This window comes from Serratia sp. SA088 (genome assembly GCF_049065515.1).
Lineage (GTDB): Bacteria > Pseudomonadota > Gammaproteobacteria > Enterobacterales > Enterobacteriaceae > Serratia > Serratia nematodiphila.
The window spans coordinates 732,746-789,478 of the sequence record NZ_JBAKGW010000001.1 but is presented as its reverse complement, the minus strand read 5'-3'; the positions used below and the strand labels follow the sequence as shown (position 1 = coordinate 789,478).

General features: G+C 59.8%; 54 protein-coding genes (2 of these 54 only partly in view). 36 read left to right on the top strand and 18 right to left on the bottom strand.

Annotation, left to right across the window (positions count from 1 at the left end; all coding sequences use genetic code 11):
• Positions 1-1,114: the 5' portion of an ornithine lipid synthase OlsF gene (olsF, locus tag ACOWVD_RS03885; RefSeq protein WP_015377973.1), read on the bottom strand. 608 nt of this gene lie to the left of the window's left edge; only the first 1,114 of its 1,722 coding nucleotides appear in the window; the start codon lies at positions 1,112-1,114; its stop codon lies beyond the left edge, outside the window.
• A 155-nt stretch (positions 1,115-1,269) separates the two neighbouring features.
• Complete coding sequence (locus ACOWVD_RS03880) at positions 1,270-2,940, bottom strand: DUF4091 domain-containing protein (RefSeq protein ID WP_421105454.1); 1,671 nt, start codon at positions 2,938-2,940, stop codon at positions 1,270-1,272.
• Between the two features lie 153 nt (positions 2,941-3,093).
• Between ACOWVD_RS03880 and ACOWVD_RS03875 the strand changes: the two genes are divergently transcribed.
• The 14 genes from ACOWVD_RS03875 to uspE all read left to right on the top strand — a co-directional run bounded on the left by ACOWVD_RS03875 (position 3,094) and on the right by uspE (position 16,525).
• Positions 3,094-3,330 carry a hypothetical protein gene (locus tag ACOWVD_RS03875; RefSeq protein WP_164094919.1) on the top strand — a complete coding sequence of 79 codons (237 nt, stop codon included), beginning with the start codon at positions 3,094-3,096 and terminating at the stop codon, positions 3,328-3,330.
• Between the two features lie 74 nt (positions 3,331-3,404).
• The gene (locus ACOWVD_RS03870; RefSeq protein WP_337961749.1) at positions 3,405-4,658 is read left to right on the top strand and encodes a sugar ABC transporter substrate-binding protein; all 1,254 of its coding nucleotides are present in this window, start codon (positions 3,405-3,407) and stop codon (positions 4,656-4,658) included.
• A 78-nt stretch (positions 4,659-4,736) separates the two neighbouring features.
• Positions 4,737-5,678 (top strand): carbohydrate ABC transporter permease, encoded by a 942-nt coding sequence (locus ACOWVD_RS03865; protein WP_049240895.1) that lies wholly within the window; start codon positions 4,737-4,739, stop codon positions 5,676-5,678.
• A gap of 10 nt (positions 5,679-5,688) precedes the next feature.
• Positions 5,689-6,507, top strand: a complete 819-nt coding sequence (locus ACOWVD_RS03860) for a carbohydrate ABC transporter permease (RefSeq protein WP_004938251.1) — start codon at positions 5,689-5,691, stop codon at positions 6,505-6,507.
• A 21-nt stretch (positions 6,508-6,528) separates the two neighbouring features.
• Complete coding sequence (locus ACOWVD_RS03855) at positions 6,529-7,641, top strand: sn-glycerol-3-phosphate ABC transporter ATP-binding protein UgpC (RefSeq protein ID WP_197842842.1); 1,113 nt, start codon at positions 6,529-6,531, stop codon at positions 7,639-7,641.
• A gap of 20 nt (positions 7,642-7,661) precedes the next feature.
• A complete protein-coding gene (locus ACOWVD_RS03850) occupies positions 7,662-8,945 on the top strand; it encodes a Gfo/Idh/MocA family protein (RefSeq protein WP_049240894.1) in 1,284 nt (427 codons plus the stop codon).
• A gap of 18 nt (positions 8,946-8,963) precedes the next feature.
• Positions 8,964-9,869, top strand: coding sequence for an ROK family protein (locus ACOWVD_RS03845; protein WP_164094987.1), 906 nt, complete (start codon positions 8,964-8,966; stop codon positions 9,867-9,869).
• Positions 9,870-10,202: 333 nt separating this feature from the next.
• Positions 10,203-10,973, top strand: a complete 771-nt coding sequence (gene agaR, locus ACOWVD_RS03840) for a transcriptional repressor AgaR (RefSeq protein WP_021503775.1) — start codon at positions 10,203-10,205, stop codon at positions 10,971-10,973.
• 26 nt (positions 10,974-10,999) lie between these two features.
• Positions 11,000-12,166, top strand: coding sequence for an SIS domain-containing protein (locus ACOWVD_RS03835; protein ID WP_164094917.1), 1,167 nt, complete (start codon positions 11,000-11,002; stop codon positions 12,164-12,166).
• A gap of 9 nt (positions 12,167-12,175) precedes the next feature.
• The gene (locus ACOWVD_RS03830; RefSeq protein ID WP_049240888.1) at positions 12,176-13,030 is read left to right on the top strand and encodes a tagatose bisphosphate family class II aldolase; all 855 of its coding nucleotides are present in this window, start codon (positions 12,176-12,178) and stop codon (positions 13,028-13,030) included.
• Between the two features lie 305 nt (positions 13,031-13,335).
• Positions 13,336-13,647 (top strand): hypothetical protein, encoded by a 312-nt coding sequence (locus ACOWVD_RS03825; RefSeq protein ID WP_406887259.1) that lies wholly within the window; start codon positions 13,336-13,338, stop codon positions 13,645-13,647.
• 219 nt (positions 13,648-13,866) lie between these two features.
• Positions 13,867-14,391, top strand: coding sequence for a methylated-DNA--[protein]-cysteine S-methyltransferase (ogt, locus tag ACOWVD_RS03820; protein WP_004938274.1), 525 nt, complete (start codon positions 13,867-13,869; stop codon positions 14,389-14,391).
• 280 nt (positions 14,392-14,671) lie between these two features.
• Positions 14,672-15,436, top strand: a complete 765-nt coding sequence (locus ACOWVD_RS03815; RefSeq protein ID WP_004938278.1) for an FNR family transcription factor — start codon at positions 14,672-14,674, stop codon at positions 15,434-15,436.
• Positions 15,437-15,562: 126 nt separating this feature from the next.
• Positions 15,563-16,525, top strand: coding sequence for a universal stress protein UspE (gene uspE, locus ACOWVD_RS03810; protein ID WP_004938281.1), 963 nt, complete (start codon positions 15,563-15,565; stop codon positions 16,523-16,525).
• Positions 16,526-16,586: 61 nt separating this feature from the next.
• On the opposite strand, the gene pntB is transcribed toward uspE, so the two are convergent.
• The 3 genes from pntB to ACOWVD_RS03795 all read right to left on the bottom strand — a co-directional run bounded on the left by pntB (position 16,587) and on the right by ACOWVD_RS03795 (position 19,940).
• Complete coding sequence (gene pntB / locus ACOWVD_RS03805; RefSeq protein WP_015377983.1) at positions 16,587-17,981, bottom strand: Re/Si-specific NAD(P)(+) transhydrogenase subunit beta; 1,395 nt, start codon at positions 17,979-17,981, stop codon at positions 16,587-16,589.
• A 10-nt stretch (positions 17,982-17,991) separates the two neighbouring features.
• Entirely contained in the window at positions 17,992-19,521 is a 1,530-nt protein-coding gene (pntA, locus tag ACOWVD_RS03800) for a Re/Si-specific NAD(P)(+) transhydrogenase subunit alpha (RefSeq protein WP_004938288.1), read from the bottom strand.
• 149 nt (positions 19,522-19,670) lie between these two features.
• Complete coding sequence (locus tag ACOWVD_RS03795; RefSeq protein WP_164094916.1) at positions 19,671-19,940, bottom strand: hypothetical protein; 270 nt, start codon at positions 19,938-19,940, stop codon at positions 19,671-19,673.
• Positions 19,941-20,058: 118 nt separating this feature from the next.
• Between ACOWVD_RS03795 and ydgH the strand changes: the two genes are divergently transcribed.
• The 4 genes from ydgH to ACOWVD_RS03775 all read left to right on the top strand — a co-directional run bounded on the left by ydgH (position 20,059) and on the right by ACOWVD_RS03775 (position 23,773).
• On the top strand, positions 20,059-21,009 hold the full coding sequence (gene ydgH, locus ACOWVD_RS03790; RefSeq protein ID WP_004938291.1) for a DUF1471 family protein YdgH: 951 nt from the start codon (positions 20,059-20,061) through the stop codon (positions 21,007-21,009).
• A 244-nt stretch (positions 21,010-21,253) separates the two neighbouring features.
• Positions 21,254-22,645: an amino acid permease gene (locus tag ACOWVD_RS03785; RefSeq protein ID WP_033632944.1), complete on the top strand. Its 1,392-nt coding sequence runs from the start codon at positions 21,254-21,256 to the stop codon at positions 22,643-22,645.
• A 215-nt stretch (positions 22,646-22,860) separates the two neighbouring features.
• Entirely contained in the window at positions 22,861-23,346 is a 486-nt protein-coding gene (locus ACOWVD_RS03780; RefSeq protein ID WP_015377985.1) for a hypothetical protein, read from the top strand.
• Positions 23,347-23,398: 52 nt separating this feature from the next.
• Complete coding sequence (locus tag ACOWVD_RS03775) at positions 23,399-23,773, top strand: pyridoxamine 5'-phosphate oxidase family protein (RefSeq protein WP_239504268.1); 375 nt, start codon at positions 23,399-23,401, stop codon at positions 23,771-23,773.
• A 101-nt stretch (positions 23,774-23,874) separates the two neighbouring features.
• Here ACOWVD_RS03775 and ACOWVD_RS03770 read toward each other — a convergent pair whose 3' ends face one another.
• A complete protein-coding gene (locus tag ACOWVD_RS03770) occupies positions 23,875-24,285 on the bottom strand; it encodes a hypothetical protein (RefSeq protein WP_004938301.1) in 411 nt (136 codons plus the stop codon).
• A 184-nt stretch (positions 24,286-24,469) separates the two neighbouring features.
• Here ACOWVD_RS03770 and folM point away from each other — a divergent pair, with 184 nt between their 5' ends.
• From folM to ACOWVD_RS03750, 4 genes are all read left to right on the top strand, one after another.
• A complete protein-coding gene (gene folM / locus ACOWVD_RS03765) occupies positions 24,470-25,192 on the top strand; it encodes a dihydromonapterin reductase (protein WP_273874490.1) in 723 nt (240 codons plus the stop codon).
• A gap of 75 nt (positions 25,193-25,267) precedes the next feature.
• Entirely contained in the window at positions 25,268-25,993 is a 726-nt protein-coding gene (rstA, locus tag ACOWVD_RS03760; RefSeq protein ID WP_049240881.1) for a two-component system response regulator RstA, read from the top strand.
• On the top strand, positions 25,990-27,294 hold the full coding sequence (rstB, locus tag ACOWVD_RS03755; RefSeq protein WP_164094915.1) for a two-component system sensor histidine kinase RstB: 1,305 nt from the start codon (positions 25,990-25,992) through the stop codon (positions 27,292-27,294). The genes rstA and rstB overlap by 4 nt, the downstream gene beginning before the upstream one ends.
• A gap of 34 nt (positions 27,295-27,328) precedes the next feature.
• Entirely contained in the window at positions 27,329-28,828 is a 1,500-nt protein-coding gene (locus ACOWVD_RS03750; protein WP_164094914.1) for a carboxypeptidase M32, read from the top strand.
• A gap of 167 nt (positions 28,829-28,995) precedes the next feature.
• Here the strand turns inward: ACOWVD_RS03750 and ACOWVD_RS03745 are convergent, their stop codons facing one another.
• Positions 28,996-29,901: an alpha/beta fold hydrolase gene (locus ACOWVD_RS03745; protein ID WP_088381633.1), complete on the bottom strand. Its 906-nt coding sequence runs from the start codon at positions 29,899-29,901 to the stop codon at positions 28,996-28,998.
• A 184-nt stretch (positions 29,902-30,085) separates the two neighbouring features.
• Between ACOWVD_RS03745 and asr the strand changes: the two genes are divergently transcribed.
• From asr to ACOWVD_RS03730, 3 genes are all read left to right on the top strand, one after another.
• On the top strand, positions 30,086-30,361 hold the full coding sequence (asr, locus tag ACOWVD_RS03740; protein ID WP_004930450.1) for an acid resistance repetitive basic protein Asr: 276 nt from the start codon (positions 30,086-30,088) through the stop codon (positions 30,359-30,361).
• 35 nt (positions 30,362-30,396) lie between these two features.
• Positions 30,397-30,528: a hypothetical protein gene (locus tag ACOWVD_RS03735; protein WP_016927581.1), complete on the top strand. Its 132-nt coding sequence runs from the start codon at positions 30,397-30,399 to the stop codon at positions 30,526-30,528.
• Positions 30,529-30,655: 127 nt separating this feature from the next.
• On the top strand, positions 30,656-31,468 hold the full coding sequence (locus ACOWVD_RS03730) for a trypsin-like serine peptidase (RefSeq protein ID WP_033632938.1): 813 nt from the start codon (positions 30,656-30,658) through the stop codon (positions 31,466-31,468).
• Positions 31,469-31,564: 96 nt separating this feature from the next.
• Here ACOWVD_RS03730 and hrpA read toward each other — a convergent pair whose 3' ends face one another.
• Entirely contained in the window at positions 31,565-35,452 is a 3,888-nt protein-coding gene (gene hrpA / locus ACOWVD_RS03725) for an ATP-dependent RNA helicase HrpA (protein WP_197763519.1), read from the bottom strand.
• 269 nt (positions 35,453-35,721) lie between these two features.
• Here hrpA and azoR point away from each other — a divergent pair, with 269 nt between their 5' ends.
• Positions 35,722-36,327 carry an FMN-dependent NADH-azoreductase gene (gene azoR / locus ACOWVD_RS03720; protein ID WP_015377994.1) on the top strand — a complete coding sequence of 202 codons (606 nt, stop codon included), beginning with the start codon at positions 35,722-35,724 and terminating at the stop codon, positions 36,325-36,327.
• A gap of 119 nt (positions 36,328-36,446) precedes the next feature.
• Here the strand turns inward: azoR and ACOWVD_RS03715 are convergent, their stop codons facing one another.
• From ACOWVD_RS03715 to ACOWVD_RS03705, 3 genes are read right to left on the bottom strand one after another with little or no spacing between them, the layout of a single operon-like run.
• A complete protein-coding gene (locus ACOWVD_RS03715) occupies positions 36,447-36,770 on the bottom strand; it encodes a YdbL family protein (RefSeq protein WP_015377995.1) in 324 nt (107 codons plus the stop codon).
• Between the two features lie 8 nt (positions 36,771-36,778).
• Positions 36,779-36,976 carry a YnbE family lipoprotein gene (locus ACOWVD_RS03710; RefSeq protein ID WP_004930472.1) on the bottom strand — a complete coding sequence of 66 codons (198 nt, stop codon included), beginning with the start codon at positions 36,974-36,976 and terminating at the stop codon, positions 36,779-36,781.
• Positions 36,973-39,585 carry a YdbH family protein gene (locus ACOWVD_RS03705; protein WP_164094912.1) on the bottom strand — a complete coding sequence of 871 codons (2,613 nt, stop codon included), beginning with the start codon at positions 39,583-39,585 and terminating at the stop codon, positions 36,973-36,975. Before ACOWVD_RS03705 ends, ACOWVD_RS03710 begins: the two co-directional genes overlap by 4 nt.
• A 467-nt stretch (positions 39,586-40,052) precedes the next feature.
• Between ACOWVD_RS03705 and ACOWVD_RS03700 the strand changes: the two genes are divergently transcribed.
• Complete coding sequence (locus ACOWVD_RS03700) at positions 40,053-41,045, top strand: 2-hydroxyacid dehydrogenase (RefSeq protein WP_015377997.1); 993 nt, start codon at positions 40,053-40,055, stop codon at positions 41,043-41,045.
• Between the two features lie 50 nt (positions 41,046-41,095).
• Positions 41,096-41,524, top strand: a complete 429-nt coding sequence (hslJ, locus tag ACOWVD_RS03695; protein WP_004930479.1) for a heat shock protein HslJ — start codon at positions 41,096-41,098, stop codon at positions 41,522-41,524.
• A gap of 24 nt (positions 41,525-41,548) precedes the next feature.
• Here hslJ and ACOWVD_RS03690 read toward each other — a convergent pair whose 3' ends face one another.
• Positions 41,549-41,803: a DUF333 domain-containing protein gene (locus ACOWVD_RS03690; RefSeq protein ID WP_004930482.1), complete on the bottom strand. Its 255-nt coding sequence runs from the start codon at positions 41,801-41,803 to the stop codon at positions 41,549-41,551.
• Positions 41,804-42,280: 477 nt separating this feature from the next.
• Positions 42,281-42,613, bottom strand: coding sequence for a multidrug efflux SMR transporter SsmE (gene ssmE, locus ACOWVD_RS03685; protein WP_004930487.1), 333 nt, complete (start codon positions 42,611-42,613; stop codon positions 42,281-42,283).
• Positions 42,614-42,851: 238 nt separating this feature from the next.
• Here ssmE and nifJ point away from each other — a divergent pair, with 238 nt between their 5' ends.
• From nifJ to ACOWVD_RS03670, 3 genes are all read left to right on the top strand, one after another.
• Positions 42,852-46,385 (top strand): pyruvate:ferredoxin (flavodoxin) oxidoreductase, encoded by a 3,534-nt coding sequence (nifJ, locus tag ACOWVD_RS03680; RefSeq protein ID WP_421105453.1) that lies wholly within the window; start codon positions 42,852-42,854, stop codon positions 46,383-46,385.
• 229 nt (positions 46,386-46,614) lie between these two features.
• The gene (ttcA, locus tag ACOWVD_RS03675) at positions 46,615-47,553 is read left to right on the top strand and encodes a tRNA 2-thiocytidine(32) synthetase TtcA (RefSeq protein ID WP_049239791.1); all 939 of its coding nucleotides are present in this window, start codon (positions 46,615-46,617) and stop codon (positions 47,551-47,553) included.
• A gap of 146 nt (positions 47,554-47,699) precedes the next feature.
• Positions 47,700-48,098, top strand: coding sequence for a VOC family protein (locus ACOWVD_RS03670; RefSeq protein ID WP_004930496.1), 399 nt, complete (start codon positions 47,700-47,702; stop codon positions 48,096-48,098).
• A 217-nt stretch (positions 48,099-48,315) separates the two neighbouring features.
• Here the strand turns inward: ACOWVD_RS03670 and zntB are convergent, their stop codons facing one another.
• Positions 48,316-49,299 (bottom strand): zinc transporter ZntB, encoded by a 984-nt coding sequence (zntB, locus tag ACOWVD_RS03665; RefSeq protein ID WP_049239790.1) that lies wholly within the window; start codon positions 49,297-49,299, stop codon positions 48,316-48,318.
• A 154-nt stretch (positions 49,300-49,453) separates the two neighbouring features.
• On the opposite strand from zntB, the gene ACOWVD_RS03660 reads away from it, so the two are divergent.
• The 3 genes from ACOWVD_RS03660 (at position 49,454) to ACOWVD_RS03650 (ending at position 51,641) form a co-directional block, all read left to right on the top strand.
• Complete coding sequence (locus ACOWVD_RS03660; RefSeq protein ID WP_076741190.1) at positions 49,454-50,155, top strand: hypothetical protein; 702 nt, start codon at positions 49,454-49,456, stop codon at positions 50,153-50,155.
• Complete coding sequence (locus tag ACOWVD_RS03655; protein WP_421105452.1) at positions 50,107-51,198, top strand: hypothetical protein; 1,092 nt, start codon at positions 50,107-50,109, stop codon at positions 51,196-51,198. The genes ACOWVD_RS03660 and ACOWVD_RS03655 overlap by 49 nt, the downstream gene beginning before the upstream one ends.
• Positions 51,199-51,392: 194 nt before the next feature.
• The gene (locus ACOWVD_RS03650; RefSeq protein WP_004930507.1) at positions 51,393-51,641 is read left to right on the top strand and encodes a hypothetical protein; all 249 of its coding nucleotides are present in this window, start codon (positions 51,393-51,395) and stop codon (positions 51,639-51,641) included.
• A 160-nt stretch (positions 51,642-51,801) separates the two neighbouring features.
• Here ACOWVD_RS03650 and ACOWVD_RS03645 read toward each other — a convergent pair whose 3' ends face one another.
• Positions 51,802-53,421 carry a peptide ABC transporter substrate-binding protein gene (locus ACOWVD_RS03645; RefSeq protein WP_421105451.1) on the bottom strand — a complete coding sequence of 540 codons (1,620 nt, stop codon included), beginning with the start codon at positions 53,419-53,421 and terminating at the stop codon, positions 51,802-51,804.
• 173 nt (positions 53,422-53,594) lie between these two features.
• Entirely contained in the window at positions 53,595-53,945 is a 351-nt protein-coding gene (locus tag ACOWVD_RS03640; protein WP_015378006.1) for a hypothetical protein, read from the bottom strand.
• 206 nt (positions 53,946-54,151) lie between these two features.
• On the opposite strand from ACOWVD_RS03640, the gene mpaA reads away from it, so the two are divergent.
• Positions 54,152-54,859 carry a murein tripeptide amidase MpaA gene (gene mpaA / locus ACOWVD_RS03635; protein WP_004930517.1) on the top strand — a complete coding sequence of 236 codons (708 nt, stop codon included), beginning with the start codon at positions 54,152-54,154 and terminating at the stop codon, positions 54,857-54,859.
• Between the two features lie 3 nt (positions 54,860-54,862).
• On the opposite strand, the gene ycjG is transcribed toward mpaA, so the two are convergent.
• A complete protein-coding gene (ycjG, locus tag ACOWVD_RS03630; RefSeq protein ID WP_164094907.1) occupies positions 54,863-55,837 on the bottom strand; it encodes an L-Ala-D/L-Glu epimerase in 975 nt (324 codons plus the stop codon).
• A gap of 225 nt (positions 55,838-56,062) precedes the next feature.
• Here ycjG and tpx point away from each other — a divergent pair, with 225 nt between their 5' ends.
• A complete protein-coding gene (gene tpx / locus ACOWVD_RS03625; protein ID WP_021503794.1) occupies positions 56,063-56,566 on the top strand; it encodes a thiol peroxidase in 504 nt (167 codons plus the stop codon).
• 57 nt (positions 56,567-56,623) lie between these two features.
• On the opposite strand, the gene tyrR is transcribed toward tpx, so the two are convergent.
• Positions 56,624-56,733: the 3' end of a transcriptional regulator TyrR gene (gene tyrR / locus ACOWVD_RS03620; RefSeq protein ID WP_049239786.1), read on the bottom strand. The gene runs 1,462 nt beyond the window's last position; 110 of the gene's 1,572 nt are visible here — the last part of the coding sequence; its start codon lies off the right edge, out of view; the stop codon is at positions 56,624-56,626.

The following is a 56,733-nucleotide window of genomic DNA, read 5'->3' as shown; positions in this document are numbered from 1 at the left end:
GTTCGGCGGTAGGGATGAAGCGATAGGCGCCGACGATCTCCAGCTCCTCCTCGTCCCACAGCACCAGGTGGTAGTAATCGTCGTCGTAGCTGTCCAGATCGCGGCGGCGGCCGGATCCTTCCCCCACCGCGCGGAAGGCGATCTCACGCAGGCGCCCCAGCTCGCGCAGGATTGGCGTCCGCGCTTCGTCATGGCGACGATAGAGATAGATGGTTTTACCGTCCGGCGTTACCCCCAACCGTTCGCAGTTCGCCAGCGCCTTTTTCAGCTCCAGACGATCTTCCGGCAGCGCGATCGGCGATTCGCTGGCGAACAGCCCCGGCTTGCCCTGGCCCAGACGATAGACGTGGCGGCGAAAACGCTCCGCCAGATCCTTGGCGCTGGTGTGGCCGTCGTGCCAGTTGGCGAACGGCACGCGGCCGCCGACGCGGATCTTGATGCGCCCGCCCCGCTGCTGGAACATTTCGCGCACCAGCAGCAAGGTCGACAGCGGCCGGTAGACCAGAGAGGTAAAGTAGAACAGGTTGCTGTTGCGTGCGCTGATGTGGATCGGCACGATCGGCGCGCGCGCTTTGGCGGCCAGGCGCAGAAAACCGGTATGCCAGTGGCCGTCGCGGATGCCTTTCGGGCTCATGCGCGACACTTCGCCAGCCGGGAACAGGATCAGCGCACCCTGGTTGTCCAGCTGCTGCTGCATGCCTTCAATCTGTTTGCGGCTGGTTTTATAAGCGACGTTATCCACCGGCACGAACAGGCTGCGCAGCGGTTCAATGTAGGTCAGCAGCTGGTTGGCCACCACTTTCACGTCCGGGCGCACTGCGGCAACGGCGCGCAGCAATACCAAGCCGTCGAGCGAGCCGATCGGGTGATTGGCCACGAGCACCACCGGCCCCTGGCTCGGGATGTTTTCCAGATCGCCGTCCACCAGTTCGCAGCTGAGGTTAAAGTAGTCCACCACCTGCTCGATCAGATCGAGCCCTTTCAGATGGGGATAATCGGCGGCGAACTGTTTGAATTCTTTTTCGAAGAGAAGGGTTCTTAGCAGGCTGCGCTGCCAGGCGGGGGTATTGCGGTGTGGAAATGCATCTTGCAACAGAGAATCCAGGCTGAACATCGCGTTATCTCCTGACGTAGTCGCTGCAAACTTAAGCCAGAGCCGTGACTCTGACATGTCAGTTACATGACAATAAAGTGAATCCATCGACTATCAGGTATAGCAAAGTAATGGCGAATTGGGAGCGAAAGACGCATTTTCGCCCCCACTTGCCTTCACATCGGCGCCAGCAACGCTTCGATGCGGCGGTTTACCGCGTCGCGCAGGCGCAGCAGCGGCCCGGCCTGGTGCGGATAACGCTTGAAGGTGATGCGCATGCCCAGCTCACTTTCTATAAGCGCTTCCACCGTCGCCCGATCGGTCAAACTCTCCAGCAGCTGCAGCGCGCGCATGTCTTGCAGCCCCTGGTGCAGCACCCGCAGGCGCAGCGACTCCACCGGCTGCAGATCCTCACCGGGATAGACCACGAACGGATCGCCGGAGGGAAACGCATGGCCGCTGTCGGTCACCGCGTACGGATTGATGCGTTCACGCGAATGGGCGCTGTTATAGAAGTTGAATCCCCAGTGCAGAAAGCCGGCGATGCGGTACAGATACAGCTGCACGCCCAATATGCGGTTGCGCGCCGAAGGCTGAGCGAAGAAGCGATTGGCGACCTCAGTCTTCTGCACGCAGCAGTAATAGGCCCACAGGCCGGGGACCTGGTGTTCGATAAAAGGTTCGAGGTGGTCGGTCGCAACGACCGGGGTTTCCACCAGGCCTTGCTGATAAAACGCGAAATCCGACAGCGCATCGAAGGTGCGGAAGCCATCCAGCAGCGGGCGCAGCGCGGCGCTGGCGCGCCGGTAGGCCGCCAGGTTGTCCAACGTCGGCTCATCGGAAACATGGAACCATACCTGCCGTTCCAGCCCCCGTTCGCGGAACCAGGCGGTCAACGCCGGCAGCAGCGCCTGTAGGAAACGCCGATACGCTTCGCCCTGCGCATCGGTGTGCCAGCCGAACTGCGTTCGCGTCTCGCCCTGCGCCTCCACCACGATCTTCGGCGCATGCGCCGCGCCCCATTGGGTAAACAGCGGCGCGATTTCGAAGTGCTCGATGCCCTCTTCCTGCGCCAACGCCACCCACTGCGCCAGACGGCTGAAATCGAAGCCATACCCGTGCGCCGAATGTGTCACCCTCACCAACTGTACCGTGGTGCGTTCGCCGCCAACGGCGGTATCCAGCGGCGGCGTGAACAGCGGCGTCAGCAGCATATTGACGCCGGCCTGCACCGCGCAGCGCACAAAGTTGCGCACCGCGCGCCAGTACGCCGGGCTGAACACCGCCAAACGGTAGTAATCCGCCAGGCAGTCGGTGTGCAGCCATTCGGTGTGCAACAGCGTTTGCGGCGGCAACGCCGCGGGCACCAGATGCAGCGTCAGTGTGGCCTCGGCCAGCGCCTCGCCGCTCTGGGCATCCAGCAGCCGCAGGGTCAACGGAAAGTCGCCGGCCAGTTGCGCGTCGGCCGGCGGCGTCAGGGTCAACCACAGGCTGCCATAATAGCGGCAGGCGGCAAAAAAACGCCGTTGCGGCAGCGGTATCAGCGGATCGGGAAATAAGCCCGGCTCGGTGGTCAGGTAATTCTCATCGGTCTCGCGATAACAGGGAAAACCGCTCGGCACCGATTGCACCTGGCGCACGCTGATATACTCCGCCAGCGGCCCGTCGAGTTGATAACACAGCTCATGGCGAGTCTCGTTGCCCGGGGTTTGCAAACAGTACACCGCCTGCCAGGAAAGCACCTCGTTATTTAACCCGCTCAGCCGATTTTCCACGGCAATGGGCGGCATATTTTGGCGATGAAATACTTTTTCCAGGCAATGCGTAAATACCAGAGACAGGCGCATGATATTTCGCCCTCTTTATTTTGGATGAATAAATGTTGTGAGATTCAGGCTAGCGTCTTTTATCGCCACAAACAATAGCCGGCAATAAAAAACGTTCAAGCGCCCTCCTCGGACAGCCCCAGCAAGATTTTTTTGTTTATTTGCATCACAAAAATGAAAGAAGCTGAAGCTTGCACAATAAAAATATTTTTAATCCCCATTATGGTGCAAGGGTTATCAGTTATTCCTATGCCTGCGAAGGCCGCTAAATGCCGCGCCACCGGGGAAAAACCCGTCAAAAGGTTAATAAAATGTAAACAAAAACCCCTTTCACTTGGCCGTAAAAGCCTTTCGATTTTAACAACAATGAAACATTGTCGCCCCATTTTTGGGCGTTTGGGGGTGTATTGACACATTGAAAGTTAAGGGATAGAAAGAATTTACGTTGCGAAAAACGCTATTCGTCGCTCACCGAGGGGAAAGCAATGTCACCGATAAAAAATACCGGCCGCCTGCTGGCGCATTCTATTCTCGCCAGCGCATTATTATTACCCACACTGCTCCATGCCGCAGATAAAATAACTTTACGCTATGCCGTTTGGGACAGAAACCAATTACCTGCCGAACAGGAGATTGCCAAGCGCTTTGAACAGGCTAATCCGGATATAAAAATAGAAATAGAATTAACTCCCTCGGCGCAATATTTCGTTAAATTAGATTCCGCCGCCGCCGGCGGCGTAGCGCCAGATATATTCTGGATCAATATGCCTTATTTTGTGCAGTACGCCAAAAACGGCATTATGGAACCGTTGGCGCCCTATATTAAGGACAGCAGCCTTAAACTGGACGACGTGGTCGCCAGCTCGGTGAAAGCCTATCAGTACGACGGCCAACAGATGGCCATCCCGCGCGACGTCGATTCCATCGCCGTGTGGTACAACAAAAAACTGTTCGATCAGGCCGGCGTCAGCTATCCCACCAGCGACTGGAGCTGGGACGATCTGAAGAGCAAGGCCGCCGCGCTGAAAAACGGGCTGAAAGGCGCCGCCTTCCCGCTGGTGATGGATCTCAGCATCGACGGTCAGGACAGTTACATGAACCTGCTGTTCCAAAACGGCAATCACATCGTGCCGAAAGATGGCCAGCCCACCGACATCGCCAACGACAAATCCCTCTGGGTCTATCAGCAGCTGCAGGGCATGATGAAAGACGGTCTGATGCCAAGCGCCCAGCAGATGAGCGAAGTCAAAACCGAGAACATCTTCCAGTCCAACCGCGCCGCGATGGTCTATGCCGGTTCCTGGCTGGCGGCGCCGTTCGCCAATAACCCGCTGATCAACGACCACATCGGCGTGGTGATGATGCCGAAAATTGAACGCCAGTCCGGCGTGGCCCACAGTTTGGCCTTCGCCATGTCGGCGAAAAGCGCCCACAAGCAGGCCGCCTGGAAATACATCGCCTTCATGAGCAGCGAGGCCTCACAGGCGGAGCTGGCCAAGGTGGTGATCCCGGCCAACAAGACGGCGGCCAAAGTCTGGGCGCAGCAGATTCAGAAAGTCGACGTCTCGCCTTACATCCAGACCCTGGAAGTGACCCAGGCTTACCCCACCGCCGGCACCAATACGCCGAAGTGGCAAAACATGTGGATCGCCAGCCTGAAGAAGATCTTTATGGGCGCGGACGCCAAACAGGAAATGGACAAATCGGTCAAGAAGATCGCGCGCGTCATGGAGCAGTAATCGCCCCGCCGCGGCGCGCTGCCCCGAGCGCGCGCCGCGGTGGACCCACGCTGAACGTCATAGGTGAGGAATGGCAACATGTCGCTGGCAGAAACGGCTACGGTCACCCTGAAACCATCCCGGCGCACCGCCCGCCCCGCGCTCAATCGGCTCGAACGCGCCGAACGCTTCTGGGGCTGGGTGATGATCCTGCCGCTGCTGTTGGGGGTGACGGTGTTTTACCTGATCCCCTTTTTGCAGAACATTTTCTACAGCTTTACCGATCTGAACCAATTCATGCGCTGGAGCAGCATCAGCGTCGATAACTATCTCAACCTGTTTGAAGACGACGATTTCTACACTGCCGCCGCCAACACCCTGTTTTACGTGGTGGTCTGCGTGCCGATCAGCCTGAGCCTGTCGCTGCTGCTGGCGATTGGCCTCAACCAGAACATCCGCGGCAAAGGCCTGCTGCGCACCCTGCTGTTCCTGCCGGCGGTCACCATGCCCGCGGCGGTGGCCATGGTGTGGCAATGGCTGTTCAACAAGGATTTCGGCCTGATCAATCAGGCGTTGGGCCTGCTGCACATTACGCCGGTCGCCTGGCTGTCCGATCCGGACGTGGTGCGCATCAGCGTGTCCATCATCATCATCTGGTCGTCGCTGGCGCTGAAGATCATCATTTTGCTGGCCGGGCTGCAGAGCATTCCGCGCCAGCTGTACGAAGCGGCGGACATCGACGGCATCGGCACCCTGCGGCGCTTCTTCTGCATCACGCTGCCGATGATGGTGCCGACGCTGTTCTTCGTGTCGGTGATGAGCTTTATCGAGATCCTGCAAATCTTTGACGTGGTGTTCCTGATGTTCGACCGCGCACTGGTGGAAAACGACGTGATGACCGTCACCAACCTGTTCTACAAGTACGCGTTTTATCTGCAGGAAAAAGGTTACGCCTCCGCCATCACCGTGGTGCTGTTCGCCGTCACGCTGGTGATCACCCTGATTCAAATGGCGATCGGCAAGCGCCTGAAAGTCAGCTGAGGAGCTGCACATGAACGCAAGCAAGAAAACGCTGGTGTACCTGTTTATGGGGCTGGCGGCGCTGGCCTCGGTGGTGCCTTTTATCTGGATGCTGGTGACCTCGCTGAAAACCCAGGCCGAGAGCATTCAGATCCCGCTGACGCTGCTGCCGGCGCATCCCAGCCTGCAGGCCTACGGCCGGGTGATGCACGAAATCCCGTTCGCCGGTTTTTATCTCAACTCGCTGCTGGCGACCTTCTTCACCGTCACCCTGCAGATGGCGATCGCCACCCTGGCCGCCTATGGCTTCTCGCGCCTGCATTTTCGCGGCCGCGACGCGGTGTTTCTGGTGTGCGTGTCGATCCTGATGGTGCCCGGCCAGGCGTTTCTGATCCCGCAATTCCTGGTGGTGCAGAAGCTGGGGCTGGTCAACAGCATCACTGGGCTGGTACTGCCGGGCATTTTCAGCGTTTACGCCACCTTTCTGCTGCGCCAGTTCTTCCTGGCGGTGCCGAAGGAGATGGAAGAAGCGGCGCTGATCGACGGTTACAGCTACTTCGCCATCTTCTGGCGCATCATGCTGCCGCTGATCCGGCCCGGCATTATCGCCTGCGTCATCATCAACGGCCTGTGGAGCTGGAACAACCTGATGTGGCCGCTGATCGTCAATACCACCACCGAGAAGCTGACGCTGCCGGTTGGGCTGGCCTCGCTCTCCAGCCGCGCCGGGGTGGAATACCCGTTGCTGATGGCCGGGGCGCTGATGGCGGTGATCCCGATGCTGATGCTGTTCATTATTTTCCAACGCTATTTCATCCAGGGCATCGCCAGCGCCGGGGTGAAAGGCTAACGCGCAGACAAGGTAAACAACATGGCCGGAATTCAGTTAAACAGCGTTAAAAAAGTGTACCCCAACGGTTTCCACGCGCTGCACGGCGTCGATCTGGACATTGAGGACGGGGAATTTATGGTGTTCGTCGGCCCGTCCGGCTGCGCCAAATCCACCCTGCTGCGGATGATCGCCGGGCTGGAGAGCGTCAGCGAGGGGCAGATCCTGATCCACGATCGCTGCGTCAACGACAGCATGCCGAAGGATCGCGGCGTCGCCATGGTGTTCCAGAACTATGCGCTGTACCCGCACATGACGGTGTACAAGAACATGGCGTTCGGCCTGATCGGCAAAGAGAGCAAGGCCGAGATCGACCGCCGGGTGCGCGACGCGGCGGAAAAGCTGGAGATCACCAATCTGCTGCAGCGCAAGCCGGGCCAGCTCTCCGGCGGCCAGTGCCAGCGGGTGGCGGTCGGCCGCGCCATCGTGCGCAAACCCAAGGTGTTTCTGTTTGACGAGCCGCTGTCCAACCTCGACGCCAAGCTGCGGGTGTCGATGCGCGTGCAACTGATCGAACTGCACAATCAACTGAAGCAGGAAGGCGCCGCTGCCACCATGGTGTACGTCACCCACGATCAGGTCGAAGCGATGACCATGGGCGATCGCATTTGCGTGATGAACCGCGGTGCCATCATGCAGGTGGATAAACCGATCAACCTGTATCACCACCCCGCCAACCGTTTCGTCGCCGAGTTTATCGGCAGCCCGTCGATGAACCTGCACGATCTGGCGATCGTGCGCGACGGCCAAATGGTGCAGCTGCGTATCGGCCTGCAGCACCAGCTCGATCTGCCACCTGCGCTGCAACGGCAATTGGCGGACTACCCGCATGCTCGGGTGTGTCTCGGCATCCGGCCGGAGTCCTTGCGGCTGTGCGCGCCCGGCAGCGCCAACTGTTTCCCGGCGCAGATCGTCACTATCGAGCGCATGGGCAACGAAGAGCTGCTGCACTGCGAACTGGCCGATTTGCGCTTCGTGCTGCGCATGGCGTCGCTGCCGGATTGGGAGCCGCGCCTCGGCGAAAACATTCATCTGGCATTCGATCTGACGCGCGCGCATTTGTTCGACGAGCTCAGCGGCCAAAACCTCAAATAACAACAGCGGAGTATCCAGCAATGTCGTCAACACAACCCAACAGCTTTGCCCATCGCCCGGTGCGGGTGCTGGTGGTCGGCGCCGGGGCGCGCGGTGAAATCTACTCGCGCTATGCGCTGGCGCATCCCGATTTGATGCAGGTGGTGGCGGTAGCGGAACCGCGCGACGCCTACCGCGAGCCGTTCGTGGCGCAGCATGCCATCGCGCCGGAAAACGTCTTCACCGACTGGCGCCTGGCCGCCGACGCCGGCAAGCTGGCCGACGCGGTGCTGATCTGCACCCAGGATCGGATGCACCTCGAACCGGCGCTGGCCTTCGCCCGCCAGGGCTACGCCATGTTGCTGGAAAAACCGCTGTCGCCGGACGCCGACGAGTGCCGCGCCATCGTCGCCGAGGTGACGCGCCAAAAGCTGATCTTCTCGGTCGGCCACGTGCTGCGTTACACCCGCTATACCCAAAAGCTCAAACAGTTGCTGCGCGACGGCGCGATCGGCGACATCATCAGCCTGCAACATTTGGAACCGGTCGGCTACTGGCATCAGGCGCACTCCTTCGTGCGCGGCAACTGGCGCAACGATCGGCAGGCCGCCTTTATGCTGCTGCAGAAATCCTGCCACGACATCGACTGGATCCGCTACGTGATGGAGCAGCCCTGCGAACAGGTCAGCTCCTTCGGCAACCTGCGCCACTTCCGCCAGGAAAACCAACCGGCCGGCGCGGCGGACAACTGCCTGGATTGCGCGGTAGAGGCAAACTGCCCCTATTCCGCCAAACGCATCTATCTGGGCGACAATCACAAGGCCACGCCCGGTTTTCTGCGGGTGCTGACGCCAGAGCCCGACCAGACGACGCTGCGGGCGGCGCTGCGCGACGGGCCTTACGGCCGCTGCGTCTACCGCTGCGACAATAACGTGGTCGACCATCAGGTGGTCAATATGCAGTTCGCCGGCGGCCGCACCGCGTCCTTCACCATGACGGCCTTTACCCGCCACGAAGATCGGCACACCCGCATCTTTGGCAGCCGCGGCTGCCTGGAGGGCGACGGTCGCCATATCCGCATCACCTCGTTCCTCGACGACGGTGAAACGCATTACGACACCGATGCCGGCCAGGATCTGCACGCCATGGCCGGCCACGGCGGCGGCGACTACTACCTGATGCAGCACTTTATCGCGGCCATTCGCGCCAACGATCCGAGCCAGGTGCTGGCCGGCCCGGCGGAAGCGCTGGAGAGCCATCTGATGGTGTTCGCCGCCGAACGCGCGCGCCGCGAAGCGGCGGTGATCGCCCTGAGCGGAGCCTAAAGCATGGCGATGAGAGAGATGCGTTACGGCTTCGACATCGGCGGCACCAAAATTGAAATGGCCGCTTACGATCGCCGGCTCAATCAGGTGCTGCTCCAGCGGGTGCGCACCCCAACCGGCGATTACGGCGAGTTCGTGGCCTGCATCGCCGGGCTGGCCGAGCAGGCGGATCGCGAACTGCACACGCGCGGCAGCATCGGCATCGGTTTACCGGGGATCACCGATCCCGTCAGCCGCCGCCAACTGGCGGTCAACGTGCCCTGCCTGACCGGCCATTGCCTGGCGGATGATTTGACGCAGGCGCTGGCGCGACCTATCGCCATCGAGAACGACTGCCGCTGCTTCGCGCTGTCGGAAGCCAGCACGCCGCAAACCGCGCACCTGCCGCTGGTGTTCGGCGCCATCATCGGCACCGGAGCCGGCGGCGGCCTGGTGGTGAACCGGCAACTGCACAAGGGGCGCAACGGGCTGGCGGGCGAATGGGGCCATATGCCGATCTCGGCCCAGCTGGCGCAACGTTACGATCTGCCGCTGTTCGGCTGCAACTGCGGGCTGACCGGCTGCTTTGAACGCTACGTCTCCGGCAGCGGGCTGCTGGCGCTGAGCCGCCATTTTGCCCATCCGGCCGCTGACGTGCCGACGCTGGTCGCCTGCTATCGTGCCGGTGATGCGCTCGCACAACGGCTGATGACCATGTACGTCGACATCCTGGCCAGCGCGCTGGCCGGTTTGCAGCTGCTGCTGGACGTCGATGCCTTCGTGCTGGGCGGCGGGCTGTCCAACGTCGGTGAGCTGTATCGGCTGTTGCCGCCGGCGATGCGGCGCTGGCTGCTGCCTGGCATGGAGCCAGCGGCGGTGTTCCCGCCGGTGCACGGTGACAGCAGCGGCGTGCGCGGCGCAGCGCTTTTAAGCGCGCCGGCATAAAAAAAACAGTGAAAGCCCGGCGGTTGTCGAGCGATCGCTGCGGCTTTCGGCATCGATGGACTGAATGAATAAGCGCTGGGAATTGGCGACTGAAAAATAACGAATTTGCCGTTTTCACTTTGCGTTAACACCGCTTTCGGTTGTCGCTCAACCGAAAGCAAAATCAAATATAACCAACTGATAGATATAGATATTTTAAAATTAATCGATTGCATTTCAGTGTTTCGTTTGCTGTAATTCGCCACGAACAACTGAAAGCGCTCCGGTCGGTATCGCTGCGGCTTATTAAGCCGCGGTCGGGCACGGCTACAGGTAAATCAGGAGTCTGCATTAATGATCAATACCGCAAAACGCCGGGAATTAATTATCGACCAGCTGTGCCGCGAGGGCACGGTGCGCGTGGAGCAGCTTAGCCAGCAGTTTTCGGTGTCCAGCGTCACCATCCGCAGCGATCTGCGCCAGCTGGAAAAACACGGCTGCGCGGTGCGCGCCTACGGCGGCGCCATGTTGAATAAACAGTTCGCCTTCGACCGCCCGCTGCAGGACAAGGGCCGCATCAATCGCGACGTAAAACACGCCATCGCCTGCGCGGCGGCGGCGCTGATTGAAGACGGCGACGCCATCATCCTCGACTCCGGCTCCACCACCAGCCAAATGGCGCCGCAGCTGGCGGGGAAAAAGGATCTGGTGGTGATGACCAACGCGCTCAACATCGCTTTCGAACTGGCCAACAACGAGCAGATCGACCTGATGGTGGTCGGCGGCAGCGTGCGCCGCAAAGCCTGGTCGCTGTACGGCCCCGCCGCCGAACAACAGCTGCGCCAGTATCGGTTCGACAAGCTTTTTCTCGGCGTCGACGGCTTCGATCTCGCGAGCGGCATCACCACGCCGGATCCGGGTGAAGCGCAGCTGAACCGGGTGATGTGCGAGGTGGCGCGCGAAGTGATCGCCATCGCCGACGCCAGCAAATTCGGCCGCACCAGCTTTTGCATGATCCGCGACATCGGCCAGATCCACCGCCTGGTCACCGACAGCCGCATTCCTGAACATTATCTGCAGGCGCTGCACCATTTAGGGATCGACGTGATTATCGCCGACCGTTAACCGAGGCTTTTTAAGGAGCTGTCATCATGAACGCGTATTTCTCTTACGAGACGAATTGGCTGAAGCAGCGCAACGCCTGGCATACCGCCGCAGAAATTTGGCAACAGCCGGATTTGTGGGCGACGCTGCATCGCCAACTGCAGGATCAACAGGCGCAATGGCAGCCGTTCCTGGCGCCGCTGCTGGCCAATCCGCGCCTGCAAATCGTCTTGTGCGGCGCCGGCAGTTCGGCATTTGCCGGCCGCGCCCTGGCCCCCTGGCTGCGCGAACGTACCGGCCGCGACGTGGTGGCTTACGGCACCACCGATATTGTCGCCAACCCGCTGCAGTATCTCGACCCTGACCGGCCGACGCTGCTGGTCTCCTTCGCCCGTTCGGGCAACAGCCCGGAAAGCGTGGCGACGGTGGAGCTGGCCGATCAATTGCTGCCGGAAAGCTATCATCTGATGCTGGTGTGCAACCCGGACAGCCGGCTGGCGCAGTACGCGCATCAGCGTGGCAACGTCTGCTCGCTGGTAATGCCGCAGGGCGCCAACGATCAGAGCTTCGCCATGACCTCCAGCTTCAGCTGCATGATGCTGAGCGCCGCGCTGCTGCTCGGCCCGGCTTCACTCGAGGCCGCCCAGGCGCCGTTGAACGCCATGGTGCAGCGCTGCCGCACACTGCGCGAAACGCTGCAGCCGCAGGTGAAGGCGCTGGCCGCCAGCGGTTTCCGCCGCTATATCACCCTCGGCGGCAGCTGCTTTACCGGCCTCGCCGAAGAGGCTTCGCTCAAGATGCTGGAGCTGACCGCCGGCCGCATCGTTACGCGCTACGACTCGCCGCTCGGCCTGCGCCATGGCCCGAAATTTATGGTCGACGGCCAGACATTGGTGGTGCTGATGTTCTCCCACCACGACTACGCCCGTCAGTATGACCGCGACCTGTGGAACGAGCTGCAGCGTGATGGGCAGGCGATGCAGCTGGTCGGGTTGACCGGCGAACGCCAACCTCTCGCCGATGCCCTGCTGCATATGCACGATGCCGCTGACGATATCTGGCTGCTGTTCCCGTATCTGCTGTTCAGCCAGATGCTGGCCTTCGAGAGTTCGCTGGCGCTGGGGCTGACCCCGGACAACCCTTGCCCGACCGGCGAGGTCAACCGGGTGGTGAAAGGCGTGACGATTTACCGTTTTCCTTCCCTCGAGCCGTAAGGAGATCCCATGTATCTGATAGCCAACCGAGACATGCTGCTCAAGGCGCAGCGCCAGGGTTACGCCGTTCCGGCGTTTAACGTCCACAATCTGGAAACCGTGCAGGTGGTGGCGGAGACCGCCGCCGAGCTGCGCTCGCCGGTGATCATGGCCGGCACGCCCGGCACCTTCAGCTATGCCGGCACCGACTACCTGATCGGCATCTGCCAGGCGGCCGCGCACCGCTACGATCTGCCGCTGGCGCTGCATCTCGATCATCACGAAGCGCTGGACGACATCGAGCACAAGGTAAAAAGCGGCATCCGCTCGGTGATGATCGACGGTTCCCATTTGCCGTTCGAGCAGAATATCGCCAAGGTGGCCGCCGCAGTGGCCCTGTGCCACCGCTACGGCGCCAGCGTGGAGGCGGAGCTGGGCCGCCTGGGCGGACAGGAAGACGATTTGATCGTCGATACGGCGGACAGCTTCTATACCGATCCGGCCGCCGCGCGCGAGTTTGTCGCCGCCACCGGCATCGACTCACTGGCGGTGGCGATCGGTTCCGCCCACGGCCTGTACCACGGCGAACCGAAGCTGGACTTCGAGCGCCTGGCGCTGATCCGAGAACAGGTGGACGTCCCCCTGGTGCTACACGGCGCTTCCGGCATTCCGGAAGCGATGGTCAAGCGCGCGATCTCGCTCGGCGTTTGCAAGGTCAACGTCGCCACCGAATTGAAAATCGCCTTCGCCGATGCGGTAAAAAGCTACTTTTCACAGCACCCGGACGCCAACGACCCGCGCAAATACATCGTCCCCGGCAAGCTGGCGATGAAAGAAGTGGTGGCGGACAAGATCCGCATCTGCGGCAGCAGCGGCATGCTGTAATCCCGCTCTCGCCCCCGTTGCTGCCGCCGCGCAACGGGGCCGAAAACGGCCGCCCTTGTCCGACTTTCCTGAGAGAACGATCACAGCCTTTTACCCTGCCCGCGCCGGAAACCATTAACCGGTCTTCACTATGATCCAAATCATGGTTTTACTCACCCTACCTTTCTATTATCAAACTCATTGAATGCGGGCAGTAGGATTTTTGCCCATTCGTTTTTATTTCGCCAGGCGAAATAGCTTATTTGATGAAAACAAGCGCGCTTGTTTTTTAATTGGCAGTTTTTTTACTCTGAAAGGAACAGCATATGAACCATTACTTAGCCATATTAAGCGCATTGGTCATTCTGCCCTTCGCTCTGCAAGCAAAACCGCTTTCCGGTAGCCAGGTCACCTCCGGCGTCGTGCGCTTCACCGGCGCCATTACCACGCCGGCCTGCACCGTCAAACATCAGGATGAAAAGCTTATCTCCAGCTGCTTCGGTAAAGTGACGGAATATCAGAACGGGTATATATCCTCTTCGTTAAAAGAGATGCCAAAAGAATTAGTTTCTGCCGTCAGCAGTGAGTTGGTGAATAACGATCCCCATTTAAAGCGCGTGACTATCAGCTATAAGTAAGTACAAAGCGTTACTGCCTGCTGAAATAATAAACAAGACACAACTTGTCTTGATGACTTATAAATTTATTTTATAAATTTATCGCACAATAACTCCCCGCCTTACCGTAAGCCGGCTATTCGGGCAATCCTGTGGTTGCCCATCAGCATGTCCGAAATCCGCCATCGCTCCCTCCCATTTCATGCGATAATCGCCACACTAAACTGAGGAGTGAGCCAGATGCAGACTTTTTTGATTGATCGTACCGCCACGCCGGTGGGAGAACTGGTGCTGATTGCCGATGAACAGGGGCGCCTGCGGGCGATCGACTGGACCGATCACGAAGCGCGCCTGATGAAGCTGCTGAACACCCACTACCGCGCCGATCGGTTCACCCTGCGCGAACAGCGCGATCCCAGCGGGCTGACCGACGCCATGCAGCGCTATTTCGCCGGGGAACTGAGCATTATCGATCGGTTGCCGGTGATGACCGCCGGCACCGAGTTCCAGCGCACCGTCTGGCAACAGCTGCGCCAAATCCCCTGTGGCGAGATCCTGACCTACGGCCAGCTGGCGCAACGCATCGGCCGTCCGACCGCCTCGCGCGCCGTCGGCATGGCCAACGGTTCAAATCCGATCAGCATCGTGGTGCCCTGCCATCGAGTGATCGGTTCGCAAGGCGCGCTGACCGGCTATGCCGGCGGCGTACAGCGCAAACAGTGGCTGCTGCAGCATGAAGGCTACCTGCCGAAAAGTTTGCTGTAGCCGCTGCGCTCGGCTTATCCAGCGCCATTGTTTGGCGCTGCTTAATAAAGCACAGTGCCCAACGCCGCGCTCGTGCCCGCAGGGCACTATTAATAACTTGTGTGAATAAAACGCATAAGTCACAAATAATACTCATAACTTCAGTCCGATACAGAATAATCGGCGGCATGTGTGCGCAAAATTCGCACACAATACCCCTATTCATGCTAATGCCACCCTTATCAGCTGCAGCAAAAGATGTTAAAATTGACTCATATCAATTATTGAATGAGCGTAATCTATGATCCCGGAAAAACGCGTGATTCGTCGTATCCAGTCTGGTGGTTGTGCGATCCATTGCCAGGACTGCAGCATCAGCCAGCTGTGTATTCCTTTCACCCTCAATGCTCACGAGCTGGACCAGCTCGACAACATTATCGAGAGGAAGAAGCCCATCCAGAAAGGCCAGACCTTGTTCAAGGCCGGCGACGAGCTGAAATCGCTGTACGCGATCCGTTCCGGGACCATCAAAAGCTACACCATCACCGAGCAAGGTGATGAGCAGATCACCGGCTTCCACCTGGCGGGCGACCTGGTAGGCTTCGACGCCATCGGCGGCCTGAAGCATCCGAGCTTCGCTCAGGCGCTGGAAACCTCGATGGTGTGCGAGATCCCGTTCGAGACCCTCGACGATCTGTCCGGCAAAATGCCGAACCTGCGTCAGCAAATCATGCGATTGATGAGCGGCGAGATCAAAGGCGACCAGGACATGATCCTGCTGCTGTCGAAGAAAAACGCCGAAGAGCGCCTGGCGGCGTTCGTTTACAACCTGTCGCGCCGCTTTGCGGAGCGCGGCTTCTCACCGCGTGAGTTCCGGTTGACCATGACCCGCGGCGACATCGGCAACTACCTTGGGCTGACGGTGGAAACCATCAGCCGCCTGCTGGGCCGCTTCCAGAAAAGCGAAATCCTCAGCGTGAAAGGCAAATACATCACCATCGAAAACGCCGACGCGCTGTCGGTGCTGGCCGGTACGCCGCGCATCAACGTGACCGTCAACGCCTGATCCCCCCGCCGGATCAACATTTCACCGAAATTGTTGATCCGGCACGCTTCCGTTGTTGTTCTGTTTTTCAATGTTGGGTTACTCTGTAAATTAACAGACTGTTGATTTCAGCTGTAAGGAGGCCCTATGGCGAAGTATCAGAATCTTCTGGTGGCTATTGACCCCAATCAGGACGATCAGCCGGCATTGCGCCGCGCCGTGTACCTGGTAAAACGGAACGGCGGGCGCATCAAGGCCTTCCTGCCCATCTATGACTTCTCTTACGAAATGACGACCCTGCTCTCCCCGGATGAAAGAACGGCGATGCGGCAAGGTGTGATCAGCCAACGCGCCGCCTGGATCAACGAGCAGTGCCGCTTCTATCTCAACGACGGCGTGCCGATCGAAATCAAAGTGGTCTGGCATAACCGCCCCTTCGAAGCCATCATTCAGGAAGTGCTGTCCGGTCAACATGACCTGCTGCTGAAAATGGCGCACCAGCACGACCGGTTGGAGTCGGTGATCTTTACCCCCACCGACTGGCACCTGCTGCGCAAATGCCCTTGCCCGGTGTGGATGGTGAAAGACCAGCCCTGGCCGGAAGGCGGCAAGGCGCTGGTGGCGGTCAATCTGGCCAGCGAAGAACCCTATCACGACCCGCTCAATATCAAACTGGTGCAAGAAACCGTCGAACTGGCGCAAAACGTCAACCAGACCGAGGTTCATCTGGTCGGCGCCTATCCCGTTACCCCGATCAACATCGCCATCGAATTGCCCGACTTCGACCCGAGCGTCTACAACGACGCCATTCGCGGCCAGCATCTGATCGCCATGAAGGCGCTGCGGCAGAAATTCTGCATTAAGGAAGAGTTCACCCACGTGGAAAAAGGCCTGCCGGAAGAGGTGATCCCCGATCTGGCCGAACATCTGCAGGCCGGCGTGGTGGTGCTGGGCACCCTGGGCCGTACCGGTATTTCAGCCGCCTTTATCGGCAACACCGCGGAACATGTGATCGATCATCTGAAATGCGACCTGCTGGTGATTAAACCGGAAAACTTCAACTGCCCGATCGAAGCGGATGAAGACGACGAACACGACGACGAAGATTAGGCTTCGCTCATAAAGAAACGGGCCGCTGAAAAGCGGCCCGTTTTTCTTTGGTTGCCCAATTTTACTTCTGCAGCGCCCGCAGAATCGCTTCCACGCTGTCTTTGGCATCGCCGAACAGCATCTGGGTGTTCTCCTTGAAGAACAGCGGGTTCTGCACGCCGGCGTAGCCGGTGTTCATCGAGCGTTTGAACGCGATCACGTTCTGCGCTTTCCACACTTCCAATACCGGCATGCCGGCGATCGGGCTGCGCGGATCTTCCAGCGCCGCCGGGTTCACCGTGTCGTTGGCGCCAATTACCAGCACGGTATCGGTATCCGGGAAATCGTCGTTGATTTCATCCATCTCCAGCACCACGTCGTACGGCACCTTCGCTTCCGCCAGCAGCACGTTCATGTGGCCCGGCAAGCGCCCCGCGACCGGGTGAATGCCGAAACGCACCTTCACGCCGCGCGCCCGCAGTTTTTCGGTGATTTCCGCCACCGGATACTGCGCCTGCGCCACCGCCATGCCGTAGCCCGGGGTGATGATCACCGAGGTGGAGTTCTTCAGTTGCTCGGCCACTTCTTCCGCCGTGGTTTCACGGTATTCGCCCATCTCTTCGGCTTCGCCGGTGGATGAACCGTCACTGCCGAAACCGCCGGCGATCACGCTGATAAACGAACGGTTCATCGCCTTGCACATGATGTAAGACAGGATGGCCCCCGAAGAGCCCACCAGCGCACCGGTGACGATCAGCAGATCGTTGCTCAGCATGAAGCCCGCAGCAGCCGCCGCCCACCCCGAATAAGAGTTGAGCATCGACACCACCACCGGCATGTCGGCGCCGCCGATCGAGGCGACCAGATGCCAGCCGAACGCCAGCGCGATCGCCGTCATCAGCAGCAGCGCTATCACCTGCCAGCCCACGCTGTCGGTGCGCACGAACGCCACCAGCAACAGGAACGAGATCACCAACGCCGCCAGGTTCAGCTTGTGGCGATTCGGCAGCATCAGCGGTTTGGAAGAAATGATGCCGCGCAGCTTGCCGAAAGCGACGATCGACCCGGTGAAGGTCACGGCGCCGATAAAGATGCCGAGGAACACTTCGGTCAGATGGATATTCGCCATCACCGGCTCCATCGGCGCGCCGTGATCCAGGTAGCTGTTGAAGCCGACCAGCACCGCCGCCAGGCCAACGAAACTGTGCAGCACCGCCACCAGCTCCGGCATTTCGGTCATCTCGACCTTCTTGGCCAGATAGACGCCGATCGAGCCGCCGATGATCATGGCGATGATGATCCAGCCGACGTTGCCGGAATCCGGCCCCAAGATGGTGGCGATCAGCGCGATCGCCATGCCGGCGACGCCGAACAGGTTGCCCTGCTTCGACGTTTCATGACGCGACAGGCCCGCCAGGCTGAAAATAAACAAAATAGCGGCAACAATGTATGCAGCTGTAACCAATCCTCCAGACATTTGTTACCCCTTAGTTCTTGCGGAACATCTTCAGCATGCGCTGAGTGACGGTGAACCCACCGAAAATATTGATGCTGGCGATCAGCACGGCGATAAAGGAGAGGAAACTCACCCAGCCGCCGTGGCCAATTTGCAGCAGCGCACCGACCACGATAATCCCTGAGATCGCGTTGGTAACCGACATCAGCGGGGTATGCAGCGCGTGGCTGACGTTCCAGACCACGTAGTAACCGACCACGCAGGCCAGCGCGAACACGGTAAAGTGCGACAGGAACTCTTTCGGCGCCGCGTCCGCCAGCCAGCCGAACAGCAGGATCGCCAGGGCCATCAGGCCATACTTCAGCCACGGCGAGGTCGGTTTGGCTTCGGGTTTGGCGGCCGGTGCGGCGGCGGGCGCCGCTTTCGGTTGGGCCGAGACCTGGATCGGCGGCGCCGGCCAGGTGATTTCACCGCTGCGCACCACGGTAACGCCGCGGATCACCGTATCGTCGAAATCGATGTCAATCTCACCGTTTTTCTCTTTCGACAGCAGCTTCAGCAGGTTGACCAGGTTGGTGCCGTACAGCTGCGAAGATTGGGTCGGCAAGCGGCTCGGCAGATCGGTATAGCCGATGATTTTCACGCCGTTGTCGGTCACGGTAATGGTGTCGGCCACGGTCAGTTCGCAGTTGCCGCCGGTTTGCGCCGCCAAATCGACGATCACGCTGCCCGGCTTCATCGACGCCACCATCTCTTTGGTGATCAGCTTCGGCGCCGGTTTACCCGGGATCAGCGCGGTGGTGACGATGATGTCAACCTCCGCCGCCTGCGCGGCGAACAGCGCCATCTCGGCCTTGATAAAGGCTTCGGACATCACTTTGGCGTAGCCGTCGCCGCTGCCCGCTTCCTCTTCAAAATCCAGCTCGAGGAACTCCGCCCCCATGCTCTGCACCTGCTCTTTCACTTCCGGGCGGGTGTCGAAGGCGCGCACGATGGCGCCGAGGCTGCCCGCGGCGCCGATCGCCGCCAGGCCGGCCACGCCGGCGCCGATGATCATCACCTTGGCCGGCGGCACTTTGCCGGCGGCGGTGATCTGGCCGGTGAAGAAACGGCCGAACTCATGCGCCGCTTCGACGATCGCGCGGTAGCCGGCGATGTTGGCCATCGAGCTCAGCGCGTCCATCGACTGGGCGCGCGAGATGCGCGGCACCGAGTCCATCGCCAGCGCGGTGACGTTGCGCGCCGCCAGCTTGGCCATCAATTCGGGGTTTTGCGCCGGCCAGATAAAGCTGACCAGCGTGCTGCCTTCGCGCATCAAGGCGATCTCGTCGTCTTGCGGCGCGTTGACTTTCAGGATCAGATCCGACTGCCACACTTCGCTTTCGTCGACCAGCGCCGCGCCGGCGGCTTCGTAAGCGACGTCTTCAAAACTGGCCAGTTTGCCCGCCCCGCGTTCAATCGCGACGGTAAAACCCAGCTTCAGCAGTTGTTCCACCGTTTTCGGCGTGGCTGCGACCCGGGCTTCATTGGCCAACCGCTCTCTTGGTACACCAATACGCATAATGTTCCCTTCTCACCTGTCTTGGATGATGTTTATTATTTTCCTGCCCATAGCACGGCGCCGCCGGCGAGCGTTGCGTTAACTTGCCCGCACTGATTTCAGGCGCCAACTATAACCTACTGAAAATAAGGTCGATGATCCATAATTGCTTACGCATTCATCCCTGTTTTTACATAAAAACGCCGTGCGCGATATGACAAATCGCAATTTACAGTGAAAAAATCCATACAGAACAGCACATTCTGCGTGACAGGAGGTTTACGCCCGGCGTAACGATTTATGGCCACGCGCGGCGTAAAAGCATAAAAGTTATCATTTTGTGAATAATTAACATTAATGACACCAAAGCCGTTATTATGGAAACTTATGACGGCGGCGCCATCCGTGCGCCCCGCGTCGCCATCGGCGATTTGTCGCACGGGATAACATAAAATGCTGAGACAGTTTTCAGAATTACATGTAATAATCGACGGCTGAATTACACTTAAACAGTTCAGTACGTTATAAACGTTAATGCGCTAGGCGAAAGGATTTTTTATGAAGCTGAAGACCACGATCATCGCGTCAGCCTTGTTATCACTCACCGCGCTGTCTGCTCATGCGGCGCAAGAGTTAACTCCTGAGAAAGCAGCGGCGCTGAAGCCGTTTGATCGCATCACGATTACCGGCCGCTTCAATGCCATCAATGAAGCCGTCGACGCCGTATCCCGCCGTGCAGACAAACTGGGTGCCGATTCCTTCTATATCCAGGACAGCAACAACAGCAACAACGGCGGCAACTGGCGCGTCACCGCAGACCTTTATCATAAAGATGCGCCAGAAGTGAGCAAAACACCAAAATACCGCGTATTTAACGGCGTGAACGAACTGCCTAAAGAGGAAGCCTACCTGCTGGAGCCTTACGATACCGTGAGCGTCAGCGGCTTCTACCGCAGCCAGCCGGACATCAACGACGCCATCTCCAAAGAAGCGAAGAAAAAAGGCGCCGCTTCGTTCTTCATCGTGCGCCAGGTTGACGCCAACTCCGGCGGCAACCAGTTCGTCACCGCCTACATCTATAAGGCCGATGCGCCGAAACGCCGCGTGCAGAGCCCGGACGCCATTCCGGCCGATTCTGACGCCGGCCGCGCCGCCCTGGCCGCCGGCGGCGCCGCAGCCGCGAAAGTCGAAATTCCTGGCGTCGCGTCTTCCGGTTCGCCAAGCCGCGAAGTGGGCCGTTTCTTCGAAACCCAGTCCTCTACCGGCCAACGCTATACCGTCACGCTGCCTAACGGCACCAAGATCCAGGAAGTGAACAACGTGACCGCCGCGCAGATGGTGCCATTCGATTCCGTCACCTTCACCGGTCACTTCAACAGCATGACCGATGTCTCCACCGAAGTGGCGAAACGCGCGGCCGAGAAAGGCGCCAAGTACTACCACGTCACCCGCCAGTGGCAGAACAAGAGCGGCGGCAACCTGACCGTCAGCGCCGATCTGTTCAAATAAAACCCGTTTTTAGGTTTACCATCGGGCAGCCCTTGAGCTGCCCGTTTTTATTGCCGCTTTTTCCATCGCGCGTTGAATAGTTTTTTGTAAATTCCGCATATTCAATCATTGCATCTCTAATCATCCCTCCGTAGAATTTGCGCCAATTTTTAGGGCTATTGTCTATTCGCGCAGTGGTTGTTAATACATTGTTGCCGCCAAGCAGTTCCCTTCCAGTTGTTTATTCTGCGTTCAGGATCCGTCATTGGAAAAAAAACTCGGTCTTACCGCGCTAACCGCTTTGGTGCTCAGCTCGATGCTGGGCGCCGGCGTGTTCAGTCTGCCGCAAAACATGGCGCAGGTCGCCAGCCCCGCCGCGCTGCTGCTGGGTTGGGGGATCACCGGCGTCGGCATTCTGTTTTTGGCATTCGCCATGCTGTTGCTTACGCGTTTGCGTCCGGATCTGGACGGCGGCATCTTCACCTACGCCAAAGAAGGGTTCGGCGAACTGGTGGGCTTCTGCTCCGCCTGGGGTTACTGGCTGTGCGCCGTGATCGCCAACGTCTCGTATCTGGTGATCGTGTTCGCGGCGCTGAGCATTTTTACCGATCGCGGTGGCAACGTTATCCTCGGTGACGGCAATACCTGGCAGGCGCTGATCGCCGAATCCGCCCTGCTGTGGATCGTGCACGCGCTGGTGCTGCGCGGCGTGCAAACCGCCGCCAGCATCAATCTGGCGGCCACCCTCGCCAAGCTGTTGCCGCTGGGGATGTTCGCCGTTCTGGCGGCGATCGCCTTTAAAATGGACGTGTTCACACTGGATTTCAACGGCATCGCCCTCGGCAAACCGGTGTGGGAACAGGTCAAGGACACCATGCTGATCACCCTGTGGGTGTTTATCGGCGTGGAGGGCGCGGTGGTGGTTTCCGCCCGCGCCCGCAATAAGAAAGACGTGGGCCGCGCCACTATGCTGGCGGTGCTGTCGGCGCTGGCGGTGTATCTGATGGTCACGCTGCTGTCGCTGGGCGTGGTGCCGCGCAGCGAACTGGCAGAGATGCGCAATCCGTCGATGGCGGTGCTGATGGTAGAACTGATCGGCCCGTGGGGAGACGTGCTCATTGCCGCCGGCCTGATCGTTTCCGTGTGCGGCGCCTACCTGAGCTGGACCATCATGGCGGCGGAAGTGCCGCTGCTGGCCGCGCAGCACGGCGCGTTTCCGCGCGTGTTCGGCAAGCAGAACCGCCATCACGCCCCGTCCTCTTCGCTGTGGCTGACCAACATCGCGGTGCAACTGGCGCTGGTGCTGATCTGGCTGACCGGCAGCAACTATAACTCGCTGTTGACCATCGCGTCAGAGATGATCCTGGTGCCTTACTTCCTGGTCGGCGCGTTTCTGTTCAAGGTGGCTTACCGCCGCCGCGACAAACGCCTGATCTTCGCCGCCACCGGCGCCTGCGTCTATGGTTTATGGCTGCTGTACGCTTCCGGGCTGATGCACTTGCTGATGTCGGTGCTGCTGTATGCGCCAGGGCTGTTGGTGTTCATGTATGCCCGCCGCGGCCATCGAGATATCAATCTGCTCAATCGCCTGGAAAAAAGCAGCATCTTCTTGCTGCTGGTGGCCACGCTGCCTGCCGGCTGGTTTATGTTGCACTAAAATCGCCTGCCCATGCGGCTGCCCGTCAGCCGCATTTCATTTGCTCGTCCTTCCTCTTATCCCGCTCCCCGTGATTAATCCGTCAGTGGCTCCTCTTGCGATCTCAAATGCAATTAATTATCATTATCAATTGTGATTGACGGTATGGCTCGAGCGCCCCCTGCCGAGAGGCGTCAGGTGGCGGGTTTAGACAGGCTGAAAATGGAAGGCATTTCATGGCTGAAAAACTGCTGCACGCATTACCCTTGTTTGCCGCTTGGGAAGCACGGATCGCTGAGGGCAACACGGCATTCAATCAGCGGCGCGATCGCCTGGCGATGGCGCGCTATCAACAGGCGCTGGAGGGGGCTCAGGCGATCATCGCCGAGAAGCCCTGGCTGAATGCGGAATATACCGCCAGATTTGAAGCGCTGAATATTTTCGAGTCTGCCCTTGCCGCGCTGATCGTCACGTTCAACAACATTACCCATCTGCGCCTGCGGCAGAAGCCTCTTCGCGGCGTCGAGCTGCATGTTCATCAGGCCCGAGTCGCTATCGAGCAACTGTTGGACGATACGTCGCTGTGCGAACAGATGCAGCAGATCGCCGAACGGCACCTGCTGCGTTTCAGGATTGAAACCCTGCACTTGCTGCGCGAACACCGGCTGCCGGAAACCAGCGTCTGCGCGCCGGCAGCCAACGCTTCCGCTACCTTGCATTAAAAGTGACACACCAATCTGAGGGTCATCTGTAATGAAAGAATTGAATGACGAGATGAAGAAGATGCTGGCTAAACAGCTGCCTGTGCAGGCGACCAGCAGCCCGAACGGCGTTCCCGATATCGGCCCCAAGCGCTCTTTGCGCCTCTATGATGACCGTACGCTGATTTACAACGAAAATACCGGTGGCCAAACGCTGAAAAACATCAAGGCCGGCTCGAAAATGGCCGTGGTGATCATCGATCGCGAGGCGCTGGACGGTTACCGCTTCGTTGGCACGCCCGAACTGTTTCTGGCGGGCAAGCCGTTTGACGATGCGTTGACGTTTGCGGAAAAAAATGGGATGAAGCCGCCGAAGTACGCGGTGTTAATTCATATAGACAGTATTTATACCCTGCGCTCAGGCCCGAATGCCGGGACCCAGCTCTAGACGCCGGCCGTCATGCGGCGTGAGACATCACGTTCATGGTTAGGCCATCGCGGTAAGTCAATTGCCTAACCATGAACGGGCAGCCGGGTCGGTACACCCGGTCAGCTTTTAGGGGGAATGGTGATGGTCATGCGCTCACCCACCAGGGCGATCGCAATGCCTTCCTCGCACTCTTTTTGAATGGCCGCCAGCTGTTGCGCTTCCAGCGCATAGGGCAACTGAATATCAAACACCGTCAGGCCCTGCTGCTGCGCCAGGTCAATCAGGCGCACGATATTGGTTTCATCGCTGACCTGTGTCGACACCACTTGCAGCGCCAGCTCTTTCAACTGCTCTTTGCGCGTTTGTGACGTGGTCACGCGCGATTTCAACACCATGCCGAAGATCGGCATCACACCATAAATAGCATCAACAAAGCGCCAGTGCTTCCTGCACGATGCGGACAGAAAATCCATATAGTCGAAACAGATTTTCTCACTGCGCGCGATGGATGCAAGGTGATTGCTGTTCATCCCCTCATTCCTCTCATGGCCAGTGTTAACCCGTGGTCTTTCAAGCCGCCGCCGGGCGGCAACCTGAAACGCATTGGGGATCTTACATCCAGAAATGGATAATCATGCGAAGCTTTAACGACTTTCCGCCGTATGATGGCATAATTCCCCTATTGTTTGCCAGTCTGTCCAGGAGCTTTAATCAATGGAACACCCCAACTCTGCCCCGGTGCTGATTACCGGCGGCGCGCGGCGCATCGGGCTGGCGCTCGCCAGAGCGTTTCTCCAGCGCGGCGTTCCCGTCATCATCGCCTATCGCAGCGAATATCCGTCGATGACCGAGTTGAAAGCCTTGGGCGCCAGTTGCATTCAAGGCGATTTTTCCACGCACGAAGGTATCTACCGTTTCGCCGACCAGGTGCGGCAGGTGGCGCCCAAATTGCGCGCGGTGATCCACAACGCCAGCGCCTGGCAGGCCGAGTCGGCGGAAGTGCCGCCGGAGCAAGTGATGGCGGCGATGCTGCAAATTCACGTCTATACGCCCTATTTGCTCAACCAACTGCTCGAATCTTGCCTGACCGGCCAGGGCCAGGCGGGCGCTGACATTATCCATCTGACCGACTACGTGGTGGAAAAAGGCAGCGACAAACATATCGCCTACGCCGCCAGCAAGGCCGCGCTGGACAATATGACCCGATCGTTCGCCCGCAAGCTGGCGCCGGAGGTGAAGGTCAACGCCATCGCGCCGGCGCTGATCATCTTCAATCCGGGCGACGATGAAGCCTACCGCCAACAAGCGCTGGCGAAATCGCTGATGAAGGTCGCGCCGGGCGAGAGCGAAGTGGTCAATCTGGTGAACTACCTGCTGGAGAGCCGTTACGTGACCGGCCGCACCCACGGCGTCGACGGCGGGCGGCCGCTGCGCTGAGGCAAAGATCCGCATGGCGCATCGCTGTAGGCCGCGCTATGCTGAAATCCGCTTTTCTTATTAAAACACGGGCATATGCATAAAATTGTTTTTGTGGAAGACGATCCTGAAGTCGGCAAGCTGATCGCCGCCTATCTGGGCAAACACGACATCGAGGTGCTGATCGAACCGCGCGGCGACAGCGCGCAGGCGCGCATTGAGCGCGAGCAACCCGATTTGGTGCTGCTGGACATCATGCTGCCCGGCAAAGACGGCATGACGCTGTGCCGCGATCTGCGCCCTACCTTCCCCGGCCCGATCGTGCTGCTCACCTCGCTCGACAGCGACATGAACCATATTCTGTCGCTGGAGATGGGCGCCAACGACTATATCCTGAAAACCACGCCGCCGGCGGTGTTGCTGGCCCGCCTGCGTTTGCACCTGCGCCAACACAGCCAGCAGCCGAAAGAAGAGTCGGTTCAGCCGCTCACCCAGCACAACGCGCTGCATTTCGGGCTGTTGTGCATCGATCCGGTCAACCGGCAGGTCACGCTGGGCGAAGAGACGATCACCCTGTCCACCTCGGATTTCGATTTGTTGTGGGAATTGGCGACCCACGCCGGGCAGATCATGGATCGTGAGGCGTTGCTGCAAAACCTGCGCGGCGTAAGCTATGACGGCATGGATCGCAGCATCGACGTGGCGATCTCCCGCCTGCGCCGCAAGCTGTACGATAACGCGCTGGAACCGTTCCGCATCAAGACCGTGCGCAATAAAGGCTATCTGTTCGCCCCTAACGCCTGGACATCGGTGCAACAATGAGAAAACTTTTCGTCCAGTTCTTCCTGTTGCTGTTCGTCTGTTTTCTGGTGATGGCGATGCTGGTTGGCCTGGTGTACAAGGTGACCGCCGAGCGCGCCGGCCGCCAGTCGATGGACGATCTGATGAAAAGCTCGCTGTACCTGATGCGCAGCGAGCTGCGCGAAATCCCGTTGAAGGACTGGAACAAGACCATCGCCACGCTGGATCTTAATCTGTCGTTCAAACTGCATATCGAACCGCTCGGCAAACAGGCGCTGAGCGAGGATCTGAAAAAACGGCTGCGGCTGGGGGAAATCATCGCCCTCGACGATCAGTACACCTTTATGCAGCGCATTCCGCGCAGCCACTACGTGTTAGTGGTCGGCCCCATTCCTTATCTGTTCTACCTGCACCAGATGCGCCTGCTGGATCTGGTATTGCTGGTGTTTATCGGCATGTCGCTGGCGCTGCCGGTGTTTCTGTGGATGCGGCCGCACTGGCAAGACCTGCTCAAATTGGAAAGCGCCGCCCAGCGGCTCGGCGCCGGGCATCTGGATGAGCGCACCCACTTCGATCCCACCTCCAGCCTGAGCCGGCTCGGCGTGGCGTTCAACCAGATGGCCGACAGCGTCAATACCCTGATCGCCAGCAAGAAACAGCTGATCGACGGCATCGCGCACGAGCTGCGAACGCCGCTGGTGCGCCTGCGTTACCGGCTCGAAATGAGCGATAATCTGTCCGAAAGCGAGCAGCAGGCGCTGAACCGCGATATCGGCCAGCTGGAGTCGCTGATCGACGAGCTGCTGACCTATGCCCGTTTGGACCGCCCGCAGGTTGCGTTAAACATTGAACCCATCGATCTGCCAAAATGGCTTGAGGACAAGGTCGATGATATCCGTCTTATTCATCAGGAACGTGACATCCAGCTCGATATCCCACACGTCGGCGACTTCGGCGGCGTCGATCTGCGCCTGATGGAGCGCGTGCTCGACAACCTGGTCAACAACGCGCTGCGCTATTCCGAACAGCGTCTGCGCGTCGGCCTGTGGTTTGACGGCGACCTCGCCTGCTTGCAGGTCGAGGATGACGGGCCGGGTATTCCGCCGGAAGAGCGTGAACGGGTGTTTGAACCTTTCGTCCGTCTCGACCCCAGCCGCGATCGCGCTACCGGCGGCTGCGGGTTGGGACTGGCCATCGTCCATTCCATCGCCGTCGCCTACCAGGGGCAGGTGTTCGTCGAAGGCAGTTCGCTCGGCGGCGCCAGTTTCCGTTTCTGCTGGCCGGTAAAGCCGACATTCAGTTTAAAAGCCGATCTGGCATAATGCCGCCAGACCTTCTCATTGGAGCCGAATAATAATGACATCTGCACATTCCAACACGTCTGCTTACGATCACCTGCGCGCCCTGTTCAGCCGGTTGTCGCGTTTCGGCCACCTGTCCGCCATCGCCGGTTGGGACATGCAAACCATGATGCCGCCGGGCGGCAGCAAGGCGCGCTCCGAAGCGCTGGCCGAGCTGAGCGTGCTGCAGCACCAGATTTTAACGGCACAAAGCACCGGCGCGCTGTTGGATCGCGCGCAGCAAGAGACGCTGGACGAACTCGACCGCGCCAACCTGCGCGAAATGCGCCGCCAATATGAAGACGCCGTGCTGCTGCCGGCGTCGCTGGTCGAGGCCAAGTCGCTCGCGGGTGCGCGCTGCGAACACGCCTGGCGCGCCCAGCGCCCTGCCAACGATTGGGACGGCTTCGCCGACAACCTGCGCGAGGTGGTCAAGCTCAGCCGGGAAGAGGCGCAGATCCGCGCGCAGGCGGCCGGCACAAGCCGTTACGATGCTCTGCTCAACCTGTATGAGCCGGGCATGCGCAGCAGCGATCTCGACCGCATCTTCGGCGATCTGAAAACCTGGCTGCCGGATCTGCTGCAGCGCGTGGTGGCCAAACAAGCTAATGAGCCCTGCCAGGCGCCACAAGGCCCGTTCAATGTGGACACCCAGCGTCAGCTGAGCCTGAGCGTGATGAAACTGCTCGGTTTCAACTTCGACAATGGCCGCGTCGACGTCAGCGCCCACCCGTTCTGCGGCGGCGTGCCGGAAGATGTACGCATCACCACGCGTTACAACGACAAAGAGTTTCTGACCGCGCTGCTCGGCATCGTGCACGAGACCGGCCACGCCCGCTACGAGCAAAACCTGCCGCGCGATCTGCTTGGCCAGCCGGTCGCCCTGGCCCGTTCTACCGCTATCCACGAATCGCAGAGCCTGCTGTTCGAAATGCAGCTGGCGCGCGGCAATGAATTCCTGAAAATCTTGCGTCCGTTAGTCACCGCGCAGTTTGGCGAACAGCCGGCGCTGGAAGAGACCAACTTCATTCGCCTCAACCAGCGCGTTAAACCGGGCCTGATCCGCGTCGACGCCGACGAAGTGAGCTATCCTGCTCACGTCATCCTGCGCTACGAAATTGAAAAAGCGCTGATCGAAGGCGACATTGAAGTGGAAGACATTCCGGCGCTGTGGAATGAGAAGATGAGTGCTTACCTCGGCCTCGACACCATCGGCAACTACCGCAACGGCTGCATGCAGGATATTCACTGGACCGACGGTGCCTTCGGCTACTTCCCGACTTACACCCTCGGCGCGATGTACGCCGCGCAGCTGTTCCACAGCCTGCGTCAGGCCCTGCCTTCGCTGAACGAAGATATCGCCGCCGGCAACCTGCAGCCGCTGTTCCACTGGTTGCAGCACAACATCTGGCGCCACGGCAGCCGTTTCCCGACCGAGACGCTGATCGCCAACGCAACCGGCGAAGCGCTCAACCCACGCTACTTCCGTCAGCATTTGGAAAACCGCTACCTGTAATCTCCCCTGGCGCGGCCCTGCCGCGCCCTTTTCCCGCCTGCAAGACCGGATAATGCTTCATAACGCACGTTCTGTGCCGACATCGCCTTGGCTACAGAGTGGCGGGTGGCCACCCACCATTAGTATGTTGTAACTAAAATAGCAAGAAACGCCGGCATTCCGGCCTCTCATCCCAGTGCATGACAGGCGATCATCGCCGCCAGCTGCGGCCTCAACGAGGCCGGCAGGTCATGCCCCATGCCTGGCATAATATGCAATTTGGCGTTGGCGACCGCGCGGGCGATCGCCACTCCACCCGCCTTGCGTACCAGCCGATCGCGATCGCCGTGAATGACCAGCGTCGGCGCGGCTATGCGCCGGCTGTAGCGACGCAGATCGCCGCTGCCGAGCAACGCGGAAAGTTGCCGCTGCACGCCTTCGGGATCCACGCCCCGCTTCAACAACCGATTCACCAATGCATCCAGCTCCGCCTCCTCCGGCGGATAAAACCGGGTACCGAGCGCGCGCAGGAAGGCCTTCATTCCCTCGTGGCGCTGCTGCAGCGTCAAATCGGCCGCCGGCCGGCGCACCAACAGCCACAGCAGCGAAGGCGCCGGCGGTGGCAACAGCGGCTGATTGGTGCTGGAGAACAAGATGCATAACGAGGCGACGCGCTGCGGGTATTCGGCGGCCAGCACCTGGGCGATCATCCCCCCCATCGAAGCGCCCAGTACGTGAGCCTGCGGGATGCGTAAATGATCGAGCAGATGCGCCGCGTCCGTCGCCATGTCCGCCAGGGTATAAGGCACCGGCGTTTGCCAACCGAGCTGGGCGCGCAGCATCAGCAGCCACAACGGCTGCGTGCGTTGCGCCTGCGTTTTGCCGGAAAGGCCGACGTCGCGGTTGTCATAACGGATCACCCGAAACCCCTGAGCCACCAGGGCGCGGCAGAAATCGTCAGGCCACAGCAACAGCTGCGCGCCGATGCCCATGATGAGCAGCAGCGGCGGGTGCGCCTCATCGCCCCAGTCCTCATAGGCCAGCGGCACCTCGCCCTGTTCGGTTACGCCATAACGAATCACTATCTCGTTCATTTTCAATCCCTTTTATCGCGCCTGGCGGCCATTATAGCAGCAATCCCCTCGCCGCCGTCGCCCTGTACATTAGGTTACATGCCGAAACCAATCACTCACGGAAAGCCGGGCGCCGTTTGCCTACTATCATTTCAACGGCCCCGCAGTGGGGTTGATACCCAAAAGTCATGTTGAGGATTCTACGATGAAAAAAGTATTAGCTCTGGTTGTTGCCGCTGCAATGGGTCTGTCTTCCGTGGCTTTCGCTGCCGAGGCTGCCACCACCGCACCTGCGGCTACCGCCACCACCGCCACCGCTGCGCCGGCTAAAGCTCAGGTGAAACACCACGGCAAGAAAGCGCCGGTACAGAAAGCGCAGGCGGCCAAGAAGCATCACAAAAAAGCCGTGAAGAAAGCCCCGGCGCAAAAAGCCCAGGCTGCTAAAAAGCACCACAAGAAAACCAGCCACAAAAAAGCGTAATGACGTGAGGGTCCCCTCACCGCTTCAGGCTTGACGTGTACGACACCCGGTTCGCCGGGTGTTTTTTCATCGGGGGGTTCTCATTGATGCTGCGCCGCTACCTGTTCGAGATCGTTCTGACCGCCCTGATCCTTTGCGGACTGATCGCCGTCTTTTTTTACCTGTAGCCTGCCGCGTTGCCGGCGGGAAATTATTGAAAAATCAATTATTGCCCATCCACATGGCTGCTAAATCAGTCTATAGTTAGCATTCAGTGTGTTTATGGATGATCCGTATTTGTCAGGCAAGAGATCTATGCGCATATCCGTTTTACTGTTGCTGTGCTCACTCCCGCTCATCGCTGCTCAGGCGGCACGCGCCGACGGCCCGTCCAAGGCCGAGCAAACGCGTCTGTTTTTCGGCAAAGATGAACGAATCAAGGTCACGGATACCGCCGCCCAGCCGTGGCAAGCCATCGGCCAGGTCGAAACCGCCAGCGGCAATCTGTGTACCGCCACGCTGATCTCCCCGCACCTGGCGCTGACCGCCGGCCACTGCGTGCTGGCGCCGCCCGGACAACTGGATAAAGCCATCGCTCTGCGCTTTGTGGCAGGCGATAAATCCTGGCAGTATCAAACCGGCGATATCGAGACCCTGGTCGACAGCAAGCTGGGCAAAAAGCTGAAGCCGGACGGCGATGGCTGGATCGTCCCGCCCGCTGCGGCCGCTTATGATTTTGCGCTGATCCGGCTGAAAGACAAAAAGCCGTTGCCGATCGCACCGTTGCCGCTGTGGCAAGGCGACAGCAAGGCGCTGACCCAGGCCCTGAAACAGGCCAAACGGCTGATCACTCAGGCGGGTTACCCGGAGGATCATCTGGATGACCTCTACAGCCACCAAAACTGCAAGGTCACCGGCTGGGCCCAGCAAGGCGTATTGTCGCACCAGTGTGATACCCTGCCCGGCGACAGCGGCTCACCGCTGCTGTTGAAAACCGCCGACGGCTGGCAGCTGATCGCCATCCAAAGCTCGGCGCCGGCGGCGAAAGATCGCTATCGCGCCGATAACCGCGCCCTGGCGGTGCCCGGCATCCGCGACGCGCTGGACGCCCTGGCGGCGGGCAAGTAGCTCTCGCCACGGCGCATCAAGCGCCGTGGCTGTTTATCTGTTCCCTGAATTTCAACTTGCGCTGCGCCGGCCGCTTGCCGGCCGGCGCGCCCGAGCTTAACCCGAAAGCTGCTCGATAGTTTGCAAAATGCGTTTGTCGGAGATCGGGTAAGGCGTGCCCAACTGCTGCGCGAACAGGCTGACGCGCAGCTCTTCGATCATCCAGCGCACCGCCTTCACCTCTTCCTCCTGCTGTCGCTTCGGCGGCAGCTTGTTCAGCCACTGCTGCCACGCCTGCTGTACCTGCTCCACCCGCAGCATCTGCGCGCGATCGCGGTGCGGATCGATAGCCAGTTTTTCCAACCGCCGCTCGATCGCCTGCAGGTAGCGCAGCGTGTCCGGCAGGCGTTTCCATCCGTTGCCGGTGACGAAGCCACGATAGACCAGGCCACCGAGCTGGGTCTTGATGTCCGACAGCGCCAGCGCCAACGACATGTCCACCCGGCCTTTCAGCCGCTTGTTGATGTTGAAGACCGCCGTCAGGATCTGCTCAACCTGTTTGGCCACCTCGACCACCGTGTCGTTCAACTCGGCGCGGATCTGCTCTTGCAAACGCGCAAAGCCTTCTTCCTGCCAGACCGGGCCGCCGTGTTCGGCGATCAGCTTGTCGATGCCACACGAAATGCAGTCGTCGATCAGCTCCAGCACCTTGCCGTACGGGTTGAAATAAAGCCCCAGTTTGGCCTTGTTCGGCAGCTTTTCATGCAGGTACTTAATCGGCGAAGGAATATTCAGCAGCAGCAGACGGCGCGTACCTTGCCACATAGCCTGTTGCTGCTCGCTTTCGCTGTCGAACAGACGGATCGCCACGCTGTCCTTCTCATCCACCAGCGCCGGGTAGGCCTTCATCGAATAGCCGCCGCGCTTCTGCTCGTAGAACGCCGGCAGTTGACCAAAGCTCCAGACATGCAGATTGCTCTGCTCCAGCCCGTCATCGGCCACCGCCGACAGCGTCTCCTGCACCTTCTCTTTCAGCTGCAGGCGCAACGCGGCCAGGTCTTTGCCTTCGCGCAGCGTCTGGTTCTTCTCGCCCACCACGCGGAAAGTCATTTTCAGGTGATCGGGCACCTGATCCCATTGCCAGTCATCACGTGACACGGTCACGCCAGTCATGCGCCGCAGCTCGCGCTCCAGCGCGTCCAGCAGCGGCGATTCCAGCGCCGTAACGCGGCCGAGGAACGCTTCGGCGTAGTTCGGCGCCGGCACGAAGTTGCGGCGCACCGGTTTCGGCAGCGACTTGATCAGCGCGATCACCAGCTCACGGCGGATGCCGGGGATCTGCCACTCGAAGCCCTGCTCCTCCACCTGATTGAGGATCGGCAACGGAATGTGCACCGTCACGCCGTCGGCGTCGGTGCCCGGTTCGAACTGGTAGCTCAGCCGCAGCTTGAGATTGCCCTGATGCCATAAGTTCGGGTAGTCCAGCGCGCTGATCTTGTTGGCGCCATCCTTGATCAGCATCTCTTTTTCAAAGTTCAGCAGATCCGGCTGCTGTTTGGCCGCGCTCTTCCACCAGCTGTCGAAATGACGGCCGGAAACCACGTCGTTGGGGAGACGGCGATCGTAGAAGCCGAACAGCGTCTCGTCGTCCACCAGAATGTCGCGGCGGCGCGATTTATGCTCCAGCTCTTCCACTTCGGCGCGCAGCTTTTGGTTTTCACGGAAGAAGGCGTGGCGCGTCTGCCAGTCGCCCTCCACCAGCGCATGGCGGATAAACAGCTCACGGCACAGCAATGGATCGATGGCGCCGTAATTGACCTGGCGCGCCGCGACGATCGGCAAACCGAACAGCGTGACCTTTTCGCTGGCCATCACCGCCCCTTGCGACTTCGACCAGTGCGGCTCGCTGTAGCTGTGTTTCACCAGATGCTGAGCCAGCGGCTCGATCCATTCCGGTTCGATGCGCGCGGCGATGCGCCCCCACAGGCGGCTGGTTTCCACCAGTTCGGCCACCATGGTCCACTTCGGCGGCTTTTTGAACAGGCCGGAACCGGGGAAGATCGAGAAGCGGGCATTGCGCGCGCCGGTGTATTCCTGCTTGTCCGCATCCTTCTGGCCAATGTGCGACAGCAAGCCGGTCAGCAGCGCGGTGTGCACGCTGCGGTAGTCGGAAGGCGTGCTGTTGATCGGCAGCCCCAGCTCTTTCACCACCTGGCGCAGCTGGGTATAGATATCCTGCCACTCGCGCACCCGCAGGTAGTTGAGGAAATCGTTGCGGCACAGCCGGCGGAACTGGCTGGAAGAGTTCGCCTTTTGCTGCTCCTGCAGATAATCCCACAGGTTGACGAACGCCAGGAAATCGGAGTCTTTGTCGGCGAAGCGGCGGTGTTTTTCGTCCGAGGCCTGCTGCTTGTCCATCGGGCGCTCACGCGGATCCTGAATCGACAGCGCGGCGGTGATGATCATCACCTCGCGCACGCTGCCGCTCTTCTGCGCCTCCAGCACCATGCGCGCCAGACGCGGGTCAATCGGCAACTGCGCCAGCTGACGGCCCTGCGGCGTCAGCTGATAGTGGCCGTTGTCGGCGGTGGCGATCGCCCCCAGCTCTTCCAGCAGGCGCACGCCATCCTGAATGTTGCGTTTATCCGGCGCTTCGACGAACGGAAACGCGGCGATGTCGCCCAGCCCCAGCGAGGTCATCTGCAGAATGACCGACGCCAGGTTGGTGCGCAGAATTTCCGGATCGGTAAACGCCGGCCGCGACAGGAAATCCTGTTCGGAATATAAACGGATGCACACCCCTTCCGACACGCGGCCGCAACGCCCTTTACGCTGGTTGGCGGAAGCCTGCGACACCGGCTCGATCGGCAGGCGTTGCACCTTGGTGCGGAAGCTGTAGCGGCTGATGCGCGCGGTGCCCGGATCGATGACGTATTTGATGCCCGGCACCGTCAGCGAGGTTTCCGCCACGTTGGTGGCCAGCACGATGCGGCGGCCGTGGTGCGACTGGAACACCCGGTTCTGCTCGCTGTTCGACAGGCGCGCATACAGCGGCAGCACTTCGGTGTGCGGCAAATTGAGGCGGTTCAGAGCGTCGGCGGTGTCGCGGATCTCGCGCTCGCCGCTCATGAAAATCAGAATGTCGCCCGGCCCTTCGCGCCCAAGCTCGTCCACCGCATCGAAAATCGCCTGCAGCTGGTCGCGGTCGGTATCGTCGCCGTCGTCGACCACCGGGCGGTAACGCACCTCCACCGGGTAAGTGCGGCCGGAAACCTCGATGATCGGCGCATTGTTGAAATGGCGCGAGAAGCGCTGCGGATCGATGGTCGCCGAGGTGATGATCACCTTGAGATCCGGGCGCTTAGGCAACAGTTCGCGCAGGTAGCCGAGAATAAAGTCGATGTTGAGGCTGCGCTCGTGCGCTTCATCGATGATCAGCGTGTCGTACTGCATCAGCAGGCGATCCTGCTGAATTTCCGCCAGCAAGATGCCGTCGGTCATCAGCTTGACCAGGGTGTTTTCCCCGACCTGATCGTTGAAGCGCACCTTGTAACCGACGCTGCCGCCGAGCGGGGTTTCCAGCTCTTCGGCGATGCGGTTGGCGACGGTGCGCGCCGCCAGGCGGCGCGGCTGGGTGTGGCCGATCAGCCCTTTCACCCCACGCCCCAGCTCCAGACAGATCTTCGGCAACTGGGTGGTTTTCCCCGAACCGGTCTCCCCGGCGACGATCACCACCTGGTGATCGCGGACAGCGTTTAAAATGTCCTGCTTTTTCTGACTGACCGGCAGGCTTTCCGGATAGGTAATGCGCGGGCAAGACGCGGCGCGCGCCAGCACTTTTTGCCGCGCCGCCGCGATGTCGCTTTCCACTTCGGCGGCAACCGCCAGCTGGGCATCGGGATTTTTGATTTTTCGTGCGCCCTGCAGGCGACGACGCAGGCGTTGTTGATCGCGGAGCATCAGCTCGCCCAGTTGGGCCGGCAGTGCCTCGAGCGGAGATTTCACGTTCGGTGTTCCTTGTTTCTTCGCCGCCAAGGCCAGGCTTGGCAACGGTTTAATGTTTTTTTAGCGATTTTTTTGCTTTAGCCGCACAGCCTATCACAAACGGCTTTTTCGCCCTACTTCCGCGAGCAAAACCTCGGCATGTCATTCAATAAAATCGAACGAAGATCTCGAAATATTGCGCTATCACTGTTGGAGGAATGTGAATAGCATGTACTTCATGCAAGGGACGCTGAGTCCTGATGTCACTGTCACAACGTAAGGAATTATCGATGAGCAACGTATTGGTTCTGAAATCAAGCATCCTGGCGACCTACTCTCAGTCTAACCAACTGGCCGATTTCTTCGTAGAGCAATGGAGCAACGCCCATAGCGGCGACACCATCACCGTACGCGATCTGGCTGCACAGCCAATCCCGGTGCTGGACGGCGAACTGGTTGGCGCGCTGCGTCCTTCCGATGCGCCGTTGACCCCGCGTCAACAAGAAGCGCTGGCGCTGTCGGACGAGCTGATCGCCGAGCTGCAGGCCAATGACGTCATCGTGATTGCCGCACCGATGTACAACTTCAACATCCCGACCCAGCTGAAAAACTATTTCGATCTGGTTGCCCGCGCCGGCGTGACCTTCCGCTACACCGAAAACGGTCCGGAAGGCCTGGTGAAAAACAAACGCGCCGTGATCCTGACCAGCCGCGGCGGCATCCATAAAGGCACCCCAACCGACCTGGTAGAACCTTACCTGCGTCTGTTCCTGGGCTTCATCGGCATTACCGACGTGGAGTTCGTCTTCGCGGAAGGCATCGCCTACGGCCCGGAAGTGGCGACCAAAGCACAGGAAGACGCCAAAGCGGCCCTGTCTCAGGTGGTTGCTGCCTAAGACCCTGCGCAGGGGCGCCGTGCCCCTGCCGGACAAAAGGCAAGTCCTGTCAAACCTGCACTACCCTCATAATAATCATCTATCCGTATCATTTAGCGCGCCAGACGGCGCGCTTTTTTTTATTTCTTCAACCATTGTCCGTTGATGCCGCGCACATACTCGCCGCTCTGCGCACGCGTCACCAGCTTCTGCCCCGCCATGCGCGCCACTTCGTCGACGGCGATATGGTTGCCGTCCGCCACTTCCTGATACTTCTCGGCGCGGCCGGCGTTGATGCGCTTCACCAGCGCCAGTGTTTCCGCATCCTGTTTCACCGGCGCAATATAGCCGCTCAGGGTTTCGCCCACCCGCCCTTGCTGCTTCGCCTCATCCAGCGTCAGCGCCATCGCCACGCTGCTGAACAGCCAGGCGGCGCCGGCCAGCCACACATAACGTTTTTTCATGTCGGCTCCTAGAACAGACCGCTTTGGGTTTTCAGCAGGTTTTCGACGTCCTTATCCACCTTGATATGAATCTCATGCTCGATCTTGACGTTCATATTGATGGTGATCGGATCCTTCGGCGTCGCCACCTCGATGCGCGGCACGCAGCCGCTCAGCAGCGAAACGCACAGCACCGCTGCCAGCGCCGACACACTCATGATTTTCATTGTTGCTCCCCAGGTTGTGAGAGGGCCTGCTCCAGCCACTCCTGTAAATTGTCGCCGAAGCGCAAACTGCGCCACAGCTGAAACACGTTTTCCTGATGGCGATAGTTCAGGATCACCTCGCGCTTGGCGCTTTTCTGCGGATTGATGCCGTCGATGCGCGCGCTCAGCGTCAGCTCGCCCAGGTTGTCGAGATCGACCCGGGCGTGCGAACGGTTGATTTCCATGTAGCGCAGCCAGTCGATCGCCGCGCCGGTCGCCAGGTTATTGCTGCCGATGGCGTCGGCCATGTCTTTGTCCAGCCGCAGCGTCAGGGTGCCGGCGTTGGCGATCCAGCCGTTTTGCACCAGCCATTTCGGGTGATTCAGGAACAGCGGCAGTTCGCCGTCGACCCGGCCGGACATGGCGAACTGCTTCGGTTTCAGGGCGGTGAACAACGCGCTGAGATCGACCTTGTCCAGCTTCAGCACCGCGGCGTCATGCTGCGGCAACCGCAGCGCCGACAGGCTGATATGCCCGTTGAGCATGTCCACGCCGACGTTGCTCAACGTCAGCGGTTGCCTTTCGCTATAAGGATAGGTGCCCTGCAGATCGGCGGAGATATTCTGCATCTCGAACAGGTTGGTGAAAGACTTGATGCGCAGCGACACCGGCTGTTTGGCCCCCAATTGCCACTGATGCTGCTTGAACCGGTACGACAGGATAAAATCCAGGCCGCTCATCTCGCCGTCCTTCAGCCACATGCCGCCGTTTTTCACCACCCAGTGGCCACCGGCCTCGAACCCCTGTTCGCGAGCGGCGGAAAACGCCGACTGCGCGTAAAACTCGCCGTCGCGCAGCGTGAGATTGAGATCCGGCGCCAGCAGCGGTTGGAACACCTTCAGCGACTGTTTCGGCCACCAGGCTTCGCCGCGCAGACGTTCGCCGTCCCAACGGCCGCGCAGCGCGATCGGCCCAATCTGTTGCGCCTGCAGTTTGCCCTGCAGTTGGAAACTGTCCGGTGAACGGCCGTTTACCTGCAGCGCCAGCACCGGCGCCGGCAGATAGCCGCCGTCGCTGAAGCTGACCTTATCCGCCGCCAGCTGCAACTCGCCGTTGAACTGCGGACTTTGTTCATCACGCCGCCAGCGCAGCGGCTGATTGAGGCTCAGGCGCGGCGCGGCGACCGTCACCAGACCGTACTTCAACTTATCGAAGCCGGTGGAAAGTTTGTCGAGCACCAACTCACTGTCGCGCCAACGGCCGCTGCCGGCGACGTCCCAGGCGGCCTGCAGCGGCGGCAAGCGGCCATTGCCCCAGTAACGCCATTGCCAGTTGCCCTTGTCCGGCCAGAAATCCTGTGCCTGGCCGTCCAGGTGCAGCTTGAAGCGGCCCCAGTAACTGTCGCTGGCGCTCAAAATCGCCTGTAGGCGGCCGGTGATGCCGGCGGCGGTCACCTTCACGCCCGCCAGCGGCAAACGCGCCTCTTCCAGCGTCATTTCCGGCGTCACCTTGCCCCACAGGCGCAGCAGCGAACCGGGCTGCAGCACCAGCGTCGGGTTGAGAATGCTGCCGCCGATCACTCCCGGGATCGACGCGGTAGTGGAAAAGTCGGCCAGATTGGCCTGGCCGGTCAGTTGGAAGCGCAGATCGCTGTCGGTCAACCCCACCTTGCCCGGCCCGAGGGTGAGCACCGCATTGCCCTTGCCGTTGTGACCCGCGGTGATCACGTTCAGCCGCGCGCTGATCTCCGTTTCATCCAGCCCTTTGCTCCAATCGTGCAGCGCGATGCTGAGCCCGCCGTTCAACGGCTGCTCGCTGTACGGCCAACGCCACTCGCCCTGCTTGATGCTGACCCGCTGCGGCGAGACTTCCCACGGCAACACCGCCAGCGGGCGATCGTCGCCTTTCTCGCTCACCGTCAATACGCCCTGCTGCTGTTGCCAGCGCATGTCCAGCAATACCGGTTTTTCCAGATAGGCGGTTTGCATTTCCCCCTGCAACGCGCCCTGCGTCGGCAGGCTGGCCAGATCCAACGGGATGGTTATCTTGCCGGCGAGGTGCAAAGGTTGTGCGCTGTTGGGCGGAACCACGGTCAGGCTCTGCAACGTCAGCTGCTGTTTTTCATCCAGCTGTGCCTCGGCGCTGAGATTCGGACCCCGATAATGCAGACGTTGCCCGTCGGGGCCGGAGGAAAGCTGCAGCTTGCCGGCATAGCGCTGCCAGGGAATGAGCGTCAGGTCATTAATGGTGAGATCCAGCGGCGGCAGCTGTTGCTGCAGCTGATCGAGCGCCAGCGGCGCGCTGTTGGCGTCGCCGCTCGGCAGTTTTGACAAACAGGCGCTATCGACGCTGACCTTATCGCTCGACAGCTGCCAGCGGCCCTGGCGGTAAGCCAGCCGCGTCGGCCCTACGTTGGCCAACAGGCAATCTTGCGCAGTGAAACGCGCCCCCGCCAACGCCAGCCCGCCCTGGTGCCAGTGCAATTTGCCCTGCAATTCCAGGCGGCTCCCCGCCGGCAACCAATGCGATAACACCCCCGGCAGCCAGCGCGGCAAGGTTTGCCACAACGCCAGCACCAGGATTGCGCAGCCCGCCACCGTCCCTATGAATACTTTCAATCGCCTGGTCATTAAATGATTGCTTCGTTCCTGAGTTAGGCATTGGTTAAGTCTATGCCTGAATTGACAATAATGATGGCACGAATTTGACATAGGGTGAAGCCGAGCGGGCTCGCAGAAGCGATTTGCACCTTTTTGGCGCAAACGTGTACGGGGTTGTAGATTTTCGTTACATATACATCACATAAACAGGACGGTTTTCAGACTTTTGTTATTGTTGTTACCGTTGATGATTAATAGTCTTGCAACCATTCTAATAAAAGTTTAGCTGCTAGCTAACTATGTACTAGAGAAGCCATTCCCCACACCCCCGTGGGGATTTTTTTGCCGCCTGCCGCCACCGTCGTCTTCCCTCCATCGAATCCAGGCCCACCGCAGTCTTGCAGCAGCGATTTCGGCTATGTCGAAACGGGCTAACCAATTGTCGAATTTACTAAAATCTGTTAAATTGATCACAAAATCACGGTGGAGAAACCACGATGAAATTGGCGATATACAGTACCAAACAGTATGACCGTAAATACCTCGAACTGGTGAATCAGCAGTTTGGCTATGAGCTGGAATTCTTCGACTTTTTACTCAGTAAAAAAACCGCCAAAACGGCCGCCGGTTGCAAGGCGGTGTGTATCTTCGTCAACGACGACGGCAGCCGTGAAGTGCTCGAAGAACTGGCGGCGCTGGGCGTCGAAATTCTCGCCCTGCGCTGCGCCGGTTTCAATAACGTCGATCTGGACGCCGCCAAAGAACTGGGTATCAAGGTGGTGCGCGTGCCGGCCTACTCGCCGGAGGCCGTGGCAGAACACGCGGTCGGCATGATGATGTGCCTGAACCGCCGTATTCACCGCGCTTATCAGCGTACCCGCGACGCCAACTTCTCGCTGGAAGGGCTGATCGGCTTTAACATGCACAATCGCACCGCTGGCGTGATCGGCACCGGTAAAATCGGCGTGGCGACGATGCGCATTCTGAAAGGCTTCGGCATGAAACTGCTGGCCTACGATCCGTTCCCGAGCGAACAGGCGCTGGAACTGGGCGCGGAGTATGTCGATCTGAAGACGCTGTACGCGCAATCCGACGTGATCACCCTGCACTGCCCGCTGACGCCGGAGAACCACCACCTGCTGAATGCCGACGCCTTCGCGATGATGAAAAACGGCGTAATGGTGATCAACACCAGCCGCGGCGCGCTGATCGATTCCACCGCCGCCATCGATGCGCTGAAGCAGCAAAAAATCGGCGCCCTCGGGATGGACGTCTACGAGAACGAACGCGATCTGTTCTTTGAGGACAAGTCTAACGATGTGATTCAGGACGACGTGTTCCGCCGCCTCTCGGCCTGCCACAACGTGCTGTTCACCGGCCATCAGGCTTTCCTGACTGAAGAGGCGCTGACCAGCATTTCACAAACCACGCTGCAGAACATCAGCCAGTTGGATCGCGGCGAAACCTGCCCGAACCAGTTGAACGCCTGAGCGTAACCTCGGGGCGCCCTTGCGGCGCCCTGTTTATTTGAGAGAACGCGATGAGAAAAACCACGGTAGCCGCCCTTGCGGCGCTGGCCTTAGCGGGGTGCAGCATGAAACCACACACGGCCGTCACGCCAGGCGATCTGTTGCATCACAACTTCGTGTTGCAAAGCGTGGATGGCGAAACGGCAAAATCACCGGCGGGCGGCGGCCTGCTCAATCTGGAGTTCGGCGAGAACCTGCATGTCTCCGGCACGATGTGCAACCGCTTTTTCGGCCAGGGGCAATTACGCGACGGCGTGCTGACGGTGAAATCGCTGGCCACCACGCGCAAGCTGTGCCCTGATGAGCCGCGCAACCGCTGGGATCGGGTGATTGGCACCGTGCTGGAAAACGGCGCCGAAGTGACGCTAAACGCACAGCAGCTGACGCTCACCGGCAGCGGCCACACGCTTATTTATACCCTGCGCGATTGGGTGTATTGATCCTGCAGGCCAGGCGCCGCGGGCTTACCCGGCGCAGCTGCCCAGGGCCAGCGTACGTTCTTCGCACTGCTTGCCGTTCGGCATCTGGCACATGCGCAGCGCTTCACCGTTCAAGTTGTGCGCGATGGTGGTAACGCCGCCGACCGCCGCGCAACCGGCGCTGGTCTGCAACGTATTGATTCTGGCACTGTTGCCCTGCTGTACTGGCTCTTCGTTATTGCTGCTGCAGGCGGCTAAAAGCAGCACGGCGCTGGCAAGCAGCCATTTTGATGTCGTCATTATCCCACTCCTGAACCCGGAACTGCGCTGTGTAAAATCGCCATTGCTGATAACGCGCGTCACTTGGCGGACACGTTTCGCTATCTTTGATGCAAACTTGTTTAATCTAGCTCGATATATAAATAATGAAAATATATTCCAGCCATTATTTGTCGTTTTTTTGCGCCGGCCGAACATTTATTTTGTTTGCAGAATATTTCCGTGACGGCGCCACTCGCTGTCAGGCGCTGGCCGCACGCAAAAAAGTGATAACGTCACCGCGGCCATCGAGGAAGTTTTTCCCGCGACAGCGGTATTAATTATCTTCGTGTGCTTTCATCGCAGCGGCGCATTTTTTGCTACCGGAGAGAACGATATTTGTGTCTATGCTGGCGGCGCTAAGTAATTAGCATTCCACTATTTTCAGTGAATGATGACTGAATTCTTCAACCGGCGCGACTTGCTGTCACGCCGGCTTTTTTTACATCAAAATAACACTCAGTGCACCGAGGCTTTCGACAGTAAATTAATCACCAGCACGCCGGCAATAATTAATCCCATGCCGACGATCGCCGGCCAATCCAATTTTTGCTGATAAACGAACACCGCGGCGACCGACACCAGCACAATCCCCATGCCCGACCAAATCGCATACACGATGCCCAGCGGCATGCTCTTGACCACCATCGACAGCCCCCAAAACGCCACGCCGTAACCCAGCACCACCAGCAGCGACGGCCACAGGCGGGTAAAGCCCTCAGAGGCTTTCAACATGGTGGTGGCGATCACTTCCGCGACTATCGCCATCGTCAAATACATAAATGCGCTCATGGTTTTCTTCTGTCAATTTGCCGATGCGCAATTATGACGCGCCGGAAATAAATTGTCTTTAAACGGTGAAAACAATTTATTGCCGCCGGCCCCTAATCGGCGAGGAAATATGCCTTTGACGATTTATCACCCGCCACACAAACGCGATAAAGCCGCGTTCGCCCCCTCTGTTAGACTTTTTTCCATTACTGCGAAAGTGCGCTTTCGCGGCTTTGTGAGCAATGAAAAGGTAACGCCGATGATAACTACAGATGGTAATAATGCAGTCGCTTCCGTGGCCTATCGCACCAACGAAGTGATTGCCATCTACCCTATAACGCCAAGCTCCACCATGGCGGAGCAGGCTGATGCCTGGTCCGGCGATGGCCGGCAAAACATCTGGGGCGATATTCCGCAGGTGGTGGAAATGCAGTCGGAAGGCGGCGCGATCGCCACCGTGCACGGCGCCTTGCAAACCGGCGCGCTGTCGACCTCGTTCACTTCATCGCAGGGTCTGCTGCTGATGATCCCCACGCTGTACAAACTGGCCGGCGAGCTGACGCCGTTCGTGCTGCACGTCGCCGCGCGCACCGTGGCCACGCACGCGCTGTCCATTTTCGGCGACCATTCGGACGTGATGGCGGTGCGCCAAACCGGCTGCGCCATGCTGTGTGCCGGCAACGTGCAGGAGGCGCAGGACTTCGCGCTGATCTCGCAGACCGCCACCCTCAACGCGCGCGTGCCGTTTATCCATTTCTTCGACGGTTTCCGCACCTCGCACGAGATCAACAAGATTGTGCCGCTGAGCGACGATACGCTGCGGCAGATGCTGCCGCAGGCGGCGATCGACGCGCACCGCAGCCGGGCGCTGTCGCCGGATCATCCGGTGGTGCGCGGCACTTCCGCCAACCCGGACACCTATTTCCAGTCGCGCGAAGCCACCAACCCATGGTATGACGCCACCGGCCAACACGTGATCGACGCCATGGAAGCCTTCGCCGCCCTCACCGGCCGCCGCTATCGGCCGTTCGACTATTACGGCCACCCGCAGGCCGAACGCGTGGTGGTGGTGATGGGTTCCGCCGCCGGCACCTGCGAAGAAGTGATCGACACCCTGCTGACCCGCGGCGAGAAAGTCGGCGTGCTGAAGGTGCGGCTGTTCCGGCCGTTCTCCGCCCAGCATCTGCTCGGCGCGCTGCCGGACAGCGTGCGCAGCGTCGCGGTGCTCGATCGCACCAAAGAGCCGGGCGCGCTGGCCGAGCCGCTGTATCTGGACGTGATGACCGCGCTGGCGGAAGCCTACAGCCGGGGGGAGCGCGCCACGCTGCCGCGGGTGATCGGCGGCCGTTACGGCCTGTCGTCGAAAGAGTTCGGCCCGGACTGCGCGCTGGCGGTGTTCCGCGAGCTGGCGCAGCCGCAGCCGCGCCCGCGTTTCACCGTCGGCATCTTCGATGACGTCACCGGGCTTTCGCTGCCGCTGAGCGACGAAATCCTGCCGCAGCGCGCTTCGCTGGAGGCGCTGTTCTACGGTTTGGGCAGCGACGGCTCGGTCTCGGCCACCAAGAACAACATCAAAATCATCGGCAACGCCACGCCGCTGTATGCCCAGGGCTATTTCGTCTACGACTCTAAAAAGGCCGGCGGCCTGACGGTGTCGCATCTGCGCGTCAGCGAGCAGCCGATCAATTCGGCCTACCTGGTCAGCCACGCGGACTTCGTCGGCTGCCACCAACTGCAGTTTATCGATAAGTACCAGATGGTCGAACGCCTGAAGCCCGGCGGCACCTTCCTGCTCAATACCCCTTACGGCGCCGATGAGGTCTGGTCGCGCCTGCCGCAGGAGGTTCAGGCGCTGTTGCACCAACGCCAGGCGCGTTTCTATATCATCAACGCCGCCAAGCTGGCGCGCGAATGCCGGCTCGGCGCGCGCATCAACACCGTAATGCAGATGGCGTTCTTCCACCTGACGCAGATCCTGCCGAACGACGTGGCGCTGCAACAGCTGCAGGACGCCATCGCCCGCAGCTACAGCAGCAAGGGCCAGGAGATCGTCGAGCGCAACTGGCAGGCGCTGGGCGCCACCCGCGCCGCGCTGACCGAGATCCCGCTGCAGCCGGTCGACGCCAGCAGCCCGATGCGCCCGCCGGTGGTGTCGGACGCCGCGCCGGACTTCGTCAAAACCGTTACCGCCGCGATGCTGGCCGGGCTGGGTGATGCGCTGCCGGTTTCCGCCTTCCCGCCGGACGGCACCTGGCCGGTGGGCACCACCCAGTGGGAAAAGCGCAACATCGCCGAAGCGATCCCGATCTGGCAGCCCGACCTGTGCACCCAGTGCAACCACTGCGTCGCCGCCTGCCCGCACTCCGCCATTCGCGCCAAGGTGGTGCAGCCGGCGGAGATGGAACACGCCCCCGCCTCTCTGCAGTCTCTGGATGTGAAAGCGCGCGATATGCGCGGCCAGAAATACGTGCTGCAGGTAGCGCCGGAAGATTGCACCGGCTGTAACCTGTGCGTCGAGGTCTGCCCGGCGAAAGATCGCCAGAACCCGGAAATCAAGGCCATCAACATGGCGTCGCGCCTCGATAATCTGACAGCGGAGAAAGACAACTATGATTTCTTCCTGCAGTTGCCGGAAATCGATCCGGCGCAGCTGGAGCGCATCGACATTCGCACCTCGCAGCTGATCACGCCGCTGTTCGAGTACTCCGGCGCCTGCTCAGGCTGCGGCGAAACGCCGTACATCAAGCTGTTGACCCAGCTCTATGGTGACCGCTTGCTGATCGCCAACGCCACCGGCTGTTCGTCGATCTACGGTGGCAACCTGCCGACCACGCCGTACACCACCAACGCCGAAGGGCGCGGGCCGGCGTGGGCCAACTCGCTGTTCGAAGACAACGCCGAATTCGGCCTGGGCTTCCGCCTGACGGTCGATCAACATCGCGCGCGAGTGCTGCGTCTGCTGAACGCACTGGCGCCGCAGCTGCCGGAGCAATTGGTCAACGCCCTGCAGATGGCCGACGTAGCGCCGGAGCCGCGCCGCAAGCAAATCGCCGAACTGCGCACGCTGTTGGCGAGTTTCGAAGGCGAAGATGCGCGCCAGCTGGCGGCGGACGCCGACTACCTGGTGGATAAATCGATCTGGCTGATCGGCGGTGACGGCTGGGCCTACGACATCGGCTTCGGCGGTTTGGATCACGTGCTCAGCCTGACGGAGAACGTCAACGTGCTGGTGCTCGACACCCAGTGCTACTCCAATACCGGCGGCCAGCAGTCGAAGGCCACGCCGCTGGGCGCGGTGACCAAGTTCGGCGAGCACGGCAAGCGCAAGGCGCGCAAGGATCTGGGCGTCAGTATGATGATGTACGGCCATGTCTACGTCGCGCAGATTTCGCTGGGGGCGCAGCTTAACCAGACGGTGAAAGCGATTCAGGAGGCCGAGGCCTATCCGGGGCCATCGCTGATCATCGCCTACAGCCCGTGCGAAGAGCACGGCTACGATCTGGCGCTCAGCCACGATCAGATGAAACAGCTGACCGCCACCGGTTTCTGGCCGCTGTACCGCTTCGATCCGCGCCGCAGCGCCGAGGGCAAGGCCGCATTGGCGCTGGATTCGCGCCCGCCGAACAGCAGCCTGGCTGAAACACTGCTGAACGAGCAGCGTTTCCGTCGCCTGAACGCGCAGCAGCCGGAGGTGGCCAGCGCGCTGTATCAGGCCGCCGAGAAAGAGCTGAAGGAGAAGTACGATTTCCTCAGCCTGCTGGCCGGCAAGGCGGAAAAGTCCGCCGCTGAGTAACCTCCCTCAGGGCGCGAGCGATTCGCGCCCTGTTCTTTTACCGCCGACGTAAATCGCAGCAACAAAACCTGCTGGCATTCCGGCGCGCAATCCGTACCATACAGGCCTCGCGTCGGGTGCGTGGCGGCTGGATGATGAATAATGATCAAAATCGGCCGGTTGAATGGTAAACTCGCGGTCTATAACGCCATGCCCCTAGTGCCCCCCATTGAGAATGAGCACGATTTAAATGTCAGAAAAGCAATCCGTTAGCCAAAAAGAGCAGTACAACCTGAACAAATTGCAAAAGCGCCTGCGCCGCAACGTGGGCGAAGCGATCGCCGATTTCAATATGATTGAAGAAGGCGACCGCATCATGGTCTGTCTGTCCGGCGGCAAAGACAGCTACACCATGCTGGAGATCCTGCGCAATCTGCAGCAAAGCGCGCCAGTCAACTTCTCGCTGGTGGCGGTGAACCTCGATCAGAAACAGCCCGGCTTCCCGGAGCACATTCTGCCCGCCTATCTGGAAAGCCTGGGGGTGGAGTACAAGATCGTCGAAGAAAACACCTACAGCATCGTTAAAGACAAGATCCCGGAAGGGAAAACCACGTGTTCGCTGTGTTCGCGCCTGCGCCGCGGCATTCTGTACCGCACCGCCACCGAACTGGGCGCCACCAAGATCGCTCTGGGCCACCACCGCGACGACATTCTGCAGACGCTGTTCCTCAACATGTTCTACGGCGGCAAGATGAAAGGCATGCCGCCCAAGCTGATGAGCGACGACGGCAAACACGTGGTCATCCGCCCGCTGGCCTATTGCCGCGAGAAAGACATCGAGCGTTTCTCGATCGCCAAAGCGTTCCCGATCATTCCATGCAATCTGTGTGGCTCGCAGCCTAATCTGCAGCGCCAGGTGATCGGCGACATGCTGCGCGACTGGGACAAGCGTTACCCAGGCCGGTTGGAAACCATGTTCAGCGCCATGCAGAACGTGGTGCCTTCGCACCTGAGCGATATCAACCTGTTCGATTTCAAAGGCATTCACCACGGCAGCGCGGTGGTGGACGGCGGCGATTTGGCCTTCGATCGCGAAGACATCCCGATGCAGCCGGTCGGCTGGCAGCCGGAAGACGCGGACGACGCGGCGCCAGCGCCAGAGCGTTTGAACGTGCTGGAAATCAAATAAGCCCCCTCGCCGCTTGCCATCCTGCGAGCGGCGACATTTCCCTTTCCCGACGATCTCGATCCTGTTCACAGTTTGCGCAAAATTTACTGGGCAGTGCCGTTTTTACCCTATACTGTTTATTTATACAGTCATATGGAGATCGCGCAATGAACATCACCCCCTGCCTGTCCCACGTCTCGCTGGGCTCCAACGATTTCGAGGCCGCCGCCGCCTTTTACGATCGTGCGCTGGCCGCTTTGGGTTGCCGACGCGTGCTGGAGCATCCCGGCGCCATTGGTTACGGCCGCGACTACCCGGAGTTTTGGCTGCAGGTGCCGATCGACGGCCGGCCGGCCTCGCCCGGCAATGGCACGCACGTCGGTTTTTTCGCTACCAGTAAGCAACAGGTGGATGAATTCCATCGCCAGGCGCTGCTGGCCGGCGCCGTCGATGAAGGCGCGCCCGGTTCGCGGCCGCATTACGGCGAGGCTTACTACGGCTGCTTTGTCCGTGATTTGGATGGGCACAAGATTGAAGCCAGCTTCTGGGATGAAAGCGCGGCCTGAGGAAGAGAGAAATCGAATAAAAAAATGCCGGTGATTAAACCGGCATTGTACGAATCAAATGTGCTATGCAGTAATTCAAAAATAAGAAAGTAAGACAATTATGGAGCGCAACGCCCATCGCTTGACGTTGCATTCACCTGCGAGAGAGATCATGCCCCATTTACCCCGGCTAAATGTTGATATTGCTCAATGTTAACCGGGTTTTCGTCATTTTTGCCTACAGCCAGCGGCTGCGCTTCAGCCACCAGGCGACGCCAAGCACCAACCCGACCAGCATCAGGCAAAATGCCGCGAAACCGAAAGGATTACCGCCGCCCGGAATACCGCCAAGGTTGACCCCGAACAACCCGGTCAGGAAAGTGGTGGGCAGAAATACCATCGCCAACAATGACATGGTGTAAGTGCGGCGGTTCATCGCGTCGGCCATCACCGTGGTGATTTCGTCGGACAAGATGGCGGTGCGCGCGATGCTGCCGTCCAGATCGTCCAATCCCCGTCCCAGGCGATCGGCGATATCCTGCATGCGGCGGCGATCGTCATCGCTCATCCACGGCAGGCGGTCGCTGGCCAGCCGCGCGAAGACGTCGCGCTGCGGTGCCATGTAACGGCGCAGCACGATCAGCTGTTTACGGATCAGCGCCAGCTGGCCACGCTCCGGCACCTGCTGCTCCAGCAAGGCGTCCTCCAGATCGATAATCTTGTCGTGCAGATCCTCGATAAATTCGCTGGTGTGATCGGTCAACGCATCGGAAATCTCCACCAGCCAGTTGCCGCTGTTGGTCGGCCCGGCGCCGCTTTGCAAATCATTCACCACCTGATCGATGGAATACACCTTGCGGTGCCGCGTGGAGATAATCAGTTTATCGGTGATGTACACGCGAATGGTGACCAACTGGTCCGGCCGTGAGTTGGCGTTAAAGTTGATGCTGCGCAGGGTGATCATGGTGCCTTCGCCCTGGCGGCTGACGCGCGGCCGTGAGCTTTCGCCGGAGAGCGCTTCACGCACCGAGTCCGGCAGCAGCGGCGTGGTGCTCAGCCATTCAGCGCTGGCCGGGTGCGCGTAATCAAGATGCAGCCAGCACGGCGCGTCGCAGGTGATCTTGTCATCCCGCTCGATCGGCGTGACGCTCCCCTTGCCGTCGAGCTGGTAGGCGTAAACCGCATCGGCGACCTGCAGCTCGCTCCCCTCAATCACATCCATTCATTTATCCCCTCAGTCTTGCTTATGTTGCTGAGTCTAGCGTTAACGCCTTGGAGATCAAAGACCAAGCTGTAACGCCAGTTTTCTCGTTGTCCCATAAACGTGATCTATACTTCTGCCGCAAGGAACGAACGGAGAACCGCAGGAGATCGCCATGCTAAAAACTTTTCTGGACATCGTCGTACCCACCGTAGGCGCCTTTGGCGCGATGTTTTTCGCCCTCGTCAAAACGCCCTTCCGCATTCGGCGGGAAAACCACGATAAGCTGCTAAACCTGCTCGAATCCGTCGAGAAGCCCCAAAGCGCCCCCATACGCCTGTTGCGCTTTCGCGACTATATCGGCAACAGCAGCGCCAGCCTCACTGCGCTGCAGCTGCTGTTGGCGTTACCGGACAGCGTAGCGGCGCTGGAACGCTATCGCTTCACCGGTGGCCGTCAGCAAATCTTGCGCGCCACGCCCGCTGGCTTCGTGTTGCGGCCAAGCGCCAATAACGCTTTCAAACGTTTCCTGCTTTCCTGCCGCTATTTTTTGCTGTATTTGGTGTTCGTTACGCTGCTGGTGCTGTTCCCCGCTTTGACTCAATGGGGGCTGCAGCAGTTTGGGGTATTGATTACGCCCCATTCACTCCGCTATCTGCCTAATGCACGCATCACCGACGGCTGGCAGCTGCTGTTCCCCGGCCTATTATTTATTATGATTATGTTCAGCCTGGCATTCCTGACCTTCAGGCAGTTGGCACGCGCGGGTAACCTCAGTTCGGAACGCGCCTTTTATCGCTACTATCAACGCGCGCGTGAGGAACAACGATGCCGGGAAGTCCTGAGACAAATGCGCACGGTGCTGCGCCGAACCTGACGAGGCTGCGCCGTCTGCGCGGCATCGCCATGGCCACCCTGCTGCTGTTCGGCCAATCGGCTCGTGCAGAGCCGGTGTTAGAACGCCTCGCCACGCCCTACCACGCGCCGACGGCGGCGGGTTCCCTGCCTTATTTTGTCGCTCGCGCTCGATCCCCCCAGCCGCGTACCGCGCTGGTGGTGATGCACGGGCATCCACGCGACGCCGCCAAGACGTTGCAAGCGGCGATCGATGCCGCGCAGGGAGCGGGAGACAACAGCTTGCTGGTCGCTCCGCTGTTCCAGGTGCCGGTGAAACTCGCCGCCCGCTGCCATTCCGCCGGTCTGCCCCAGCCGCAAGACGGTGACGCTCTCTGGCGCTGCGGCTCGTGGATCGCAGGCGGTTTGGATAATGACGGGAAAACCGGCTCGTTCAACGCCATGGATAACCTGCTGGCCGATCTGAAACGGCGTTGGCCGTCGCTGCAGTCGATCACCGTGGCCGGTTTTTCCGCCGGCGCCCAATTCGTGCAGCATTATGTCGGCTTCGCCAACCCGCCAAGCGGAGTGCGTCTGCGCTATGTCGTCGCCGATCCGGGCAGCTGGCTCTATTTTGATCGCCTGCGCCCTCTGCCCACAAGCTGGGGAAACTGCGGCAGTGAAACAACCTGCCGCTTCCGCTGGCAAACGCCGGACGCCGGACAGTGTCCACAGGCCAACCACTGGAAATACGGCCTGGAAACGTTTCCCGCTCACCTGCAGCGCACCGCCGACGCGGCCCGCCGGCTCTACGCCGCCGCCGATATCACCTATCTGGCCGCCGCCGATGATACCGGCACCGCGCCGGGCGCCTACTATCGGATACTCGACAAGTCCTGCGCCGCCCAGCTACAGGGTCCCTATCGGCTGCAGCGCGCCCTGGCCTATGCCGACTATGACCGACGTTATCTGGCGCCGGACAAACCGCATCGGTTAACGATCGTACCCGGCTGTGGGCACAACGTCGCCTGCGTCTTTCCGGCTCCGGCGGCCAGGCACGCGCTGTTTCCCATTAATGCAGACTAATAATAACAGCAATGAAATAAACCCTTGCCGATAAATCAGACAATATCACCGATAAAGCGCTGGTAATGCCGTTATTATTATGACTTAACATATTGCTATCAATTTTAATTCAAAATGATAATAATAAATCAACACAAAGCTGTTTCAGCGCAAATTTTAGGGGCATATACTTTTCTCACTACGAGGAGGTAGTTATGTTACGCGACCATTTAAAAATAAACGCCAGCGATACGCTGGAAAAAATCAGCAATATTCATTTGCAAAACCAGGGCCAGGAAGAGATCAGTGAGTTCGTGGTGAAAAACGCCGCCGGCCTGCAGATTGGCAAGGTCTCCGTCCACGATCGTTTCAGTACCCGTCGTTCTTATCCCACCAGCTACCGCATTACTCAGACCGATATGAGCGGCCGCGTAGTGGTGGACGCCATGCGGGACTGTCTGTAAGCGTAACCGCGCTCTGAAATAGACAATATTAATGTGATGATGGCAACCCTGTTTATTATTAAACGGGGTTTATCGCGTGGGAAAATTAATTAGCCTCGTAGTTTCGCCGCCGAGAAAAAATACCGCCCCCGCATTGCGCGGGGGCGATAAATAAGCCCACTCAGTGTTTGATAATATACATCGTTTGGCTATAGGCCACGTCTTCCGGATTGGTGATCGGGTAGCCTTTTACCCACGGTTTGATCAGGCGGCCATTGGTGTATTGATATATCGGCGCGATCGGCGCCTGATCGGCAATGATCTGTTCCATCTTGTTGTAATCGGCGGTCACCGCCGCCGGATTGGTTTCCCGCCCCGCCTGCGCCAGCAGCTTGTCGTAGTCCGCATTCTTGAACTTGGCGATATTGCCGCTGTGGGTGGAGGTCAGCAGCGACAGGAAGGTCGACGCCTCGTTATAGTCACCCACCCAGGAGGCGCGGATCACATCGAAATTGCCGGTATTGCGGCTGTCGATGTAAGTTTTCCACTCTTGGTTTTGCAACTTGACGTCAATCCCCAGCTTTTTCTTCCACATCGAGGCCACGGCGATGGCGATCTTCTGGTGGCTTTCCGAGGTGTTATACAGCAGCGTCAGCTTCAGCGGGTTGTTCGGGCCGTAACCGGCCGCCTGCAGCAACGCTTTGGCCTGCGCGTCCAGCTCCGCCTGCGATTGCTGTTGCAGCAAGCTCGCTTCCGGTTTGAATCCGGCGGTCACGTCCGGCGTAAAGTGGTAGGCCGGTTTTTCGCCGGTGCCCAACACTTTTTCCGCGATAATCTTGCGATCGATGGCGTAGGACAAGGCCTGACGCACCCGCACATCGTTGGTCGGCGCGCGCTGGGTGTTGAACGCGTAGTAATAGGTGCCGAGCTGATCCGGGGTGTACACCTGCCCCGGAATGTCTTTCAGCAGCTTCTGATACATGTTTTTCGGGAAGGATTCGGTGATGTCGATGTCACCCGCCAGGTAACGCTTGGTGGCGTTGGATTCCTGGTTGATCGGCACGAAGGTCACTTTGGTCAGCACGGTGCGCGCATGATCCCAGTAATGGTCGTTAGGCGTCAGCACCAGCTTCTCATTCACCACCCGCTCCTGCAGTTTGAACGCGCCGTTGCCCACCAGATTGCCGACCTTGGTCCAGTCGTTGCCGTATTTTTCCACCACCGCCTTATTCACCGGGAACAGGCTGAAATTGGCCGTCAGGCTGACGAAGTACGGCACCGGCTTATCCAGCTGCACCTTGAGCGTGTAGTCATCGGGCGCCGACACGCCCAAGCGATCGGCCGGCAGCTTGCCGCTGATGATCTGCTCGGCGTTCTGGATCCCCGCCAGTTGGGCGAACCAGGCGAACGGCGACAGTTTTTTCGGCTCTACCAGCCGTTGCCAGCTGTAGACGAAATCCTTAGCAGTGACAGGGTCACCGTTTGACCAGCGCGCGTCTTTACGCAGATGGAAGATATAAGTCTGGTTGTCGCTGGTCTGCCAGCGGGTGGCGACGCCGGGGATCACTTTGCCGTTGGCGTCCTGATTGACCAGCCCTTCGAACAGATCGCGCGCCAGCTGCGCCTCCGGCAAGCCCACCGCTTTGATCGGATCGAGCGAGGCCGGTTCGTCTTTAATGTGGCGCACGATTTCCTGTTTGTCCGCCAGCGCGGTGCCCGGGGGAACCTGCGCCGCCATGGCGCTGCTCATACAGGCGCCGATCGCCGCCGCGCAGAGCGCCAAACGAAAACCCCGTTGCATTATTTTTCCCGTCATTATGATTTGTCCCCCGTTAACCATCTGAATTTTTTATCATATAGCACAAGATCCGTCCGGCCTAGCGCTCACGGGCGAGAAGTTGCAAAAAGTGCGATTCAGGCGATAAAAAACCCGTGCGGCGCAGGGCGGCACGGGTGGGATTGCGGCAGCGACCGTCAGTCGTACAGGTGGATGCTGTTGATGCGGTAGCTGAACTCTTCGCCCTCTTCTTCATCGAACACGGTGAAAAAGCCTTTCTCGGCCAGCGGACGGGCCGAGATATCGGTTTTTTGCAGCTGACGCGCATCCGCGTCGTCGTAGCCGTAGTCGAGATAGAAGGCATCTTTCTGGTAATCGATATGCAGGGTGAACGGATAGTTCGATTCGTCCCCGCGCCCGTCGTCATTTTTCACCACGCCGAACCATTCCCCCTGACGGATCTGGTTTTCAGCGTCTACGCCGCACAGCAGCGTGATGGTGTCATTTTCATTTTCGCTATAGCTGGCGATGATTCTGGCTACTGGCATGTTAAATCCTCTTGCGGGTGATTGGCTTAGCTCTGCCGTTAGTATAACAACAGCCTCAGGCCAGGTGCGGTTTAATTGGCGTTTTCGCCGCTACCGCATCACAGATCGCGCAAACGCCGCACAATTGCGATGGGAAAGATGTCTCAAAGCGTAATACACTGAATAAAATGACAATGACTCTCGGCCTTTAACTCAGGGACAACACCATGACCGAACATCGACCACGCAGTGAACGTGGCCAGTTGGCCATCGCAGGAGAGAACTACGGCAGCTCGCTGCTGGGCGCACCGCTGCTCTATTTCCCGGCGGCGGTCAGCGGCCCGCAGACCGGGCTGATCATCGCCGGCACCCACGGCGATGAGAGCGCCGCCATCGTAACTCTGTCCTGCGCGCTACGCAGCATCGCCCCCGAACAGTTGCGCCACCACGTGGTGCTGGCGGTCAACCCCGACGGCTGTCAGCTGGGGCTGCGCGCCAATGCCAACGGCGTCGATCTGAACCGCAACTTCCCGGCCGCCAACTGGCGCTCCGGCGACACCGTCTACCGCTGGAACAGCGCGGCGCCGGTGCGCGACGTCAGGCTCTCCACCGGCGGGCGCCCCGGCTCCGAACCGGAAACCCAGGCGCTGTGTCATCTGATCCATCGCCTGAAGCCGCATTGGGTGGTGTCGTTCCATGAGCCGCTGGCCTGCATCGAAGATCCCGCCAGCTCGCGGCTCGGCGTTTGGCTGTCGCACAAGTTCGAACTCCCGCTGGTGACCAGCGTCGGCTATGAAACGCCCGGTTCGTTCGGCAGTTGGTGCGCGGATCTGTCGCTGCCGTGCATCACCGCCGAATTCCCGCCGATCTCCGCCGATGCCGCCAGCGAGCGTTACATCGACGCCATGACCGAGCTGTTGACCTACCCGGATTAATCCCTACGGGGCGATATCGACGATCGCCCCGCATTCGAACGCCAGGCCCGGTTCGGCGTCTCGCGCCAGCCAGGTCGGGCCGTCCAGATCGACGAAGCGCGCCGCCGGCGCCAGCGGCAAGGCGGCGGATATCGCCCGCGACGTACATAACATGCAGCCGAGCATGATGGCGAACCCTTGTTCGCGCGCGGCCTGCGCCAGCGCCAGCGCCTCGGTCAAGCCGCCGGTTTTGTCCAGTTTGATGTTGACCATCTGATAGCGTTGCGCCAGCTGCGGCAGATCGGCACGGGTGTGGCAGCTCTCATCGGCGCAGATCGGCAGCGGATGGATAAAGTGCTCCAGCGCGGCGTCGTCACCGGCCGGCAGCGGCTGCTCCAGCATCGCCACGCCAAGATCGGCCAGCAGCTGGCAGCGCGCCGCCAGCCCTTCCGCCTGCCAGGATTCATTGGCGTCGACGATCAGCGTCGCCTGCGGCACCGCGGCGCGGATCGCCACCAGCCGCTCACTGATATAGTGATCGTCGAGTTTGATCTTCAGCAGCGTGGCGCCCTGCCGCTCCAGCTCACGCGCGGCGAAGGCCATCGCTTCCGGCGTGCCGATGCTGACGGTCTGCGCCATGCTGATCTGCGCCGGCGCCGTCACGCCGCTGCGCTGCCACAGGCTTTGCCCGTGGAGACGACACTCCAGATCCCACAGCGCCGAATCCAGCGCGTTGCGGGCCGCGCCCGCCGGCATCTGCGTCAGCAGCTGCTCGCGGGTGATGCCCTGCGCGATCGCCGGCGCCATCTCAGCCAGCTGCGCCATCACCGATTCCTCGCTCTCGCCATAGCGCGGATACGGCGTGCATTCGCCGACGCCGCGCACGCCCTGCTGTTCGATTTCGACCACCACCACCCGGGCTTCGGTGCGGCTGCCGCGCGCGATCACGAAGGCGGTGTGCAGCGGCCAGGCTTCCGGGTAAAAACGCATGTCTCTCATAACGGCTCCTGAGCGAAAACTGCGCATCCAGGCAGGCTGATGCGCCGGTGATGTTTTATAGAACAGCCTAATATATACAACTATTTAGCAAACTTTGATATCCAATCCGCCCCGCTTGTCATAAACTGGCGCCAGGGTGTGAACCTGATGTTAACAGCCGTCGTCGGCGCGCCGTTCCATCAGGTTCATACCCTTTGTATAAACACCTGTAAAAGGAATCTAGCAATGACTCAGACAGTACATTTTCAAGGCAATCCGGTCAGCGTAGCGGGCAAACTGCCACAGCAGGGCGAACAGGCCAAGGCCTTCTCGCTGGTTGCCAAAGACCTGTCAGACGTAGCGCTGAGCAGCTTCGCGGGTAAACGCAAAGTCCTGAACATCTTCCCAAGCATCGATACCGGCGTCTGCGCGACGTCGGTGCGTAAATTCAACCAGTTGGCCAGCGGCCTGGATAACACCGTGGTACTGTGCATCTCCGCCGATCTGCCGTTCGCCCAGTCTCGTTTCTGCGGCGCGGAAGGCCTGAGCAACGTGATCACCCTGTCCACCCTGCGCGGCGCCGAGTTCAAACAGGCATACGGCGTTGAAATCGCCGAAGGTCCATTGGCGGGCCTGACCGCGCGTGCGGTCGTGGTGCTGGATGGCCAGGACAACGTGCTGTACAGCGAGCTGGTGAACGAAATCACCACCGAGCCGGATTACGACGCGGCGCTGGCAGCGCTGAAATAACAAAGCCGGCGTTCGCCGGCTTTGGAAACACGCAAAAGGCGCCGCAAGGCGCCTTTCTTATTCTTCGCCCTCGGCGCCGCCTTTACGGCTGCTCAGGCCATACTCGCGCAGCTTGTTGGCGATGGCGGTATGGGAAACGCCCAGGCGCTTCGCCAGCTTGCGGGTGC

Bases quoted from the DNA above. Each gene is read 5' to 3' on its own strand.
- azoR (WP_015377994.1), top strand. From the start codon at position 35,722: ATGAGCAACGTATTGGTTCTGAAATCAAGCATCCTGGCGACCTACTCT.
- ACOWVD_RS03645 (WP_421105451.1), bottom strand. From the start codon at position 53,421: ATGCAACGGGGTTTTCGTTTGGCGCTCTGCGCGGCGGCGATCGGCGCC.
- ogt (WP_004938274.1), top strand. From the start codon at position 13,867: ATGCAGACTTTTTTGATTGATCGTACCGCCACGCCGGTGGGAGAACTG.
- ACOWVD_RS03850 (WP_049240894.1), top strand. From the start codon at position 7,662: ATGTCGTCAACACAACCCAACAGCTTTGCCCATCGCCCGGTGCGGGTG.
- ACOWVD_RS03855 (WP_197842842.1), top strand. From the start codon at position 6,529: ATGGCCGGAATTCAGTTAAACAGCGTTAAAAAAGTGTACCCCAACGGT.
- ACOWVD_RS03880 (WP_421105454.1), bottom strand. From the start codon at position 2,940: ATGCGCCTGTCTCTGGTATTTACGCATTGCCTGGAAAAAGTATTTCAT.
- ACOWVD_RS03650 (WP_004930507.1), top strand. From the start codon at position 51,393: ATGTTACGCGACCATTTAAAAATAAACGCCAGCGATACGCTGGAAAAA.
- ACOWVD_RS03715 (WP_015377995.1), bottom strand. From the start codon at position 36,770: ATGAAAAAACGTTATGTGTGGCTGGCCGGCGCCGCCTGGCTGTTCAGC.
- ACOWVD_RS03730 (WP_033632938.1), top strand. From the start codon at position 30,656: ATGCGCATATCCGTTTTACTGTTGCTGTGCTCACTCCCGCTCATCGCT.
- pntA (WP_004938288.1), bottom strand. From the start codon at position 19,521: ATGCGTATTGGTGTACCAAGAGAGCGGTTGGCCAATGAAGCCCGGGTC.
- ACOWVD_RS03825 (WP_406887259.1), top strand. From the start codon at position 13,336: ATGAACCATTACTTAGCCATATTAAGCGCATTGGTCATTCTGCCCTTC.
- ssmE (WP_004930487.1), bottom strand. From the start codon at position 42,613: ATGAGCGCATTTATGTATTTGACGATGGCGATAGTCGCGGAAGTGATC.
- ACOWVD_RS03780 (WP_015377985.1), top strand. From the start codon at position 22,861: ATGGCTGAAAAACTGCTGCACGCATTACCCTTGTTTGCCGCTTGGGAA.
- ACOWVD_RS03660 (WP_076741190.1), top strand. From the start codon at position 49,454: ATGCTAAAAACTTTTCTGGACATCGTCGTACCCACCGTAGGCGCCTTT.
- pntB (WP_015377983.1), bottom strand. From the start codon at position 17,981: ATGTCTGGAGGATTGGTTACAGCTGCATACATTGTTGCCGCTATTTTG.
- uspE (WP_004938281.1), top strand. From the start codon at position 15,563: ATGGCGAAGTATCAGAATCTTCTGGTGGCTATTGACCCCAATCAGGAC.
- tpx (WP_021503794.1), top strand. From the start codon at position 56,063: ATGACTCAGACAGTACATTTTCAAGGCAATCCGGTCAGCGTAGCGGGC.
- asr (WP_004930450.1), top strand. From the start codon at position 30,086: ATGAAAAAAGTATTAGCTCTGGTTGTTGCCGCTGCAATGGGTCTGTCT.
- ACOWVD_RS03690 (WP_004930482.1), bottom strand. From the start codon at position 41,803: ATGACGACATCAAAATGGCTGCTTGCCAGCGCCGTGCTGCTTTTAGCC.
- agaR (WP_021503775.1), top strand. From the start codon at position 10,203: ATGATCAATACCGCAAAACGCCGGGAATTAATTATCGACCAGCTGTGC.
- ACOWVD_RS03845 (WP_164094987.1), top strand. From the start codon at position 8,964: ATGCGTTACGGCTTCGACATCGGCGGCACCAAAATTGAAATGGCCGCT.
- ACOWVD_RS03815 (WP_004938278.1), top strand. From the start codon at position 14,672: ATGATCCCGGAAAAACGCGTGATTCGTCGTATCCAGTCTGGTGGTTGT.
- folM (WP_273874490.1), top strand. From the start codon at position 24,470: ATGGAACACCCCAACTCTGCCCCGGTGCTGATTACCGGCGGCGCGCGG.
- ACOWVD_RS03670 (WP_004930496.1), top strand. From the start codon at position 47,700: ATGAACATCACCCCCTGCCTGTCCCACGTCTCGCTGGGCTCCAACGAT.
- nifJ (WP_421105453.1), top strand. From the start codon at position 42,852: ATGATAACTACAGATGGTAATAATGCAGTCGCTTCCGTGGCCTATCGC.
- ACOWVD_RS03750 (WP_164094914.1), top strand. From the start codon at position 27,329: ATGACATCTGCACATTCCAACACGTCTGCTTACGATCACCTGCGCGCC.
- ACOWVD_RS03705 (WP_164094912.1), bottom strand. From the start codon at position 39,585: ATGACCAGGCGATTGAAAGTATTCATAGGGACGGTGGCGGGCTGCGCA.
- ACOWVD_RS03835 (WP_164094917.1), top strand. From the start codon at position 11,000: ATGAACGCGTATTTCTCTTACGAGACGAATTGGCTGAAGCAGCGCAAC.
- ACOWVD_RS03870 (WP_337961749.1), top strand. From the start codon at position 3,405: ATGTCACCGATAAAAAATACCGGCCGCCTGCTGGCGCATTCTATTCTC.
- hslJ (WP_004930479.1), top strand. From the start codon at position 41,096: ATGAGAAAAACCACGGTAGCCGCCCTTGCGGCGCTGGCCTTAGCGGGG.
- zntB (WP_049239790.1), bottom strand. From the start codon at position 49,299: ATGGATGTGATTGAGGGGAGCGAGCTGCAGGTCGCCGATGCGGTTTAC.
- ACOWVD_RS03865 (WP_049240895.1), top strand. From the start codon at position 4,737: ATGTCGCTGGCAGAAACGGCTACGGTCACCCTGAAACCATCCCGGCGC.
- ACOWVD_RS03700 (WP_015377997.1), top strand. From the start codon at position 40,053: ATGAAATTGGCGATATACAGTACCAAACAGTATGACCGTAAATACCTC.
- ydgH (WP_004938291.1), top strand. From the start codon at position 20,059: ATGAAGCTGAAGACCACGATCATCGCGTCAGCCTTGTTATCACTCACC.
- ACOWVD_RS03875 (WP_164094919.1), top strand. From the start codon at position 3,094: ATGAAAGAAGCTGAAGCTTGCACAATAAAAATATTTTTAATCCCCATT.
- ACOWVD_RS03640 (WP_015378006.1), bottom strand. From the start codon at position 53,945: ATGCCAGTAGCCAGAATCATCGCCAGCTATAGCGAAAATGAAAATGAC.
- ycjG (WP_164094907.1), bottom strand. From the start codon at position 55,837: ATGAGAGACATGCGTTTTTACCCGGAAGCCTGGCCGCTGCACACCGCC.
- rstB (WP_164094915.1), top strand. From the start codon at position 25,990: ATGAGAAAACTTTTCGTCCAGTTCTTCCTGTTGCTGTTCGTCTGTTTT.
- ACOWVD_RS03860 (WP_004938251.1), top strand. From the start codon at position 5,689: ATGAACGCAAGCAAGAAAACGCTGGTGTACCTGTTTATGGGGCTGGCG.
- ACOWVD_RS03710 (WP_004930472.1), bottom strand. From the start codon at position 36,976: ATGAAAATCATGAGTGTGTCGGCGCTGGCAGCGGTGCTGTGCGTTTCG.
- ACOWVD_RS03830 (WP_049240888.1), top strand. From the start codon at position 12,176: ATGTATCTGATAGCCAACCGAGACATGCTGCTCAAGGCGCAGCGCCAG.
- mpaA (WP_004930517.1), top strand. From the start codon at position 54,152: ATGACCGAACATCGACCACGCAGTGAACGTGGCCAGTTGGCCATCGCA.
- ttcA (WP_049239791.1), top strand. From the start codon at position 46,615: ATGTCAGAAAAGCAATCCGTTAGCCAAAAAGAGCAGTACAACCTGAAC.
- rstA (WP_049240881.1), top strand. From the start codon at position 25,268: ATGCATAAAATTGTTTTTGTGGAAGACGATCCTGAAGTCGGCAAGCTG.
- ACOWVD_RS03770 (WP_004938301.1), bottom strand. From the start codon at position 24,285: ATGAACAGCAATCACCTTGCATCCATCGCGCGCAGTGAGAAAATCTGT.
- ACOWVD_RS03655 (WP_421105452.1), top strand. From the start codon at position 50,107: ATGCCGGGAAGTCCTGAGACAAATGCGCACGGTGCTGCGCCGAACCTG.
- ACOWVD_RS03745 (WP_088381633.1), bottom strand. From the start codon at position 29,901: ATGAACGAGATAGTGATTCGTTATGGCGTAACCGAACAGGGCGAGGTG.
- ACOWVD_RS03775 (WP_239504268.1), top strand. From the start codon at position 23,399: ATGAAGAAGATGCTGGCTAAACAGCTGCCTGTGCAGGCGACCAGCAGC.